Genomic DNA, 52,164 nt, shown 5'->3' with positions numbered 1-52,164 from the left:
CATTTGAGAACTTTTCTTGAGAGATAAGGTTGCGTTGTGAACGCCATGCAGAGTTCCTGCCATCAGGGTTTCTGCAATGACGCGACCTCAAGCGAGTCCATCGTCGGGCATAGCTCTACCGTTCGGCGCGAGCGCCGCGGTCAGATCAGCGATGTCAGAGATGGCGTGTTCGCGAGGTCAGCGCGTACTCGGCGCCCCGTCGCACGCGGGAGGCTGGATGTCCGAGGAATCCAGGACGGCATCGTTGGAAATGGAAATTGATTTCAATACCGCGTTGAGTCCGTAAGACATGGTAGCCTCCCCGTCCTGCCGTGATTGCTCACGGCAAGGTCCTGCGTGTCCTAGTAGACAACTGCGACTGAGGTCGCCGCTGTCCTGCCCGTCTGCACTGTTCGTCCGCTCGGCTTCGCCATCACGCGTGTCGGTGTAGCTTCATGACGTCCCTCGTTTGCGCCTGGCGCGAGCGGGATTGAGAAAAATCCCGCTTGGAGACATTCAGACAAAGAGCTACCGTTCCCACATTGCTGTGGGTGTTGATCCGACAATCGCTTGTTGAAGCGTCGCCTACGTGCACACCGCCGCCGATTTGCACGCTCGCCCCGTTTCTAAAACCGCGCTGGTCTCAAGATCGTGGGCGCCGCGAACGACTTAAGGAATACACCAAGCGGAAAGACTCGCAACGAAATTGATTCACACTTGAGGCGTTAAAAATCTTGACCAGCGTTAACGCCGCGCAAGAGTTGTTCACAGGCTTGAGACCAAGTTTTTGGATTCGTGCACAGATTCGAAAATGCGGGACGTCATGTGACAATGACTCCCCTACCGCCAAAAAATTTTTACAAAAGCGTCACGCACGCACCGCGCGCACGAATTTTCCAAATGCTTGGCGGCGCTATGTCGATAAGTGATTAGCGAGACATCGTTTTTTGAGTCTCGTTTCGCAGGGTAACCCCGGAGCGAAACCTGTTCCGGTGAATCTACGGTGTGCAGAACTTTCGTACGAGAGAATGCAACTTAGCCCCGCCCCGCAGGGGTTTTTCGCAGCGCAGTGAAAGTTTCCGCTGTTGCAAAACACCGACAGGTAAGACTACGGAGCGCGAGCTTGGCGCTCGCGACAAAAGTCTTCCAACGACGGATTGGTCGCCCAACGACCGCAAGCGGGAATTGTGACAGACAACAAAAAGCCCGGCGTGAGCCGGGCTGATTGAAAGCGCGATGTTCGATTGCTTCAGCCGATCGGGTGAGACGATCGGATCGCGGCGGCGAAGTTGCGTCGCGAACTTAGCTGCCGAGATTACTTGGCGAGCTTGGCGATCTGCGCGGTGAGGCGCGAGACTTTGCGGCTGGCGTTGTTCTTGTGAATGATGTTGCGCTGGGCGGCGCGCATCAGCGCGGGCTCGGCGGTGGCCAGCGCCTTGACGGCGGCGGCGCGATCGCCGGTCGCGATGGCTTCCTCGACGTGACGCACGGCACCGCGCATCTGGGTGCGGCGCGACTTGTTGACGGCGGTGCGGCGGGCGATCTTGCGCGTCGCTTTCTTGGCGGAGGTGGTGTTGGCCATGGTCTCAATGTCCTTTGCGGGTACCGGTCGCGTCTTGGTCGGGTAGCGCCGGCAGCTTGACCGCGGAATCGACGCTCGGATTTAGGGTGTTCGGTTGCTGGCCGTTCCCGGAACATGAGCGATAAGCCTTGCGGCCATCTCTGAGGCTCAAAAGAGCCTGCAACTGCTCAAAGAACAGCGGCGGCAGGATTGCGCCCACCGCCAGTTGGCGCCCTTATAGAGGGGGTCTTGGGCACCGTCAACGCTTTAAGGGCTGGAAAAGCAGGCCCGGGAGCGCTCCAAGAGGGGCCGTAACGCCCTGATGAGGTTGAATTTCTGCCGTCTCCCGGCTATTGGCTGACGGCGTTTGTGGGGGTCATCCGATCGGGCGACCATAGAGGGTAGGGCATGATCCGCGGCTTTTTCCGACTGATTGGGCTGTTGCTGCTCGCCGGTGGGTTCTTCTTCATGGTCTATGACGGCGCCCGCTGGGTGGCCGACCAGACCCTGCGCTTCACCCGGTTCGGCCAGTTCTGGAACGACATCAACCAGGCCAGCCAGTCCGCCTTCCGAACCTGGGTCGAGGCCAAGGCACCCTGGCTCTGGACCTCGGTGATCCGCCTGGTGCTGGACCAGCCGGTTTTCGCCGTGCTCGGCCTCCTCGGCATTCTCCTGATGATCCTGTTCCGCCCGCGCAAGCCGCTGATCGGCTATTCCCGGGACTGAACTTCAGTTCCCGTCGCGACTGATCTTCAGTTCGCGCCGGGATTGATTTTCAATTCCCGCCGCGACTGAGCATCGCACCGGGCACGGACGTAACAAGACTGCTGCTGGCTGCGTAAAGACCTATATTCCCACTCGATCGCGAGCACGCCGCCTGAGCACCTGGCTCGGGCGCGCGACAGCTCGTTTTTTCGGAGATCCGATCATGCTGTTCATGCGCAAGACCACCGCACTGCCGAGCGCAGCTGACGCGCTGCCCGGCCGCGCGCAACCGATTCCGACCGCGACCATCCATTTCGTCAACGGCGCGAAGCTCGCGCCGCCTTATCCCGCAGGCCTCGAGCAGGCCGTGTTCGGGCTCGGCTGCTTCTGGGGCGCCGAGCGAAAGTTCTGGGAGCTCGGCGACGGCATCCATGCGACCGCGGTCGGCTATGCCGGCGGTCACACGCCGAACCCGACCTATGAAGAGACCTGTTCGGGACGCACCGGCCACACCGAAGTGGTGCTGGTCGTGTTCGATCCGAAGAAGATGTCTTACGAGAAGCTCCTGAAGACGTTCTGGGAGAACCACAACCCGACGCAGGGCATGCGCCAGGGCAACGATGTCGGCACGCAGTACAGAAGCGCGATCTACACGTATTCCGATGCGCAGAAGAAAGCCGCCGACGCGTCGAAGGCGCTCTATCAGAAGGCACTTGCTGCAAAGGGTCTCGGTGCCATCACCACCGAGATCGCGCCGGCAGGCCCGTTCTATTTCGCCGAGGACTATCATCAGCAATATCTGGCGAAGAACCCCGCCGGCTATTGCGGCCTCGGCGGCACCGGCGTCGCGTGCCCGATCGGTGTGGGCGTGAGCGCGTAGGTGCGGCTTTCTTACCCTCCCCTGGAGGGGGAGGGTCGCTGAGCATGAAGCGGAGCGGAATGCACAGCGGGGTGGGGTGACAGTCTCTCCGCGAAGAACACTGCCCGAGTGGAGAGATCACCCCACCCCGCTCGCGCTGCGCGCGATCGACCCTCCCCCTCCAGGGGAGGGTGCGACCGTCACAACCAACCCCCTCAACCCTTTATTAACCATAACCGGTGCATCACTGGAGCTGTCTCGTTCCGAGGGATGGTCCGGTGCCGGTTGCACGCGCGTTTCGATGGTCGATCTTGGCAGCGTCCGCCGCGCTGACCCTGGGCGGCTGCATGCAAACCGCCGGTCCCGTCGCGATGGTGCAGCCCCGTCCCGATCTCGACGCCATGGCCTATGGCCAGCCCTACAGCGCTCAGCCGGTCGTTGTTGCCAACGACGGCGGCGGCGCCATTGCCGCGCTCAGCAACTCCTTTGCGTCGGGTCCAGGCCCCGTGCCGGTCGCCTATGCCGCGCCGATGGTGGCCGCGCCCGTGCGCTACGACGCCTCCTATCACCTCGATGCCGGCGACAAGCTGCGCGTCGTGGTCTATGGCCAGGAAGGTCTCACCAACAGCTACGCCATCGATGCCGGCGGCTCCATCACCATGCCGCTGATCGGCGCGGTGCCCGCGCGTGGCCGCACCACCGCGGGGCTTGCCGGTGAAATCGCCGCGCGCCTGCGCAACGGCTACATCCGCGAGCCGTCGGTCGCCGTGGAGATCGAGTCCTACCGCCCGTTCTTCATCCTCGGCGAAGTCGCAGCGCCCGGCCAATACCCCTACGTCCCCAACATGACGGTCGAGAGCGCCGTCGCCATCGCCGGCGGTTTCTCGCCGCGCGCCAAGCGCGACGTGGTCACCGTCACGCATACGGAAGGCGGCGGCTCCATGCGCGCCGTCGTGCCGCTCGGCACGCCCGTCAGCCCCGGCGACACCGTGTTCGTCGGCGAGCGCTGGTTCTAGCTCTCTTCCCGTATCGTTCAGCGCCTGAAATCGAGCCGCCCGTTCGGAAAGCATCCGTCGATCCGCGTGGCGTCGACCACGAGCCCGACCCATGGCCGCATGATCGCGGGATTGGTCAGGTTGATGTATTTCCCGATCAGACCATTGCCGCTCTCGCGCACGGCATCGATCAGTCCGTGCCGTCGGCCACCGTCCCAATCGAACCGCAGATAGACCCGTTCGCCTGCGACGCGGACCTCGGCGCGGCCCTGCTTCCACGCCTCCGGCGTATCGCCGGCGATGGTCGGATCGGCGCCGCCGTTCCAGCGGCTCGCCCAGATGCCGTCGAGCGGGTCGGATAAAGCGGGAGCGGACGCCCAATGCGCCGCATTGCCGTCGGCGGCATCGCCGGCCAGCGAGGCTGATATGGCATAGTGCATGACCTCGGCGTCGCCCGGCGCCGGCACATCCATGGTGCCGAACGGGTTACGAATGACGAGGTTGGTGTTGGCCTGCTGCATGACGCTCTCCCGGCGTGAACTGGCTTGATCAGCCAGCTCTATCGCCGCGCGCCGTGATGCAGCCACCCGATTTCCGTTCCGCGTCATTCCGGGGCGCGCGCCTGACGGCGCGTCCCGGAACGACGGCGGAGAGAGCTGCGCGCTATTTCGTCAGATGCTTCGCGAAGAAGTCGAGGCTGCGCGGCCAGGCGATCTCCGAGCTGGCCTTGTCGTAGCTCGGCCGCTCGTCGCAATGGAAACCGTGCTGCGCGCCGGGATAGATGAAGACCTCGACATCAGGCCGCTTCGTCTTGACGGTCTCGACATCGGTCAGCGGAATGCCGGCATCCTTCTCGCCGAAATGCAGCTGCGTCGGTACCTTCGGTTTCTCGTCGGCAAAGCGCACGACGGCGCCGCCATAATAGCCGATCGCGGCCTTCAGGCCGGTGAGCCGCGTCGCCGCGACGAAGGCGATGCTGCCGCCGAGACAGAAACCGATGATGCCGACCGGGCCGACATTCTTTACTGCGTCGATCGCCGCCTGGGTGTCGCGCAGCATCGCGTCCCAGTCGGGATTGGCGACGAATTTGCGCGCCTCCGCGATCTCATCGGGCGTATAGCCGGACTGGAAGCCCGGCGTGGTGCGATCGAAGATCGACGGCGCGATCGCGACATAGCCTTCGCCTGCGAGACGGTCGCAGACCGAACGGATGTGATGATTGACGCCGAAAATCTCCTGGATCACCACCACCGCGCCCTTCGGCGCGCTGACAGGATCAGCGCGATAGGCGCCGAGCTGGAAATTGTCGGAGGCCGTCAGTTTGATGTCTTGTCCCACGCGGGTTGTCCTTCTTGTTTGTCGATCCGAAATTCAGCTTTCTGTTCCTCATCCTGAGGAGCGCTCCAACGGAGCGCGTCTCGAAGGATAGAGGCCGAGATGTGAGAGCCGGGCCTTCATGGTTCGAGACGGCGCTGATGCGCCTCCTCACCATGAGGATAACGAGCTACTCCCACATCCAGTTCTCGCCGTAATCCTCTTTCCATCCGGCCAGCCGTCCATGACGGAATTGCAGGAACAGGCGGTGGCGGTAGGGGATCAATCCGCTGCCGCCGATATCGCGAAGCGCGAGATAGATCTCATTGCCGGGGCGCCCTTTGACGTATTGCAAGGGCTGTCCGAGCACGCGCGCGGTCTGCTCCGCATCCATTCCGAACGCCAAAGGCGTATTGTTCGACAAGGTGTCGACGAAGGGACGGCGCGACGGCACCGTGCCGAACGGCTCGGCCTGCACCGACGCGGCCATCGAGAGAAGCGCTGCGCCTGCCGCCAAGATTGCCCGCTTCATGGTCGTGATCCCCGTATGACCGCTATCCCGGCAAGTTCTTCAGGAAAGGCACCACGGCGTCAACAAAAGCCTTGGGCTGATCGATGTTGACGGCGTGTCCGGCCGCGGGGATCACGACCTTTTGTGCACCCGGGATCTTGGCCGCCATGTAGTCGGACGCCGCCAGGAACGGTGTGTCGTCGGCGCCAACCACGATCAGCGACGGCACGTTTATGTTCGGCAACAATTCCATCACCGCCGCATCGCGCTGGGTCAGCATGCCGCGCGCGGCCAGCGCCAGGCCCTTGGCGTTGCGATGGCTGGCGGTGGCGCGCTCGCGCGTCGCTGATTTCAGCACGTCGAGTCCTTCGCGATCGAGCTTGTCGGCGGTGGCGAGCGCACGCGCATTCCAGGCCTCGCGCGCGTCGTCTTTCTTGAAGCCCGGGCCGGTGTCGATGATCAGCAGCGCGCGTGCGGCTTGCGGGTGGGCGCGGTAGAACGCCAGCGACATGTAGCCGCCGAGCGACAGCCCGCCGATGATGGCGCGCCTGGCGCCGACCGCGTCGAGCATCGCCGCCATGTCGCCGACGGTGAGTGCCTCGCTGTAGGCCGCGGGATCGTCGGGATAATCGGACTGTCCATGGCCGCGCATGTCCCACAGGATCAGCTTGTGGTCCTTCGCGAGCGCATCGATCTGGCCGTGCCACATCGCCGAGGTCGATGAGTAGCCGTGGGTGAGCAGCAGCGGCGGCCCGTCGCCATGCACTTCATAATAGATGCCGACGCCGTCCCGATCGATCCTTGGCATTGCTTCCGACCTCTCTCATTTCTTCTTCTATCGAACCTAGGTAGCGGTGCCCATCCTCCCCTGGAGGGGGAGGATCGGTTCGCATGAAATGCGAACCGAGGTGGGGTGACGGTCTCTCCCCGTAAGCGCTGTCCGTGTGGAGAGATCACCCCACCCCGCTCGCGCTACGCGCGATCGACCCACGAGCGAGCTACGCTCGTCTCGGACCCCTCCAGGGGAGGGTAAGGGTTCGCTCGCGGTCGAACTTTAATGTGCCAAGTTACTTCGAAGAAACTGCCTGAAGGCACTGCTTGTTGCGTTCAGTCGCTAACATCAGCGCTGCTATCGCAACGCACAACAAGCGGATGCCGAGATAGTTTCGATCGATTCCAAATTGCATTTGCCACAACGCAGGAACGCGATCATTCTTGCGCGCAAGGCGGCCGCCGACCCGGTGGGCGTCCGCTACTCAAGTTGCCGCCGTAAGCGGCTTCATTGCACCGGCAGGGGAAGACGCCTATGCCAACGCTCACGATCAACGGGCGGAGTATGTCCGTGGATGCGGCAAACGACACGCCGCTCCTTTGGGCCATCCGCGAACAGTTGCAGATGACCGGCACGAAATTCGGCTGCGGTGCCGGCCTGTGCGGTGCCTGCACCGTGCACGTCAACGGCGAAGCCGTGCGGTCGTGCCAGACCATGGTCGGCGACGTCGCCGGCAAGAAGATCACCACCATCGAAGGCCTTTCCGCCAAGGGTGATCATCCCCTGCAGAAGGCGTGGGTTGCCGAGCAGGTGCCGCAATGCGGCTACTGCCAGTCCGGGCAGATCATGCAGGCGGCTTCGCTGCTGGCGAAGAACGCCAATCCGACCAAGGAAGAGGTCGTGGCTCATATGGACGGCAATCTCTGCCGTTGCATGACCTATTCGCGGATCCAGAAGGCAATCATGCGCGCCGCCACCGAGATGCGCACCGCATCCGCCGCCGGCAACGAGCGGAGGCCCACATGAATCAACACGTGAAGAACGTCACCCCTGAAACGACTGATCTCAGCCGTCGTTCATTCCTGGTCGGCACCGCCGCCACCGGCCTCGTGCTCGGCTATGCCGGCGTGCCCGGCATTGGTGAAGCGCTCGCAGCAGCGCCCGCCAATTTCGAGCCGAGCGTCTGGTACGCGATCTCGCCCGACGGTCTCGTCACCGTGACCTGCGGCAAGGCCGACATGGGACAGCACATCGCCTCCACCATGGCGCAGATCGTCTGCGAGGAGCTGGGCGCGAAGTGGAGCGACATGCGGGTCAACCTCGCCTCCAATGATCCGAAGTTCAATGATCCGGTGCTCGGTGCGCAGATCACCGGCGGCAGCTGGTCGACCATGATGAATTTCGACGCGATGAGCCGGGCGGGTGCGGCCGGACGCATGGCGTTGACCGAAGGTGCTGCCGCGTCGATGGGCGTGCCGGCAGGCGAGCTCACGGTGCGCGATTCCATGATCGTGCATGCGAAGTCGAAGAAGCAGATGTCGTTCGCCGATGTCGTGAAGAGCGGCAAGGCGACCAAAACCTTCACGCCCGATGAGCTCAAGGCGATCAAGCTGAAGACGCCGGATCAATACACCATGATCGGCGTGTCGGTGCCGCAGCTCGACATCCCCTCCAAGACCAACGGCACGGCCAAGTACGGCATCGACGTGATGATTCCGGGTATGGCCTATGGCGCGGTGGTGACGCCGCCGGTGCGCTATGGCGCCACGGTGAAATCGGTCGACGATTCCGCTGCGAAGAAGGTGCCCGGCTTCATCAAGGCCGTCACCCTCGACGACAAGACCCAGACCACGACCGGCTGGGTGGTTGCGGTCGCCAACACCTACGCCAACGCCAAGAAGGCGGCGGCGGCGCTGAAGGTCAGCTATGACGGCGGTCCGAATGCGAAAGCGTCGAGCGAGTCGCTGCTCGAGGAGGCCAAGCGGCTTCAGAAGCTCGATGACTCCGGCCAGTTCTTCGTCAAGGACGGCGATGTCGGAGCAGCCCTCGGCACGGCGGCGAAGGTGCTGGAGGCGGAGTACACCACCAGCATCAACATCCACGCGCCGATGGAGCCGATGAACGCCACCGCGGAGTTCAAGGGCGACATCCTGCACATCTATTCCGGCAACCAGTTCGCGACGCGCTCCGGCGCGATTGCGGCCGGCGCCGCCGGGATCGATCCGAAGTTCGTGGTGATGCACCAGATGTGGCTCGGCGGCGGTTTCGGCCGCAGGCTGGACGCCGACATGATGGTGCCGGCCGTGCAGGCGGCCAAGGCCGTAGGCAAGCCGGTGAAGGTGATCTACACGCGCGAGAATGACATGACGATGGATTTCTCGCGTCCGCTCACCTACCAGAAAGTGAAAGCTGGCGTGGATGGCGACGGCAAGCTCGTCGCGCTCAGCCACGACGTGGTCTCGGCCTGGCCGACCCAGCGTTGGGGCATCCCCGACTTCCTGTCGCCCTCGGTCGACAAGAAGGGCCCGCTCGACGCGTTCACGGTGAACGGCTCGGACTTCTTCTACACCGTGCCGAACCACAATGTGCGCGCGATCAAGAACGAGATGGCGCATAACGCCACCCCGTCAGGCCAGCTCCGCTCGGTGGCGCCGGGTTGGACCTTCTGGGCGGTCGAAAGCATGATCGACGAGATCGCGGCTGCGACCGGCAAGGATCCGGCGCAATTCCGCATCTCGCTGCTCGACGGCGCCGGCAAGAACGACGGCGGCGCGCAGCGGCTGCGCAACACGCTGCTCGCCGCGATGGGCCTCGCCGGCTACGGCACCAAGAAACTCCCGAAGGGAGAAGGCATGGGCGTCGCCTGCGTGTCGTCGCAGGAACGTGCGACCGCAAGCTGGACCGCTTGTGTCGCGCATGTCGCCGTCGCGCCCTCGGGTGAGGTGACCGTGAAGAAGCTCACGGTCGCAACCGATGTCGGCACGCAAGTGCATCCCGACAACATCCGTGCCCAGGTCGAGGGCGCGGCGCTGTGGGGCCTGTCGCTTGCGATGTACGAGAAGGCGACGCTGAAGGACGGTGGCATCGAGCAGACCAATTTCGATGGCTACACGCCCTTGCGCATGAGCCAGATGCCGGAGGTCGCAGTCGCCGTGATCGCCAATGGCGAGAAGGCCACCGGCGTCGGTGAGCCGGCGGTGACGGTGGTCGCGCCCGCCATCGGCAACGCCATCTTCAACGCCTCAGGCGCCCGCGTCCGGGCGCTGCCGATCACGGCGGAAGCCGTGAAGGGGGCGATGAAGGCGTAAGGCTGGCTTCACTGCCGGGAAGAATGATCCGCCGGAGGGCCACCTCCGGCGGATTTTTTGTTGTCAAAAAGCCAGTATTTTCAACGGCCCTTCTACTGTGCATGGGGTTGTTTTCGCGTTCCGGCGGAACTGCGATCCGTAAAATTGCGTGCAATTCCGGCAGGTTCCGTTGAGCACGCCTCTTAAGGGCCGGAGAACCTGATCCGGCTTAGGCTGACGCCAAAGACACTCCCGTGCTTTTGGGGAAGCCATGAACGCGCCAGCCAAATCCGCCGCCAAACGCCGGCTTCTGCTCGCCTCCGACCGGAGCGATGCGAGCACTGAGCTCGCCAGCATCCTGAAGGCGGTCGGCGACGTCTCGACGGTGACGACGCAGGACATCCCCGAGCAGCCGTCGCGCGATCTCTCCGGCCTCGTGGTCGACATCAACCTGCGCTCGCCCGAAAGCGTGCAGCGGGTGCGCAACAAGCTGCGCGCCGAAGGCTATCGTTCGATGCCGCGCTTGTTCGTGCTGGCCGATGCCCTGCACCACGGCACCATGCAGGCCTGGGCGCTGGGCGCCACCGACACCATCTCGCGGCCGCTGCAGGCGGAGGCGATCCTGCAGCGCATCCGCGCCGCGTTCCCCGATACGGCGACCTATGACGCGACCGATCGCGGCAAGACGCTCAACCGCGGCGTCGAGGCGGCGCATGCGGTGCTGAAGAAGATGTTCGAGAAGCTGCCGCTCGGCGTGCCCCTGACGTTCGACGACGTCATCGCCGCCGAGAGCAAGATCCTGAAAGCGATCAAGCACTCGTCGCTGCGCGAATGGCTCACCACCGTCGGCTGCCATCACGTCGGCAGCTACCGCCACTGCCTGTTCGTCACCGGCTTTGCGGTGTCCTTTGCGCAGCATCTCGGCATGCGCGAGGACGACCAGCGCCGGCTGACCCGCGCCGCCTTGCTGCACGATGTCGGCAAGGCCTTCGTTCCCTCCAACCTGCTCGACAAGCCCGGCAAGCTCACTGACGAGGAGATGGCCGAGGTGCGCGAGCATCCGCGCCGCGGCTATGACGCGCTCGCAGCGCAAGGCGGCTTCCCGCCCGAGATGCTCGATGTCGTGCTGCATCACCACGAATTCCTCGATGGCTCCGGTTATCCGAACAATCTGTCGTCGAACCAGATCAGCGACATCGTGCGGCTGACGACCATCGTCGACATCTACGCAGCCCTGGTGGAGAAGCGCGCCTATCGCATGCCCTTCACCCATTCGCGCGCCTTCACGATGATGGAAGGCATGGGCGGCAAGCTCGATCAGCAGCTGCTGCAGGCGTTCCGGCCGGTGGCGCTGGGATCGTTCTGACGCAGCATTCTCCGCCGCCGTAGCAAGGGTGGGAAGGCGCGCCCTTAGCGCGCCGTATGACTCTGCCGGCCTCAATCCTCGTACGACGAAATCTCGATCAGGCTGCCATCCGGATCCCGGCAATAGACCGAGCGCAGCGTGCCGCGGGCGCCCTGCTTGGGGACCGGGCCTTCCTCGATCGCGACGCCATGCGCCTTCAAATGCGCCACGACCTCGTCTGGCGTGGCGGAGGTGAGGAAGCACAGATCCTCGCTGCCGGCGGTCTGGTGGTCGGCGGTGAACCACTCCACCTTGTCGGCGTCGCGCGGCCGGACGTTGATCTTCTGTTGACCAAACTGAAGCGACGTCCGCGGCGCTTTGCCGCCGCCGGGGTCGAACACCTTGACTTCCATGCCGAGGATCTTGCGATACCACTCCGAGGTCACTGCGACGTCGGCGACGTTGATCACGAGGTGATCGAGGGCCTCAACCTTGACCGGCATGCCTTATCCTTTCGTCGCCATGGGGCTTGCGCACTTTCCGCAGCAGGCGGGCTTTGTTACAACGCCGCTGACGCCGCTATCAAGAACAACGCCCTTTTTAAGAACAACACCCCTTTCTAAGAACAACACTTGGGAGAACCCTTGAGATGATCACTCGCCGTAACGCGCTGGGCCTGCTCGCAGCCACGCCTTTTGCAGCCAGCCCGCTGTCGAAAGCTTTCGCCGCCGACTATCCGTCGCGGCCGGTGAAGTTCGTGGTCGGCTATCCGCCGGGCGGCGCCACCGACATCCTGGCGCGCTTGATCGGCCAGCGGCTGTCGGAGCGGCTCGGCCAGCAATTCGTGATCGAGAACAAGCCGGGCGCCGGCAACAATATCGGCACCGAATCCGTCGTGAATGCCGAGCCCGACGGCTACACCGTCCTGCTGGTCAATCCGGCGAACTACATCAACGCCACGCTCTACGCCAATCTCAAGTTCAACTTCGTCCGCGACATCGCGCCGATCGCTGCGTTCCAGCGCGTGCCGAACGTGATGACCGTCAACAAGGACGTGCCGGCCAAGACCGTCGCCGAGTTCATCGAATACGTGAAGGCCAACCCCGGCAAGGTGAACATGGCTTCCTCCGGCAACGGCACCTCGGTGCATCTGTCCGGCGAAATGTTCATGGCGATGACCGGCTGCAAGATGCAGCACGTGCCCTATCGCGGCGCGGCGCCTGCGATCACCGACATGCTCGGCGGCCAGGTGCAGGTGATCTTCGACAACATGCCCTCGATCATCCAGCACATCCGCTCAGGCTCGCTTCGTGCGCTCGGCGTTACCACCGCGCAGCGCTCGCCGCAGCTGCCGGACGTGCCCGCGATCGGCGAGACGGTGAAGGACTACGAGGCGAGCGCGCTGTTCGGCATGGGTGCGCCGAAGAACATGCCCAAGGACATGATCGCCAAGCTCAACAACGAGATCAACACGCTCATGAAGGAGCCCGATATGACCAAGCGCCTGGTCGAGCTCGGCGGCGATCCGCTGGTGCTGACGCCCGAAGCGTTCGGCCAGGAGATCGAGGCCGAGACCGCGAAGTGGAAGAAGGTCGTCGAGTTCGCCGGCCTCAAGGTCGAGTAGCAATCTCGCGCATGATTGGAGATGGAGCCCCGCCGCAAGGCGGGGCTTTTTTCTTGCGTGGTTCCCGCTTGACGGGATGGCGTTCGCGTCTATACTAAACCGTATGGTTAAGTATAAAGACGAGACGCTCGATCGTACCTTTGCGGCATTGTCCGATCCGACACGGCGCGCGCTGCTGGCGCGTCTCGGCGAGAAGGACAGCCTGTCGGTGAGCGAACTGGCCGCGCCGTTCCCGGTCTCGCTGCCGGCGATCATGAAGCATCTCGACGTGCTGACGGATGCGGGCCTGATCGTGCGCGAGAAGACCGGGCGCACCGTTTCCTGCCGGCTTACCGCGCAGCCGATGGAGCAGGCGATGAACTGGCTCAATCGCTACGCGCAATTCTGGTCCGAGAGTTTCGACCGCCTTGCCGCCTTTGTGGAGGACAAACCATGGTCAACGCAGCCGCCAACGCCGCCGAACGCGCAACCGAAGGTCCAAGCCTCACACTCACGCGCCGGCTCCGCGCGCGGCCGGAAAAGGTCTTCGCCGCCTGGACGCAAGCCGCGCAGCTAGTGCAATGGTTCGGGCCGCCGAACATGAAGCCGGCGACGTTGAAGGCCGACCTGGATGTTCGCTCCGGTGGCCGCTACCGCATCTCGTTCACGCGCGAGGACGGCGAGTATTTCGAGGCGGGCGGCCTTTATCGCGAGGTCGTGCCGAACGAGCGGCTGGTCTTCACCTGGGCCTGGCACTCGACGCCGGAACGTGAATCGCTGGTGACGATCACGCTGAAGCCTGACGATGCCGGCACGCTGATGATCTTTCATCACGCCCAGTTCTTCGACGAGACCGCGCGCGACAACCATCAGCGCGGCTGGAACTCATTCTTCGACAAGCTCGACAGCTTCGTCGCCTGATTCCTGTCAGAGGAGGATACCATGCAGCAACATCAGATCGTCTCGCGCGAGCAATGGGTCGCCGCCCGCAAAGCCCATCTGGCGCATGAGAAGGAGCTGAGCCAGGCCCGCGAACGCCTCGCCGAGGAGCGCCGCGCATTGCCCTGGGTGAAGGTCGACAAGAGCTATGTGTTCGACGGGCCGAACGGCAAGGTGACGCTGGGCGATCTCTTCAAGGGCCGCCCGCAGCTCGTGGTCCAGCACGTGATGTTCGCGCCTGACTGGGAGGCGGCCTGCAAGAGCTGCTCGTTCTGGGCCGACGGCTTTGAGCGCATGGTGCCGCATCTGGCGGCGCGCGACACCACCATGGTCGCGATCTCGCTGGCACCCGTCGAGAAGCTCGAGGCGTTCAAGAAGCGCATGGGCTGGAGCTTCGACTGGGTGTCTTCGGGCCGCAACGACTTCAACTATGATTACGAGGTCTCGTTCACGCGCGAGCAGATCGACCAGGGCGTCCCGAAGTACAATTTCGGCACCACACCGTTCTATGGCCCCGAGCTGCCCGGCATCAGCGTGTTCTATCGCAACGAAGCCGGCGACATCTTTCACACCTATTCCTGCTTCGCCCGCGGTCTCGACATGATGAACGCCGCCTATCAATATCTCGACCTCACTCCGCTCGGTCGTCACGAGGGCGGTCTGCCCTATCCGATGGACTGGGTGCGCTTGCGCGACCAGTACGAGCCGCAGGCGAAGGGCGCGTGCTGCCACGAGTGAGGAAAGGCTCAGTTCGAGGCCGGCGGTGACCTCATTTCTTCGCGTCGGCCTCTTCCGTGCCTTTGCAGGAAATCAGCATTGTATAGGCGCGCGCGTTGCCCGCGATCTCGGGGGTCTTCAGTTCTCCCTTCGGTTCGGCCGTCTGATACGGCACCACCGAATTGTCGAGGAAGTCGCGTAGCGCACCGGTCTTGATGGCGAAGTTGATGTTTTCGGGAATGGTGCCGGTTGCCACGGCGACTCGTAATCCATCGAGCTTTCTCGTGACCACGCCGACGACCTGCCCGGTCGTGTCGAACAGCGGGCCGCCGCTATTGCCGGGCTGCACCGGTGCACTGATTTGCAGGAACCGCGTGTCGTTGAGCATGCCGCTGAGCGAGCTCACGATCCCAGTCGTCACGGTGAAGTCCGACGTGAGCAAGCCGTGATAGGGAAAGCCGATCGCGACGACGGAATCGCCGGAGTGGAACGAGCGATCGCGGATCCGGGCGAAGTCCTTGAATGCCACCGTCGATGACGGCTGCAACAAAGCCAGATCGTTGGTCGCATCGCTCGATACCACGCGTAACACCATCGCGGCTTCGCCGGTGAGATTGCCCTTGAGCTCGCTGCAACCATCGATCACGTGGTTGTTGGTGACGATGTGTCCGTTGGCGCTGACCACGAAGCCGGTGCCAAAGCCACTCTTGGCGCCTTTGGCGGGTTTGCCGGCCGGCGGCGAGCCTTGCTTGTCGGCCGTGGCTGCGGGCTTCGCGGCACCCTTGGTGAAATCACCGGCCTTGTCGAGTCCGTCGGCCTTTACTTTGGTCACGCAATTGGCCAACGCCGCGATCAGCGGTCCGGTTGAGGTCAGGTCAAAATTCAGGACGGCGCGGCCGGCCGTTGCGACCATCAGGCTCGCCTTCTGAAACGTGCGCACGACATTGAGCGGCATGATGGCGGTGAGCATGTTGGATTGATACGCCGTAGCGTAAAGCCTGGCCTGCTCCTGCCCGTCAAAGGTCACGTCGATCGCGGCGTTCTCGCCCTTGTTGAAGTGGTAGCCGGGGCTCGCAAAGGCGAGCGACCATGTGCCGGCTGCATTTTGGCTCACGACCAGGATGACACCGCTCGCGTAAGGCGCCGTCGCGGCGCAATGGGAGAAGGCGCCTGTTTCGTCGCTGCTGAAGGCGCCGCCGATCCAGTTGCCGACATTGACGCTTCCGAATGGCCCCTTCGCATCTGCCGATCCAGAAAGGCACATCTGCAACAGAGCAGCGACGGCAAACGACTTCAACCACATGACTTCCCCCCGGAACGCTTTGGCGCCATCTTATCTGCGTGGGCCCACTTCGCGCAACCGACAGTTGTCTGATCGGGCGGCGTCCCTCGCGGACGACTTTCAGGCTTGCCTTTACTTTGTACTGCGGTATACTTTGCATCACAAAGTGATCAAGCGAACTGGGTGGAGCGGGGTTTGGCGTTGCCGATGCGCGATCTCGACAAGGCGCTGGCCGACATCGTGGCGATCCGCAGCCAGATCGCGGCCGGCACGGCGTTCCGCGGCTACGGCCCGGCGACGATGGCCGCGACAGGCGTGGTCGCGCTTGTCACCGCAATCCTGCAATTCTGGCTGCTCGGCGACCCCAACAGCGAGCCGCTCGGCTTCTTTCTCGGCTGGTTCGTTGCGGCCGCGCTGTCCGGCCTGATCATCTGGGTCGAGATGCGGGCGCGCTCGCGCCGCCATCATTCGGGCCTTGCCGACGCCATGATCCACCAGGCGGTCGAGCAGTTCTTGCCCGCGGGCGTCGCCGGAATCCTGCTCGCGGTGGTGATGTGGAAGTTCGCGGCCGAGACGCTGTGGCTCCTGCCGGGGCTGTGGCAGATCCTGGTATCGCTCGGCATATTCGCCTCCGTCCGCTCGCTGCCGCGCAGCGTGGCGTTCGCCGGGGCCTGGTACTTCATCTCGGGTTTTGCCGTGGTGGTGCTGGCGAGCCGGACTCACATGTTGTCGCCGTGGACCATGGGGCTGCCTTTCGTGATCGGCCAGTCGATGATGGCGGCCATTCTGTATGTTGCGTCCGGAGAGAATGATGTCGAAGACTGACAGCGCGCCTTTCTCCTATGAAGGGCTCGACCGTGTGATCCACGAGAAGGCGAGGCTCGGGCTTCTGACCTCGCTGATGGCGCATCCGAAGGGGCTCGCCTTCGCCGATCTCAAGCAGCTCTGCGGCCTCACCGACGGCAATCTCAGCCGACACCTCGCGGTGCTGCAGGAGGCCGGCCTGGTCGAGGTGACCAAAGGCTATGAGGGCAATCGCCCGCACACCACCTGCCGCCTGACCAAGACCGGCCGCCGCCGTTTCCTCGATTATCTCGCCGTGCTCGAGCGTCTCGTGCGCGATGCCGCCAAGGCCGCCGGCCGCGAGGCACCGCCGCTTGGCCGCCTCGGCATTCTCTCGACCTGATCGTCCCCCTTTTTGACCGGAGACTTTGCAATGCAAAGTGACGTCACGTCCCCCAACGACAAGCTTCACGTCGGCATCATCATGGACGGCAACGGACGATGGGCGACGCGGCGCGGCCTGTCGCGCGTGCGCGGCCACGAGGCCGGCGTCGAGACCATCCGCCGCATCGTCGAGGCCGCGCCCAAGCAGGGCATCGGCACGCTGACGCTCTACGCATTCTCGACCGACAATTGGCGCCGGCCGAAGGCCGAGGTCGCAGCCCTGATGACGCTGCTGCGCTTCTACCTCGCCAACGAGGTGCAGAGCCTGGTGAAGAACGGCGTGCGGCTCAACGTGATCGGCCGTCGCGACCGCTTGCCGGACGGCATTGCCACCGCCATCACGCGTGCGGAGGCCGCCACGGCCCACGGCACGACGCTGCATCTGCGCATCGCCGTCGACTATTCCGCACGCGACGCCATTCTCAATGCCGCGGCGAAGGCGGCCGCGCTGACCAGCCTCACCCGCGAGGCCTTCTCGCAACTGGTCACCGGCGAGGCCGGCTTGCGCGACGTCGATCTCATCATCCGCACGTCGGGCGAAAAGCGGCTGTCGGACTTCCTGCTCTGGGAAGGCGCCTATGCCGAGCTGCATTTCACCGAGCGGATGTGGCCGGAATTCGATGCGGCCGATCTTGCCGCCGCACTGGCCTCCTTCCATGGCCGCGAGCGACGCTTCGGCGGTCTCCAGGCGATCATGCCGGAGGAGGTGCCCTCGTTTTCTCGGGCGTGACGCTGCAAAGCGTTTTCGAGCGAAGTGGATACCGGTTCGCGTGAAGAAAACGCGTCAAAAAAGCGGAGCAGAGCAAGAGTCTCCGCAGCAGCCACGTACGATGTCTTCGGGTTCAGTCGGGAGATTGGGCTTCTTCATAGGAGCGGGACGGACGATCACGCCAACCAAAGCGGGAGCGAAAGTCCATGCGTGTTCTTCTCGTCAACGTGCCTCATCCCTCGATCGGAAGCCGTATTCCGGACGATCATCTGCCGCCGCTCGGCCTGCTCGCGATCGGCGGCCCGCTGATCGACGATGGTCACGCCGTACGGCTGATCGATGCCGAGTTCGGCCCGATGCCGGTCGCGGACATCATCAGCGAAGCGAGCCGCTTCGCGCCGGACGCTGTGTTGTTCGGTCATTCCGGCTCGACCTCCGGACATCCCGTGATTACGGAGATCGCGCAGGCGCTGGTGAAAGCCATGCCGGGCGTGCTGATCGTCTATGGCGGCGTCTTCCCGACCTATCACTGGCGCGACATCCTGCGCGACGAGCCCTATGTCAGCGCCATCGTTCGTGGTGAAGGCGAGGAGACTGCGCGGCGCCTGATACGCGCGCTGGAATATGGCCACGATCTCGGCGGCGTTGCCGGCATCGCGTTCCGCGACGTCGCAGGCCCCCGTGCGATGCAGCCTGCGCCGGTCATCGCGGATCTCGATGCCTATCGGATCGGTTGGGAGCTCATCGATCACGCGCGGTACAGCTATTGGGGTGGCCTGCGTGCCGTGGTCGTGCAGTTCTCGCGCGGTTGCCCGCATCTGTGCAATTATTGCGGCCAGCGCGGCTTCTGGACGCGTTGGCGTCATCGGGATCCCGTCCGTTTCGCCAAAGAGCTGGCGCGCCTGCATCGCGAGCACGGTGTGAAGGTCATCAACTTCGCAGACGAAAATCCGACTGTGTCCAAGAAGGCGTGGCGGGCCCTCCTCGAAGCGCTGATCGCCGAGAATGTCGATCTCATCCTGGTGGGCTCGACCCGGGCCGACGACATCGTGCGCGATGCCGACATGCTGCATCTCTACAAGAAGGCAGGTTGGCAGCGCTTCCTGCTCGGACTGGAGAACACCGATGAGAAGACGCTGGAGCTGATCCGCAAGGGGGCAACCACCGCAACCGATCGCGAGGCCATTCGTCTTTTGCGGCAGCACGGCATCTTGTCGATGGCGACCTGGGTGGTCGGGTTCGAGGAAGAAACCGATCGCGATCACTGGCGTGGCTTGAAGCAGCTGCTCGCCTACGATCCCGATCAGGTGCAACTGCTCTATGTCACGCCGCATCGCTGGACGCCATACTTCCGGCTCGCCGCCGACCGCCGCGTGATCCAGCCGGATCGCCGCCGCTGGGACTACAAGCATCAAGTGTTGGCCACGCGCTACATGGCGCCGTGGCGCGTGCTGGTCTGGTTCAAGTTCACCGAGATGGTGCTGCAGTGTCGGCCCAAGGCGATCTGGCGCGTGTTGTTTCAGCGCGACGCGGGCCTGCGGCACGCCATGCGTTGGTACACGCAGATGGGCCGCAGGGTCTGGCCGCACGAGATCCTCGAATTCTTGCGTGCGCGACGGCTGAGATGGGGGCCCACAGTGCGCGAATTCTGGGGCGCTCCGCAGGACGCCGAGGAACAGTCGATGACGGCAGCACGGCCGGAGCGGCGTGTCGGCACGCGCGAAGCGGCATGAGCGCGACCCCTGTGTGATGTCTGGCCGAGGACAACGCGCTGTTCGTTTCTGGCCGCAAGATTGGCAGCTCTGTCCAAGCGGAAAATGCGCGACCTCGGCTAGGTGTGCGGTCCACGCAACCTGCCGAGGGCTTCGCGCATGTCACGATTGTCTCTGGATGCTGTCGTTGACGAGACCGAAACGAATGGTGCAGTCCGGATCAGGGCTGCCGATGCCTCCGACGTGGAGAGCCTCTCGCTCTATTTCACCGGCCTGTCCGCGACGACGCGCAATAAGCGCTTTATGGGCGCGCGGGCGGACCTTGCTGTCATCGCGGCCGAATGCGTCGCCAAGGTCAGCCATCCCGATTACTTCACCTTGCTTGCGGAGCTCAGGCTGGATGCAGGGCAAAGCACGATCATCGGAGAGACCCGATACGCCTATGACGCAGTCGCCCGGCACGGCGATTTCGCCATCTCCGTTGCCGATATCTTTCAGCGTAAGGGCGTCGGCCTGCAGATGATGGCCGCGATGGAGCGACGCGCGAGCGATCTCGGCCACGAGATGATCGCGGCTGAGACCGCACGAGCCAATGCCGAGATGCGCGGCCTTGCGAAGAAGGCGGGGTTTGCCGATACCGGCCTTGGCGACTGGCAGTCGATACACCTCGCAAAGCGGCTGTCGCGCTGACCAGACTTGCCGAAAGCGGCCGTGCGGCCCGCCCAAAAACCGCTGCATCCCGCCGCGGATCGTGCTCTACTGCCTCCCAGGACGGGAGCTTACGGCGATGCGTGCGGTTCTGGACTATTGCACCGGTGGAACTGAGCGTCAGATTGCGGCCGGCACGGATCTGGTGACCGAAGGCGGCGCCTCCGGCCATCTCTATGTGCTGATGAGCGGCAAGCTCGAGGTGCTCAAGGGCGAGATGGTGGTCGCCACCATCGCCGAGCCCGGCGCGGTGCTGGGCGAGATGTCCGTGTTGCTTGGGCTGCCGCACACCGCGACGGTGCGCGCCTGCTCCGACACGGTCGTCTACGAATTCGCCGATGCTGCCTCGCTCCTGAAGCGGGAGCCGGAGGTCGCGCTGCTGATCGCGCGCATGCTGGCGCAGCGGCTCAATGCCGCCAACACCTATCTCGCCGATCTCAAGCGGCAATATGCCGGCCACGGCACGCATCTCGCCATGGTCGGCGAGGTGCTGCAGAGCATGATCAACCTGCCGCCGCTCGAGGTCTCGCCAGGCTCGGATCGGAAATCCGATCCAAGGATGTAAGCCAGTCCGGCGGCTCGGCGATGTCAGACGCCGGCCGCTTCAGCGGCGCCGCAAGATCGATCCACTGTGCTTCGCCTGCCGCCAGCCAGAACGCCTTGTTCTCATCGAGGTCGAGCACGATGTGCGTCGGCGGCCGTCCGGGCTGCAGGCCCGCATTGAATACCCAGGTCGGGCCCAGCCGGTCGAACCACGAGCCGTCCGTGATGAAGGGGGATTGATGCACATGGCCCGAGATCACCATCGACGGCTGATACTGCATGATCCACTGCACCAGCTCGACATCGCCGAAGAACCGCTTGCCGCCCCAGCTGGTCGGTGAATTGGCCGGCGGCGCATGATGCGCCCAGATCCACCGCTGCGGACGCTCGAGCGCGGCATCGCGCAGCTGATCGGCGATGCGCTGCTTGACCAGCGGCCCGTCCCACCACGGGCACACCGTGAACAGCGTGTCGCCGATGCTGAGATTGTCGCCGTCGCAGGCGATGCCGAGCTCCCGCACCTCGGAGATCCAGCGCGAGATCTTCTCGCCCTCCGCATTGCGCTCGTCGAGATCGTGATTGCCGGAGCAGAGAATGACCCTGGTCTGCGCCGCGATCAGCGCGAGGTACTTCTTCACCACCACGATCTGGGCCCGGAAATCCACCATCGATCCGATGTCCAGCGCATCGCCGGCAAAGATCACAAGGTCGAATTGCGGCGCAGCGCTGACCAGCCAGTCGAGCTGCGGCAACGAGTAGTGCAGGTCGGCCACGACCAGGCAGCGCATCGGGAATCCGTCGGAGAGGGTGCGAAAATATCTGGGAATTCCAAAACGTTATAAAGCAAGAAGCGGACCAGCCCGGCCGCACATCAATCGGTCGAGCGAAGCATGCTGTGATGCGCGGGAGCGCGCAAGTGCCGGCAGCGTCGCAGGGCTGGACCGGATGGTCGAATTCTGGTGTCGTGGCGCGCTTTCAACGCGGGTGTCCGCATGACTTCCTTCAAGACCATTCGTGCCCGTGCCGAGAAGCGCAAGGGCAGACCCAAGGCGCTCGACAGGCTGATGCCTGACAAGCCCGACCTCAAGGGTCTGGCAAAACTCGGCGATGATCGCATCCTTGCCGAGATGACGAAGCGCGTGTTTTGCGCGGGCTTTGCCTGGAGCGTGATCGACACGAAGTGGGACGGCTTTGAAGACGCCTTCCTGCACTTCCAGCCGGCCAAGCTCAGCTTCCAGCCCGAAGACTACTGGGAAGCGCTGCTGCGCGATGCGCGGATTGTGCGCAACGGCGCCAAGATCATGTCGGTGCGCGACAATGCCACCTTCGTGCAGGAGATCGCGAAAGAGCACGGCAGCTTCGGCAAGTTCCTGGCGACATGGCCGCCGTCGAACGAGATCGGCCTGCTCGATCTCCTCACCAAGCGCGGCAGCCGGCTCGGCGGCAACACCGGGCAGATGCTGCTGCGCTTCGTCGGTTGGGACGGGTTCGTCACCTCGAAGGACGTCGTCGCCTGCCTGCGCGATGCCGGCCTCGACATCGCCGAAGAGGTCAAGTCGAAGGGCGATCTCGCCAAGGTGCAGGCGCAGTTCAACGCCTGGGCGGAGGAGACGGGTCTACCCTACACCTATCTGTCACGCATCTGCGCGCTCTCGGTCGGCGAGAACCGCAGCGCGCACTAGCGCTCATCGAGGAGATCGTGGACATCGTGTGGCGATCTCGTGCCGTCCGCGCGGCGTCTGCAACACGCGATCACGAAATTCATTTCGCCGGAACATTTGTGCGCAGCACCCGTTCGGGAGATTGAGCCAGGCGAACACAGGCGCAGGGAACACGCACTCCGGCTAAACCCTGGTTCAAGTCATGAAACTCGCATGAAACTCGAATGACAGAACGGAGCAGCTCATGAAGCTCACATCCGAACAGGTGAAGCAGACCGTCAACCAGCTCGGTGCGCAGGTGCTGCCCGACGAACACCCCGCCATGGCCCAGCTCAACAGCATGTTTGGGGAGCACACCTTCTTCGTCGACGAGATGGGACTGAAAGTCCTCGAGCCGACGCCCTCGCTCGGCGCGGATCGCGAGACCGGCGAAGTCGTCAGCCTCGCCGACTGGAGCGATGCTGATCTGACGCGCTTGATGGCGCACGAACCCGAGCCGACCGGCGTGATCGTGGTCTTCGAGCATGTCAGGCACTGAGACCGCGAGGACGAGGGCCGCGTACGGCCCCCGTCCGGATCGCAGTTGGGATCAGGGGCGGTCGAGCGGACGGCGAAGGTCGCCGGGACCGCCGAACAGGCCACGGAAGAAATTGGCAACGCTGCCCCAGAAGCCGCCACCGGCGATCGTCTCGAGCTCCGTCTCCGTCAATTCGCGAGCCATGTTCTGCATGACAGTCTCCTCATTTCAGATCGCGCGGACCATTCCGCGCGATGCCAGGAGAGTGTCGTGGACCGGCCCGCGCCGCCGTGACGCGGGACACAGAAGAGAGCAGCCACCCTTCCAGTCACCCCTTGGGGAAGCCGAAGGGTGACTGGATAGGCGTCTGCTGCGTCGCGGCTATCAGATCCGGTCGTTGAGCAGGACGCCGGACAGCGCGGGGTCGGAGGGGTTGGACGTGCCGTTCGATCCCGTGCCGCTGTAGGTCGAATCCGCAAGCGAGGCCTTCAGCGTCTCCAGGAATTTTTCGAGCACCTCCGTCGTCGAATTGCCGCTGGAGGAGCTGTCCGTGCTGCTGGTCGACGTCGAACTGGTGGTCGAGTCCGTCGTGCTGGACGAGCTCGAATCCGTCAGCGAGCTCTTCAGCGCCTGAACGAATTGCTGCAGCAGGTCGACCACCGAACTGCCGCTGGACGCGCTGTCGGTGCCGCCGACCGGCGGCGGGCCAGGGGGCGGTCCGCCTGCTCCGCCCGGTCCATGCGAGAACGCAGATTTGAAGATGCCTTGCAGTTCGGTGGCCTGCTGGTCGGTGAGCTTGCCGGACGACGCTTCCTGCTGGATCAGATCATCGATCTTCGATTTGATTCCGCCGGGGCCGCTGTCGCTGGATTGATCGCCTGTCTCCGATTGCAGCGAGGAGTCGATATCGCTGAGCGCGGAGGACAGTGCCGACTGATCGGACGCACTGATCGTGCCGGAACTGACTTCCGATTGCAGCTCGTCCTGCAGCCGCTGCAATGGTGACGTGTGCTGGTGGTGATGGGTGGAGAGCGCCGAAATCGAGGTCATGGTTGCTTTCCGTGCTTTTAATGGACTCGGGCCGATATCGCCGAAGTCACATCCAGTCCTGTGTTCACAGTCCTGAGTTCACCTTGGCGGTTGGATTTGCCCGGTCGGGCGGTGGTAGGCACGGGAGCTGGCGCGGAGCCGTTGGAGCCACGATCCGCCGGTTGCTCAATATTGCCGTTGGGCAAATAGAAATATCTGGAAACAAAAATGCGGCAGGCGGCCATTCAGGCCGTAGGTTCGACGGTGATTGACGTATTCAGCCCGTCCGACCTGACGGTGGTCGCCCATACTGCAATCGCGGGCGCCTTGCGAAGCGGTCCGGTCGCCGCTCAACAGCGCCCCAACGGCACGTTACAGTTTTCCGTAGACCCGCCCGGCAACCGCTTTCAGGCGCTCGACCGAGCCGGACTCCGGATGCGGCTTGACCGGCGCGAACAGGACCGAAGCCTGCCTGCCGTTCTTCCAGACAAAGATGTTGACGGCGTTGCCGTTGCCCTTGGTGCACGAATACTCGCCGAACGCTTCACTGCCGAGCTCGGGTATCGCCACGTGTTTGCAGGGACCTGCGCGTTTCATCATGCTGATGACCGTGTCGCGCGAGATCGCAATCACCGCGACGGTCATGGTGTTGGCCTCGCGATCGAACATCATGCAGCTGCCCGCGCCGGTCCGCTGGACCGTCAGCGAGCTCTTGTCGAGAAAGCCGTCGGCATCCGCGGCCGTGAGCCATTCGCAATTGCCGAACCGCTCGCTGGTCTCGCCCGCATTGCCGATGGCAACGCGCGCGGCAGCGGTGATCGGTCCGAGCAGCGTGCTGTCGGCACGCCGGCCGATCGGATAGACGCTGATCTGCAGAATATAGTCGCCGGACAAGGCGACGACCGAGGCCTCCTGGCGCTGCGCGTCGGCAGCGCTGGCTCCGCCCTGGCCTTCGTCACCGATCCCGGACACGGCGTTCAGCGGCATGCGCTCGCCAAGCGTCTTGACGAAGGTCGCGTACAATTCCTTGGCGCGGTCCTTGTCGGGATTGCTGAATACGGTCAGCATCATCGTATCGCCGCGTCCAGCCTGGTAGATGCAGCCGCGGCCGTCCTGATTTGAAATCAGAGACCATTTGAGCGCCGGCATCGCGGCGGCGAGCTTCTGGGCGCTGATGAACGGGCAGGTTTCGGCAGCGCGTGCGGCAGGCACCGGGACGGCTGCGATGGCAAGGAATAGAACGAGGCAGGAGACCAGACGATCGAAAGCACGCATCGGATAGCTGGCCATCGCTAGTGGCGCACCCGACACGATTCGAACGTGTGACCTTTGCCTTCGGAGGGCAACGCTCTATCCAGCTGAGCTACGGGTGCAGCGAGGGATCATGTAGCCGATTGGCGACGGGTGGGCAACCGGTCTCGCCGCGGCAATATCAGCGCTTTAGGCCGATTTGCGCGGGGCCAGGCCAGGAACCGGACCGCTGACCGGTACATTGTCCCAGCCGAGGCCTGCGAATTCGGCCAGGATCCGTTCGGAGCAGACGACACGGTTGCGGCCGAGCCGCTTGGCGGCATACAGCGCCTGGTCGGCCGCACCCAGCAGCCGGTCGGGGGCGCCGTCGGCCTCGCCGGGGATGTGGCTGGCGACACCGACACTGAGGGTGACGTAGTTGCCGGCCCCGTGGGCGCCATGGGCAATCCGCAACGCCATGACGGCGCCGCGGATCTCTTCGGCGATCACGCAGGCATCATCGCAATTCAGGTCGGGCAGGATCAGCGCGAATTCCTCGCCGCCATAGCGGCTGGCGAGGTCGAGCGGGCGCACGGCGTGGCGGCTGACGACGCGCGCGACCTCGCGCAGGCATTCGTCGCCGGACTGATGGCCGTGCTCGTCGTTGAACAGCTTGAAATGATCGACGTCGACGAACAGCAGTGCCAGCGGCTTCTGCGTCCGCTGCGCGCGCGCCCATTCGGTCATCAGCATCTGGTCGAAGGATCGACGGTTCGACAGCCCGGTCAGCCCGTCCTTGGTGGCGAGCTCCTTCAGCGCCATCTCGGCGCGCTTCTGGTCGGTGAGGTCGCGCAGCGTCTCCACCACCGCGATCAGATTGCCGGCCTCGTCATGGATGGGACCTGCGTCGATCGCGAGATAGAGCTGGCTGCCGAGCTTCGGCATCACGCACCAGTTCTCCGCGCTAAAGCCGAGCCCGTTGTGGCCGCGCGCAGCGTACTCCGAATAGAACTCCGGCAATTGTTCGGGCCGGTCCTGCGCAACGAGATCGGCAAGGCAAGGGCGCTTGGTCTCGTAGAAGGCCTGCCAGTGTTTCGTCGTGCCGATCACCTCGGCGGCGGCAACGCCGGTCAGCCGCTCGCAGGCGCGGTTCCAGATCACGACGCGGCGCTTCGGGTCGATCACGAAGGTCGGCACCACCAGATGCTGCATCAGCCGCACCGCGTAGGAATCCGCCACGTCCACGGTCTTGGCAGGAGGCGTGATGAGCTTTGCCATCTCAGGCCACCGCCGCCACAGGCATGGCGTCGCCCGGGCCGAACATCCCGCGCACGTCCGTCGCCGGCTTCGGTTTGCTGAAAAGATAGCCCTGCATCTCCGTGCAGCCGAGCGCGCGCAGCATCTCGCGCTGGGCTTCGGTCTCGACGCCTTCGGCCACCGTCGTCATGTTGCTGGCGGAGGCGATGTTCACCACCGCCTGCACGATCACGGGTGATCCGCCGGAATCGGCGATGTCGGCGACGAAGCAGCGGTCGATCTTGATCTTGTCGAACGGGAAGCGCTTCAGATAGCTCAGCGAGGAGTACCCGGTGCCGAAATCGTCGAGCGCGATACGCACGCCGATCGAGCGAAGCTGGTGCAGGATCGAGAGAGCCGCTTCGTCGTCGCGGATCAGCACGGCCTCGGTGATCTCGAGCTCGAGCCGCCGCGGCTCCAGGCCGGAGGCGGCGAGGGCACCGGCGATCCGCAGCGCCAGCGTGTCGCATTTCAGCTGCACCGGTGAGACGTTGACGGCGACGCGCACATGGGCGGGCCAGGTCGCGGCCTCGTTGCAGGCCGTGCGCAGCACCCAGTCGCCGATCTCGTTGATCAGGCCGGTATCCTCGGCGATCGGAATGAATTCTGCCGGCGAGACCATGCCGCGCTCCGGATGGCGCCAGCGCAGCAGCGCCTCGCAGCCGGAGACTTCGCCCGAGTGCAGATTGACCAGCGGCTGGTAGTGAATCTCGAAGCCGCCGTCGATCAGCGCCTGGCGCAGATCCTGCTCCAGGGTGAGGCGGGCCTTGGCGCTCGCATCCATCGCCGGCACGAAGAAGCGGTAGGTGCGCCGCCCTTCCGCCTTGGCACCGTACATCGCGAGGTCGGCGTTCTTGATCAGCTGGTCGAGATCGGCGCCGTCCTGCGGCGCCATCGCGATGCCGATGCTGGCGTCGGTGGAGAGCTGGTGACCGAGGCAGTGATAGGGGCGGCGGATCGCTTCATGGAGCCGCGTGACGAAGGCGAGCACGTCGGCGGACGATTCGATTCCGGTCTGGATCACGGCAAACTCGTCACCGCCGAGCCGCGCGATCAGATCGCCCGGCTTGAGGCAGGTGCGGATGCGGCCGGCGATCGCCTTCAGCAGCTCGTCGCCGACATGGTGGCCGAGCGAATCGTTGATGCCCTTGAATTCGTCGACGTCGATATAGAGCAGCGCAAACTGCGCGCCGTCCGCGACCTTCCCCAGCTCGCGCTCGATCTGCTCGCGGAACAGCGTGCGGTTCGGCAGGTCGGTCAGCGCATCGTAATGCGCCATATGCGCGATCTTCTCGTCGGCGCGCCGCCGCTCGGTCACGTCATCGACGACATTGATGAGGTAGCGCGGTTCGCCGGACTTGTCGCGGATGCCGATCCGGGTCGAGGTGATGTAGCGCAATCCCATGGTCTGGCTCGGCCAGGCATGCTCGTCCTTGGACAATCCATCGATTGTCTGCAGCGCCTTGCTGTCGTCGTCGGTGACGACCCTGGCGGTGTCGACCGGGTAGATGTCGAAGGGGGTCTTGCCGACGATGGCTTCGCGCGATTGGCCGAATTGCTCTGCGGCGGTGCTGTTGATCAGCAGATATTGCCGTGTCCGGGCGTCCTTCACCGTGATCTGCGACGGGATATGGTCGATGATCTCGCGGAGGAACGTGTAGTTGCGATCGCGCTCCTGCTCCAGATTGAGCCGCTCGGTGATCTCCTCGATCGTGGCGACCCATCCGCCCTGCGCGAGCGGCGTGTTGATGACCTGGAAGGCACGGCCGTTCGGCAATTGATGCAGTTTGGTGGCGACCTGGCCTTCGGCGACGCCTCGCATGACCTCGGCGCAAAACGCTTCGACGTCGCCGCTGAACGCGTTGCGCTCCTTGCGATGGTACATCGCCTCGTGGATGTGACAGCCGGGCTTGATGACGTCGTGGGAGAGGCCGAACATGTCGGCATAGCGGCGATTGCAGGTGACGATGTAACCGTCGGCGTCGTAGAGGATCAGCCCCTGCGACATGTTGTTGAGGGCGGTGTCGAGCCGCAGTCGCTCCGCCTCCAGCCGTTGCTGGGCCTCGCGGTTCTGCCGGTTGATCTGCCGGATGATCATGAACAGGATCAGCGCGATCACGGTCGCCGAGAGCGTTGCGGTGGTGACCATGAAGCCGGTTTGCTGCCGCCAGTCGGCGAGCGCTGCCGACATGGTGTTGGTCGCCACGATGACCAGCGGGAAATGAGTCAGCGGGACGGCTGAACCCAAACGGTCCTCGCCGTCGACCGGGCTCTTGACCCGAAGTGTCTGATGGCCGCCCCTGGCCAGCACCTGTCGCATCAGCGGAGCATTCTTGTAGTTGGTCCCGATCATCTCCTCGACATGCGGGTAGCGTGCCAGCATCGTGCCTTCGCGGTCGAACAGCGTGATGGCGGCGCCGTCGGCCAGAGCGACCGAGGCGAAATAACGCTGATAGCTGTCGGGATCGATCCGCCGCACCATCGCGCCAACGAAAGTGCCGTCCGGCAGGGTCAGCCGCCGCGCCACGATCGTGGTCCATTTGCCGATCAGGTAGCTGCGCACGGATTCCAGCAGCACCGGCTCCGACATGGGATTCGATTTGAAGGTCTGGAAATAGGTTCGCGAGGAGACGTTGATCTTGGGCAGCGGCTGGGCCCGCGACCAGTTGATGATCTCGCCGTCGGCATCGTAGATCGCGATGTCGCCGAGATAGGAGACCGCGCTGATCTTGCCTCGCAGCATCCGGCGGGCTTCGGGCCCCGACATGCGCTCGCGGAACATCTGCGGCGATGTGATGTCCGGCAGGTGCATCTGCCCGATCAGATCGGCGGCGACGACATCGGAATCTTCAAACTGCTGATCGAAGTGCCGTGCGATCAGCTGCACGGTGTTTTCCAGCTCGCGCTCGCGGTTGACGAGCGTCTTCTCGCGAAATTCGCCAACCGCCATCGCGGTCACTGCGAAAATGCCGGCGACCAGCAACGCGCCCGAGAGTGTCAGCCACAGCACGGGGCCGCGCCGCATGGCAGCGTCCCAGCCGCCCTTTGCGGCCAGGAACATTGCAGCTGCCATCTGTCGAAAAACCTGGCGCATCCCACTCCCCTGGAGGAGCAGAAATACTACGGACAGATGGCGCAATGCTTAGGAAAGCCGGTTACCCATGGCTTAAACCGGTTGCGGAATACTACGGATATCCACTCCCGCGGGAACCGTGTCGTGTCACGCCACGGTTGTGCGTCGCCTGCACGACGCGCTGCGCTGCATCGTTAATCGAAGCTTAATGCGAGGCGCCCGCGCTCTTGTCGCCTCCGCAATGGCGCAGCCGCCCAACCACGCCGGTCGGGAAGAAATAGACGCTGGCAATGAAGAGGAGCCCGAGCCAGAGGAGCCAGCGGTCGGGATGGAGCAATCCCGGCAGCAGCGGCAGGCCGGCCTCCGACGCTGCCTTCGAGGCGACGCCCATCAGCGATTGCAGATAGTTCTGGGCGAGGATGAAGATGGTGGCGCCGATGATCGCGCCGTAGATCGTGCCCATGCCGCCGATCACCACCATCAGGAGAATGTCCAGCATGATGGAGAAGCTCAGCGAGGTGTCCGGGCCGGCATAGCGGAGCCATAGCGCGTTCAGGATGCCGGCGCTGGCGGCGACCAGGGCCGCAAGGCAGTTGGCGTAGGTGAGGTGGAAGACGGTGCGGAAGCCGAGCGCCTCGGCGCGAAAACGGTTCTCGCGGATCGCCTGCAGCACGCGGCCGAACGGCGAGTTCACCACGCGCAGCAGCGCTAGGATCATCAGCGCCGAGATGGCGAACACCAGATAGAAGGTGAGGATGCGGCCGTTGATCTCGAAGCCGAACAGGTTTTTGGAGATCAGCACCGTGCCGGGGCGCAATAGCTCGGGCAGCTGGAAGCTGCGCCCGTCCTCGCCGCCGGTGAGCCAGGACAGTTGCGAGGCCAGCACCTGGAAGGCGGAGGCGACGGCGAGCGTGATCATGGCAAAGAAGATCGCGGCGACCCGCAGCGAGAACAGGCCGATGGCCAGCGCCAGCAGCGCGGCGAGCGGCAGGCCGACGACGACGCCGGTGGCGACCGCGGCCCAGTTCGGACCCATGCCATAGAGCGCGATCGCGATGGCGTAACTGCCGATGCCGTAGAACATGGTGTGGGCGAACGACACCGAGCCGGTATAGCCGAGCAGCAGATCGTAGGAGGCGACCAGCGCGGCAAAGACGCAGATCTTGGCGGCGACGTTCAGCGCTTTCGCGCCGGGGAACAGGAACGGCGTTGCCGCCAGCGCCAGGATGATGACGACGAGAACGAGTGTGAGCACGCGGCTCCGCGGCGGATCGCCCGACAGGATCATCATCGGCTGGTCACCGCATAGAGGCCGCGCGGCCGCCACATCAGAATGGCGACCATCAGCAGGATGTTGGAGACGAGAGCGAGTTTCGGCACCAGGAAGCCGCCGTAATTGGCAACCATCGCCACCAGGATCGCGCCGATGAAGCAGCCGCCGATAGAGCCAAGGCCGCCGATGATGACGACGACGAAAATCAGGACGGTGAGCTCGTCGCTCATCGAAGCGTGGACCTGCTCGCGATAGAGCGCCCACATCACGCCGCCGAGGCCGGCGAGCGCCGAGCCCGTCATGAACACGCCGAGGAACAGGCGGCGGATGCGATAGCCGAGCGCTTCGACCATCTCGCGGTTCTCGACGCCGGCGCGGATCAGAAGGCCGAGCTTGGTGCGGTTGAGCACGAGCTGGATCGCGATGAAGACGGCAAGCCCGATCAGCGTCGCGAGCACGCGGTATTTGGCGATCGCGACGTCGCCGAGGATGAAGGAGCCGCGTAGCGAGGTCGGCAGCGGCATCGGGATGATCTGCGGCCCCCACAGCGCATAGAGCGTCTGCTCGGCGACGATCAGGCCGCCCGTCGTCATCAGGATCTGCTTCAGGTGCTGGCCGTACACGGGAAGGATCAGCACGCGCTCGACGACCAGGCCGAGCGCGCCGGAGACCGCCATCGACAGCAGTGCCGCCGGCGCCAGCACCGCGAGGTTCACCCACAGCGAATCCGCCTGCACGGAGGCGGCGAACGGCGCGAACACCAGCGTTGCAATATAGGCGCCGACCGCGATGAAAGCGCCGTGGCCGAAATTCAACACGTCCATCAGGCCGAACACCAGCGTCAACCCCGAGGCCATGATGAAGATCATCATGCCCATGGCGAGACTTGCCGCGGTCAACGTCAGCCAGGTTGAGGGCGAGCCGATCAGCGGAATCACGAGAAGCGCCAGCGCGATCGGCAGCAGGATCGGTGCGATGTCGCGCTTCGGCTTGGGCAGCGGATCGGTGGCGGCGAGGTCAGTCACTGATGTGCCTCCAGGCTCAGGCCGAGCAGCCGCTCTTGCAATGGTACGTCGGAGGCCAAGGCCGCCATCTCGCCGCGGTGGACGATGGTGCCGTTGTCCATCACCAGCACATTGTCGCCGAGCTCGCGGGCGGCAAAGAAATTCTGCTCGACCAGCAGGATCGTCGCGCCCTTGCGCTTGATCTCCTTCAGGCACTCGATCAGCGCCATGACGATGGCGGGCGCCAGCCCCTTGGTCGGCTCGTCGATCAATAGCAGCTTGCGCGGCTCGATGATCGCGCGCGCGATCGACAGCATCTGCTTCTGACCGCCCGAGAGGCTGCCCGCCCGCGACAGCCAGAACCGGCGCAGCGCGGGGAAGAAGCCGAAGATCCATTCCAGCTGCTTGTCGTCCATCGGCGCGTCGCGGGCGGCGAGGACGAGATTCTCCTTCACCGTGAGATCGGCGAACACCGCCATGCTTTCCGGCACATAGCCGACGCCGAGACGCGCAATGTCGGGCGTGGCGCGGCTCTCGATGCGCTCGCCACTGAGGCTGATCTCGCCGGAGGAGGCCTGCCACAGACCCATGATGGTGCGCAGCGTCGTGGTCTTGCCGGCGCCGTTGCGGCCGAGCAGCATCGTGACTTGCCCTTGCGGCACCGTGAGATCGATGCCCTGCAGGATGTGGTAGCGGCCGATATGGGTGTGCACGCCGGAGAGTTTGAGGAGATCGGTCATGCTGCGCCCTCTGACGCTTTCTTGGGTGACACGCCGAGATAGGCTTCCTGCACGATCGGCGAGGCGATCACTTCGGCCGGCGGCCCGTCGGCGACCAGCTGGCCGTTATGCAACACGATGATGCGGTCGGCGAGCGAACGGACCACGTCCATCTTGTGCTCGACGAGCAGGATGATCTTGCTCTTGTCCTGCTTGAGCTGCGCGATCAGGTTCAGCACGACCGGCACCTCGTCGATGCTCATGCCGGCGGTCGGCTTGTCGAACATGAACACTTTCGGCTCGAGCGCGATCATCAGCGCGACCTCGAGCTTGCGCTGGTCGCCATGCGACAGCACCGTCGCGGCGACGCCGCGGCGATTGCCGAGCGCGACCTGGTCGAGAATGGCATCGGCGCGCGCGATCAGGTCGCGGCGGACCATCCAGGGCCGCAGCATGTCGTAATGGGTGCCGGAGGCGGCCTGCACTGCGAGGCGGACGTTCTCTTCGACCGTCAGGTTCGGGAAGAGATTGGTGAGCTGGAACGCGCGCCCGAGACCCGCGCGGGTCCGCAGCGGCGCGGAGTGGCCCGTGATGTCGGTGCCGTCGAACAGGATGTGGCCAGCGGAGGCGCGGAGCTGGCCCGAGATCAGGTTGAAATAGGTGGTCTTGCCGGCGCCGTTCGGCCCGACGATCGCGGTGAGCTCGCCGGGGCGGAACGTGCAGGTGACGTTGTTGACTGCGACATGGCCGCCGAAGCGGATGGTGAGATCGCGGGTCTCGAGGGTCAGCGTCATTCTTGCAAGCCGGGTTGGGTCTCTCGGTTCACCTCTCCCCGGAGGGGAGAGGTCGATTTGCGCAGCAAATCGGGTGAGGGGGCTCAGGTCCCACGAGAGGACGAAACCCCTCACCCGCGCCTTCGGCGCGACCTCTCCCTATGGGAGAGGTGGCAACTCAGCGCTTGTTCTTGACCGGAACGTCCATGTCCTCGATCTTCAGCTCGCGCACCGGCTCGAGCACGGCCCAGGCCACGTTCGGATCGACCTTGACCTTGAAGTGATACATGCTCTGCAGCGCCTGATGGTCTTCTTTCCGGAACACCATCTTGCCCTTCGGCGTGTCGAACTCCAGGCCTTCCATCGCCGTGATCAGCTTCTCGGTATCGGTCGACTTCGCCTTGGTGACGGCGGCGACGACGGACATCGCAGCCGCAAAGCCGCCCGCGGTGAAGAAGTCCGGCGGCGCGTTGAAGCGCTTCTGGTGCTCGGCGACGAGCCAGTCGTTCACCGGGTTCTTCGGGATGTCGTAGTAGTAATAGGTCGCGCCTTCCATGCCCGGCATGCCCTTATAGGCCGCGAGCGCCGGCAGGATGTTGCCGCCGGTCGAGAGCTCGATGCCGTAACGCTTCGGGTCCATGTCCTGAAGCTTGGACGGCGGGTTGCCGGCGCCGGCCCAGATCATCCAGATGATCTTGCGGCCCGGCTTGTCCTTCAGCGCGTCGAACAGGCGTTGTCCGATGGCGGTGAAGTCGGTCGTGTTGGCGGGGGCATATTCCTCGGCCGCGAGTGTCGCGCCGGTCTTGGCCAGCGCATCCCGGAAAGCGGCGACGCCGTCGCGGCCGAAGGCGTTGTCCTGCGCCAGCGTCGCGACGGTGACGCCCTGCTTGCCGATCGCGACCGCGTTGGAGATCGCGTCCTGCGACGAGTTGCGCGCCGTGCGGAAGATGTAGCGATTCCACTTCTCGCCGGTAATCTGGTCCGCGACCGCGGGCTCGACGATCAGAATCTTCTTGTTCTCCTCGGCGACGGGGAGAATGGCGAGCGCCGCCGCCGACGAGGTCGTGCCGATCGCGATGTCGGCCTTGTCGTCCTGATAGGCTTCCGCGAGCGCGGCCTTCGACAGGTCCGGCTTGCCCTGGTCGTCCTTGGTGACGATGACGATCTTGCGACCGTCGAGCATCATGGTGCCTTTGGTGGCGTATTCAAAGCCCATCTGCAGGCCGGTTTCGGTTTGCTTGGCATAGGCTTCCAGCGGACCGGTCTTGCCGTAGATCAGCGCGACCTTGAGGTCATCGGCACGCGCGGAGCTGCTCGCGGCCAAGCCCATGATGGCTGCTGTGAGAATGAGCGATCGACGCACGGTGGGTCCTCCCTGAATGAACTGCCTTGGTCACAGCGATTTGCACACATGTGCAGACATTGCAATTCCACCTTCCGCCGGAGCTTGCATGAGGTGCATGTGACAGTCTGTTGACGTGCGCGTGGTGCAGACGCGGCGCGCGCGAAGTCGCGATGCCGCGTTTTGCATCAGCCCATGCGTTTCCTCTCGCAGGCCCAGAGCAAGCCCCGCGCCAGACGCGGAGCTTTGTGCGCGAGCGGCTGAAAATGCGGCATAAACGCCGGCGAGGCCGCAGGCGAGAGCCGGAGTCGGGATGTCAGGAGTCCGAGACTCCAGACATCTCCCGTCTCGAAACTCAGACGGGCGGCGATCCCGAGGCCAGTCCGAACTTGGCGAGCTTCTTGTAGAATGTCGCGCGCGAGATCCGCAGCATGCGCGCGGCCTCCGTGATCTGCCCGTTGCTGGCGGCGAGCGCGTGTTCGAGCGTCTGCTTCTCGAACTCCGCCTCGGCTTCGGCATAGGGCACGACCGAGCCGGTCATGCGCTGCGCCGGTGCGGGGTGTGCGTCGGCGCTGACCGGCAGGATGTGCGCGAAATCGTCGCCGGTCAGGCGCCCGGAATCGCTCAGGATGAGTGCGCGTTCCAGGATGTTGCGGAGCTCGCGGACGTTGCCCGGCCAGTCGTAGCGCGCGAGCGCCGACAATCCGCTCGGCGTGATCCTCGCATTGACGAAGTCGCCGGAGGCGCCGATGTCCTCGATCAGGCGCGCGCAGATCTCAGGCAGATCGTCGAGGCATTTGCGAAGCGGCGGCAGGTCGATCGAGAGCACGTTGAGGCGGTAATACAGATCGGCGCGGAACGCGCCATCGCTGACGCGCTTGCGTAGATCGACATTGGTCGCGGCAATGACGCGCACATCCACCTTGGTGATCTTGTCCGAGCCGAGCGGCTCGATCTCGCGCTCCTGCAACACGCGCAGCAGCTTCGCCTGCAATTGCAGCGGCATCTCGCCGATCTCGTCGAGGAACAGCGTGCCGCCGTCGGCGATGCGGAATTTGCCCTCGCGCCCCCTGCGATCGGCGCCGGTATAGGCGCCGGGCGCGGTGCCGAAGAACTCGGACTCGATCAAGGTCTCCGGGATCGCCGCGACGTTGACGCTCACGAACGGCTTGTCGGCGCGCGAGGACGCGTTGTGAATGGCCTGCGCCAACAGTTCCTTGCCGGTGCCGGTCTCGCCGGTGAGCAGCACGGTCACGCTTTGCCGTGCCGCGCGTTTTGCGAATTCCTTGGCCTGCGCGATTGCCGGCGTGGTGCCGACGAAATCCGCCAATGTGAAGCGCGCCGCGCGGGCGTTGGACAGTTGACGCCGCGCCAGCCTCAGATCGGCCTCGAGCTGGGTGACGCGCGCGAGCAGCGGCTTCAGGCTTTCGATGTGGTCATAGAGCACGAAGCCGATCGCGCCGATGACATTGCGCTCCTCGTCCTCGATCGGCATGCGCGTCACCACGAGCTGCTCGCCGCCGAGCTCCATGATGTCGAGCAGGATCGGCTCGCCGCTCTCGGCGACGTTCCGCATCAGGCTGTTCGGGATGATCTCCTCGATCGGTCGGCCGATCGCCTCCGCGGTCTGCTTGAGGCCGAGCGAGGCCAAGTACTTCTCATTGACGTAGATGACCCGTCCGCTGCGATCGATCGCGATCGCGCCCTCGCACAGATGCTCCAGCCGCTCGAACAGCGTCACCATCGCCCGCGCGCGGACATAGGCGGGATCGCTGGCGTCGGAGGAGGTAGGTGACATGGCGTGCCTCGGGGAGGTCCGCCTGATTACTACCAAAAGTGCAGCAATTTCAAAGGGGAATCGGTGTGACGGGGTTAACGCTGATGCCACACACAGAGCGCGCTTACCGCCGATACCCGCTTGCCCGCGAATAGCCCTGGCGGTTGTGCTGCATCGGGCGGGCGGAGACGCTGCCGCGGGACTCGCTCGAGGCAGGCGTGGCGAGCTTGAGTTCCTCGAGGAAGATCGGCCGGGCGAAATAATAGCCCTGCGCGTAGCGGATCTTGGTCGCGGCCTGGAGATAGGCGAGTTCCTCGTAGGATTCGAGGCCCTCGGCGATGACGGTCATGCCGAGCGCTTCGCTCAAGGACTCGATCGCGCGCAAAATGCCCTGGCTGCGCGGGCGCTTATGGATGTCGGTGATGAAGGAGCGGTCGATCTTGATCTCGTCGGCGGTGATATCGGCCAGTGCCGACAGCGACGAATAGCCGGTGCCGAAATCGTCGATCGAGATGCCGACGCCGAGCTTGCGGAACATCGGCAGGATTTCGTTCTGGAAATGATTCCCGGCGACGAAGGCCTCTTCGGTCACCTCGATCATGAAGCGCTGGGGAAAGCCGGTATCTTCGAGCGCTTGGGCGAAAGTCCGCATGAACTCGGGATTGCCGGCCTGCTTGGCGGCGACGTTGATGCTGATGGTCGCTTCCGCGCCAAAGGTGTCGTTGATCAGGTCGATCGACTTGACGATCTCGGCCAGCACGAGATGGGTCAATTCGTCGATCAGCCCGAGCTCGCTCGCCAGATTGATGAACGAGCCCGGCGCCTGGATCACGCCCTCGTCGTCGCGCAGGCGCACCAGCGCCTCGATGCCCTTCACGGCTTGCGTGCGGATGTCGACCTTGGACTGGAAAGCGCAGCAGAAGCGCTTTTCGAGAATGGCGAGCCGCAGCGACTGTTCGATCTTCATTCGCGCCAGGGCTTCGCGCTCCATGCCGGCGTCGAAGAACGCGGCCATTCCCTTGCCGTCGTTCTTGATGCGGTACATCGCGATGTCGGCGTTCTGGCGCAGTGTCTCGAAGCTGCGGCCGTGGTCGGGATAGAGGCTGATGCCGACCGAGGTGGAGGCGAAGAGTTCCGAATTGTCGATGAAGAACGGCGCGGTCAGCCGCTCCAGCGTCGATTGCATGAATTCGGCGACTTCCTCCTGGCTCTGGATCGGGGAGAGCAGCAACAGGAATTCATCACCGGAGATGCGCGACAACATGTCGGAATCGCGCAGGTCGCGGCCGAGCCGCTTCGAGAGCTCGACCAGCAGCGCGTCGCCGACGGCGTGGCCGTAATAGTCGTTGATGTGCTTGAAATTGTCGACGTCGAGGAAGGCCAGCGCAAAGCGTTCGCCGCTGCCATTGCGCGCCAGCAGGCCGTTGGCGCGATGCTCGATCACGCGCCGCGAGGGCAGGCCGGTCAGCTCGTCGAAATAGGCCGAGCGAAACAGCTGGTCCTCGAAATTCTTCTGTTCGGTGATGTCGGCGGAGGCCGAGATCAAGAGCTCGCGCCCGGCGAACTGGATCGGTCGATGGGTGGTCAGCAGCACCTGCCGTGCGGCGCCGTCCTGCAGCGCTTCTTCGGAGGTGACCGGCTGTCCGGCCCTCAGCGCGCGCTCGCAGGCCTCGCGGCGCTGTGCGAGATCGGGTGACGGACGGCTCCCGTCCATTCCGAGCTGGGCGGCCGCGACATCGTTAACCAGGAGAAGTTTGCCTTGCGCGTCCTGCACGGTCAGGCCGGCAGGCAGCATTCTAACGATTTCCTTGAGGAATCCGAGTTCGGCTTCACTCGCGCCGTTATATGCATTGTCGTTCATAGAATTCATGAATCTTGTTGTTTCAGCGCGCCTTTGCAATGCACGCGATCATGCGCAGTTCCCTCTTAGGTTTGGTTAAGGGGTCCGCAGAAATACGGGGGTGTTTTGGAAGAAACTTGTGGCGTTGCGAGCTGCGCCGCCGATCGTCATTAACAGAAGGTCAACAGCGCCTGCGAAAGCGCGAGCGAAGAGTGCGGTCTCTTTCGTTTGCGGCGAAGCTAACGGCATCATGTTGATCGATTGAATCGATGTGAGCTCCGGGGTCAGTCCACCTCTCTCCGCTGGGGAGAGGTGATCTCATTCGCTCTTGGGAATGCGACATTGCATCGTGCAATGCAGCCCGGTCTTCAGATACGAGACCTCGGTCTTGCCGTCGAAGGCTGACAGCGCCGACTTCAGCAGCTTGGTGCCGAAACCGGGCTCCGAGATCTTGTCGATGCTCGGTCCTTCGGTTTCGTCCCACGTGATGTTCAGGCGATCGTCGCTGACGGTCCATGACACCTGCAGCAATCCGCGAGGCGAGGAGAACGCGCCGTATTTGCCGGCATTGGTGGCAAGTTCGTGAAACATCAGTGACAGCGTCACCGCGAGTTTCGGCGGCAGGAACAGCCGGTCGCCGTTGAGCGTGAAGCGAACGTGGCCATAAGGGCCGAGCTCGGAGATCAGGAGATCGCGGATGTCGCAGCCGGCCTTATCGATCCGCGAGATCAGGTCGTCGGTCGCGGCCAGCGAGCGCAGCCGCGGATCGATCCGGGCCCAGACCTGCGGCTGGTCATGCAGCACCTGGTGCAGCACGGCGTGCACGGTCGACAGCTTGTTCTTCAGCCGGTGCTGGAGCTCGTCGACCAGGACCTTGCGATAGTCTTCTTCCTCGATCAGGCGCTTGGAGATCCGGCGCTGCTCCGCCAGCATCGTACGATAATGTTCGACGCCCCAGATGGTGAGCGCAGAGACGCCCCAATAAAGTGTCAGCAGGGCGAACCGCGCGCGATCGGCAAAGGCATCGCCGAAATTCACGACGACACCGAGCACGCCGCCGACCAGCGCCGTCACCACGCCGATCCGCAAGCCGCCAAAGGCCGCTGCAAAGAACACGGCGGGGAAATAGGGCGTGAAGAAGACGTCGGGCCGCACATGCGAGAGCCCCCAGCGCGCCACGGTCGCGACCAGTACGCAGGCCACCGCAAACGCAATGCTCAGGCCGAGCGATGGCGGTGCCTCGCCCTTCCAGCCCTTGCGGAATTCGTCGATCAGCTTCCCCATGCGCAGCCCGGTTGCGAAAGACGTCCGAAAATCGACAGACGGGCCATGATGTTACGCATCTCGCATGCGCAAGCAAAGCTTGCCTTGTCGGGAGCCGGCAGGAATAGTGATTGTTGCGGCGCCGATTGTCGTGGAGACGTCATCGATCGGTGCCCGCCATTTGGCTTCAAATCATTCGAAAACAGGGACATTCCATGGGCAGGCTTGACGGCAAGGTTGCGGTGATCACGGGTGCAACGAGCGGGATTGGATTGCGTACCGCGGGAGTCTTCGTTGCCGAAGGTGCCAAAATTGTGATCGCGGGCCGCCGTATACCGGAAGGCGAGGCGCTGGCGAAGCAACTCGGCGCTTCCTGTGTCTTCCGCCAGACGGATGTGACCGTCGAGGCGCAGATGCAGGCGCTGATCGCGCTCGCGGTCGAAAAATTCGGCCGGATCGACTGCCTGTTCAACAATGCCGGCGGCCCGGCGCAGACCGGCGGCATCGAGGGCCTCGAGGTCGAGCGCTTCGACGCGGCGATGGCCACGCTGGTGCGCAGCGTCATGCTCGGCATGAAGCACGCCGCGCCCCACATGAAGAAGCAGGGGTCCGGCAGCATCATCAACAATGGCAGCATCGCCGGCCGTCTCGCCGGCTATTCGTCCTCGCTGGTTTACGGAGCGGCCAAAGCTGCGGTGATTCATCTGACCAAATGCGTCGCGATGGAGCTCGGCGAATCCAACGTGCGCGTCAACTCGATCTCGCCCGGCGCGATCGCGACGGGGATCTTCGGCAAGGCGCTGGGGCTCTCGACCGATGCTGCCGAGCAGACGCCTGCCATGTTGCGCGACGTCTACAAGACCGCGCAGCCGATCCCGCGCGCCGGCCTGCCCGACGACATCGCCCATGCCGCGGTGTTCCTGGCCAGCGACGAATCCAGCTTCGTCAACGGCCATGATCTCGTTGTCGACGGAGCTGTTACCGGCGGCCGCAACTGGACCCAGCAGCAGCAAGGCCTGTCGGCCCTGCGCAAGGCGTTCGACGGGGGCGCGTAGAAGCTACAGCGACGGTGCCGTAGGGTGGGCAAAGGCGCGCTCTTCGCGCGCCGTGCCCACGACTTCCTATCCGCAAGACATCGTGGGCACGGCGCTCCGCGCCTTTGCCCACCCTACGAGTTCTGCGATCGCCGGATACAAGGGTCTCGTGCCCCGGACGCGGCGCAGCGCTTCTTCAGCGGTGCGCTGCAGAGCCTGGGCCCATCTCACCAGGAGTAATGCGCCGCAAGATTCTGGGTCCCGGCTCGCGCTTCGCGCGTCCGGGACACGAGAACTCAAACCGCCCGCATCCTGACCTTCAACCCATCCTTCGGCTTCGGGATCGGCCACATCTGCCAGTCCGGCTTGTAGCCGGGCTCCAGCGACACCTCGATGTTCTGCAGGAAGTGCCGGGCGAAACATTTCGCCTGCATGTAGGCGAAGTGCAGGCCGAGGCACATATGCGCGCCGCCGCCGAACGGCACCCAGGCGAAGCGGTGACGATTGCGCTGGGCTTCCTCGGTGAAGCGCAAGGGATCGAACCGATCCGGCTCCGGCCAGATGTCCTTCATGTGGTGCGTGAAGAGCGGATTGACGCCGACGGCCGTGCCTGCGGGGATCGTATAGCCCTTGAAGGTGACATCGCGCATCGCGCGGCGCGGCATCGAGGGCACCGGCGGCTTGATCCGCAGCGCTTCCTTGAAGGCCATCTCCGTCAGCGGCATCTTTTCGAGATCGTCGAAGCTGCTCGGCGCGCCAGGAGCGAGCCCGAGCGCGAGAACCTCCGCGCGCAGCTTGCTCTGCCAGTCCGGATTGGCGGCGAGCTCGCCGATGAAGGACGTCAGCGATGAGGTCAGCGTGTCGTGCGCCGCCATCATCAGGAAGCTCATGTGGTCGATGATGTCCTGCTCGGAGAGCAGTGCGCCGTCCTCATGGGTGGCGCGGCAGAGATGCGAGAACAGATCATCGCCGCCGTGATTGCCGCGACGCAGCGGGATCTGCTCGCGGAAATAGGCGATGATGCGCTTGCGCCCGTTGACGCCGCGCGCCATCTGGGTGCCGGGCAGGGGGCGGCGGATCGGCGCGACGGCGGCCGCGACCATGTCGACGAAGGCGCGGTTGATCTCGTCGACCTCCGGCCCGATATCGGCGCCGAGAAAGGACGCGGCCGCGAGATCGAGCGTGAGCTGCTTCATCGCCGGATAAAGCTGCATCTCGCCGGGCCTGGCCTTCCATTGCGCGACGCGTGCCGAAATGCCGCGGTCGAGATCGCTGAGATAGGACTTCATCGGCCCCGACTTGAACGCGACCGACAGCGCCTTGCGGTGCAGCCTGTGCTCGTCGAAGTCGAGCAGCATCAATCCGCGCGGAAACAGCAACCCAAGCACGTTGTTCCAGCCGTGGGTCGACGAGAACAGCTTCTGCTGGTCGAACAGCACGAGCTCGTTCGCTTCGGGTCCGAGCAGCACGATGTTGGTTTCGCCGAAAATATGGGTGCGATAGACAAGCCCGTATTTGGCGCCGTTGCGCTCGATATGCCCCTTCGGGTCCGCGAGCACCTGAAACGTCTTGCCGATGATCGGCCAGCCTTCGTCGCCCGGGATATGCGTCAGCTGATTCCGCTTGGGCGCGGTGTAGGCGAGCTCAGGCGAGGCCACATTCTGCATCGACATGACGAATGCTCCGGTTGGCTGACCGACAGGAATCGCGCGACCGCGGCAACAATACGGCCTGCGCCAAGCCGATCATCGGCAGCATAGCACAGGCCGGGATATCCTGCTTGTGAACGTCGTTACATGCGTAGCGCAGGAGCCTAGCGCTTGGCTGCTTCCTTCTGCAAATCCGGGGCGTTGACGGCGGGAATCGCGACCCGGCCTGGACCGGTGACCTTCAACGCCTCGGCCGCTTTCTCATTCTGCATGATCTTGGCCATCACGGCCTGACCGGCGCGCTCGAAAATCGCGCGGTTCTCGATCACGAATTTTTGCGACTTGCGCAGGCCATCGATGTAGCCGTTGATCTCCGGCACGACGTAGCGCGCGACCATGTCCCAGCTTCGGCGCGTCGCTTCCGGATTGGCCCAGTCGTGCACGAAGCCGATGATGGCGCCGACGCCGCCGGACACGTCCATCACGTTCTTGATGGTTTTGACGAGATCGTCAGGCGTGCCAATGGTCGAGGCCGCGCCCTCGACGAAGGCGGTCTTGTCCACGGCCTCGTCGGGCGAGGCGAACGCCTCGAGGCCCGGCCGCTGCAGCGTGCCGACATTATATTCGTTGTGCCAGCGCATCAGCCCGGCGCCGGCCTCCTTGCGCGCCTGCTCGCGGCTCTCGGCGATGTGGAAAGTCAGCAGCACGCGCCAGTCGGCGCGGCTGACCGTGGTGCCGTGCTTCTTGGCGGCATCCTCCGCGAACTGCCATTGCTGCTGCAGCGACATCAGGCCCTGCGTCGTCATCGAGCCCAGCGAGATGATGCCGATGCCGTATTTGCCGGCGAGCGTCATGCCCGAAGGCGAGATCTGCGAGGCCACCACGAACGGCATCTCTTCCTGCAGCGGCAGCAGCTGGAGCGCGGCGTCGTTCATGGTGAACCAGTCGGTCTTGGCGGTGACGCGCTCGCCGTTGAACAGCCTGCGGATCACGGCGATCGCCTCGTCCTGCCGGTCGCGTTGCGTCATCGGATCGATGCCGAGCGTGTGCGCGTCGGAGGCCAGCGCGCCCGGGCCGGAGCCGAAGATGGCGCGGCCGCCGGTCATGTGGTCGAGCTGCACCATGCGCTGGGCGACATTGAACGGATGGTGATAGGGCAGCGACACCACGCCGGTACCGAGCTTGATGCGTTTGGTGCGTTCGCCGGCCGCGGCCAGGAACATCTCGGGCGAGGCGATCATCTCCCAGCCGGAGGAGTGATGCTCGCCGCACCAGAACTCGTCATAGCCGAGGGCGTCCAGCTGCTCGACCAGGTCGAGATCGCGCCGGAACTGGAGCATCGGATGCTCCCCGATCGGGTGATGCGGGGCAAGAAAGGCTCCAAACTTCAGGCGCGCCATGGCGTTCTCTCCGGCTGATATTTTCTGTTTTTAGGTAGACAGAGGCTACGTGCCCGATGCCGCGAACGCAATCGCGCGATGTCCCGCGCAGCGGAATGCAGCTATGTGCTGACGCTGTCTCTTCTCCCTCTCCCCGTTCTTACGGGGAGAGGGTTGGGGTGAGGGGCTTCTCTCCACGCGTGAGATAGTCGTGAGACCTGTACCCCCTCACCCGGAATTCAAACTGCGTTTGAATTCCGACCTCTCCCCGCAAGCGGGGCGAGGTAAGAACTACCGCGTCATCCTGTTCCACGCATCGAGGCCGGCGATCTTGTACGCTTCCGCCAGCGTCGGATAGTTGAACGTGTTCTGGATGAAATAGTCGATCGTGCCTTTGAGGTTCAGCACGGCCTGGCCGATATGGATCAGCTCGGTGGCGCCTTCGCCCAGGATGTGCACGCCGAGCAGGCGGCGGGTCTTGGTCGAGAAGATCATCTTCATCATGCCGCTGTTCAGCCCCATGATGTGGCCGCGCGAGGTCTCGCGGAAGCGCGCGATGCCGACCTCGTAGGGAATGCCGCGCGTGCGCACCTCTTCTTCGGTGAGGCCCGCGGTCGAGATCTCCGGCACGGAATAAATGCCGTAGGGAAAGAATTCCGGCGGCGCCAGCGGCTCCATGCCGAGCGCGTGGCAGGCGGCGACGCGGCCCTGCTCCATCGAGGTGGAGGCGAGGCTCGGAAATCCGATCACGTCGCCGGCCGCGTAGATGTGCGGCACGCTGGTCTGCAGCGTCACGGGATCGACCGAGATGCGGCCGCGATGGTCGACGACGATGCCGGCGGCTTCGAGATTGAGCCGGTCGGTGGCGCCGACGCGGCCGGCCGCGAACAGCAGCATTTCGGTGGTGACGTGTCGCCCGTCGGATAGGTTGGTGACGATGCCTTGCGCCGTCTTCTCGATCGACGTCACCTTGGAGCCCAGCCGCAGCGCGACATTGCGGTCGCGCAGCTCGTGCATGAACTCGTCGATCAATTCCTTGTCGATGAAGTCGAGGAAGGTCGGCCGCGGCTCGATCAGTGTCACGGGCACGTCGAGCGCGCTGAAGATGGTGGCGTATTCGACGCCGATCACGCCGGCACCGATGACGGCGAGGCTGCGCGGCAGCTTCGGCAGTTCGATGATCTCGTCGCTGTCGAGCACGGTCGCGCCGTCGAACGGCACGTAGTCCGGCCGGAACGGGCGGGTGCCGCAGGCGATCAGGATGAAGGCGGCGGATACCACCTTGGTTTCGCCGATCGCGCTCGTGATCTCGACCTCGTGCGGCGAGACCAGGCGCGCCTCGCCATTGGCGGTGCGGACCAGGTTGCGGCTGAACTGATGTTCGAGCACCTCGACCTCGTGGTCGAGGGTCTTTTGCAGCCGCGTCATCAGATCGCTCGCCGCGATGTCCTGCTTCACCCGGTAGGAGCGGCCGTAGAAGCCGCGCTCGCGCCAGCCGGAGAGATTGAGCACGGTCTCGCGCAGCGTCTTGGACGGGATCGTGCCGGTATGGACGGAGACGCCGCCGACCCGCCGGCCCTTCTCCACCACCAGCACGGCCTTGCCGAGCTTGGCGCATTGCACCGCGGCCCGGCGCCCCGACGGGCCCGAGCCGATCACCACCATGTCGTAGTCGTACATCGGACGTGCTTCCAAAGGATCTGCGTTCAAAACCCAGCAAAATCAGCGGGAACCGACATGCAGCAATCGGGCCACAGCGGCAAGTCCTACCTCCGAGGTAATCGCGCCGATGACGCCGATCTGCGAGTCTTGCGCGCAAATAAATCGCGGAAGGCGCGCGCGAAAATGCATCAAACCGTCACAAAGCCCGTCGATTCGACTCGTCGCTGGTGGGTGCTGGCGATCGTCGTCGCCGCGCAGTTCATGTTCGGCGTCGACGCCTTCATCGTGAATGTCGCCATTCCCACCATCGCGGTCGACCTGCACGCGACGCCGGCACAGATCGAGTCCGTTATCGCGATATATCTGATTGCTTATGCGACGCTGGTGGTGACCGGCGGCCGCCTCGGCGACATCCACGGCACCAGGAACGTGTTTCTCGCCGGCGTGCTCGGCTTCACGGCGACCTCGCTGTGGTGCGGGCTGGCGCAATCGGGCGCGGAGCTGATCCTCGCCCGACTGGCGCAAGGCGCGACCGCTGCGCTGATGGTGCCGCAGGTGCTGGCGACGCTGCATCTGCTCTTCACCGACGAATCGCGCAATCGCGCCTTCGGCGTCTACGGCATCGTGCTCGGGCTCGCGGGCGCTGCGGGCTTTCTGCTCGGCGGATTGTTGGTCACGATCGACCTCGCGCACACCGGCTGGCGCGCGGTGTTCTTCGTCAACGTGCCCTGCGGGCTCGTCATCGCTGTCGCGGCATGGCGGATCATGCCGACTGTGCCGCGCCGGGCCGGCACCAGGCTCGACATCAGGGGCAGCCTCGTGCTGTTCGCGGGGCTGTTGTGCCTGATCGGCCCGCTGCTGTTCTGTCACGATCTCGGCTGGGCGCCGTGGCTGTGGGTGGCGATGGCGATCGGCGGGGTGATCCTCGCAGCATTCCCAAGGCTCGAGCACACGGTCGCCCGCGCGGGCGGCATGCCGCTGATCGATCTGACGCTGCTGGCGGATACCGCTTTCCTGCGCGGGCTCGGCGCCGCTTTCTTCTTCTTCGTCGCCAATCTCTCGTTCTATCTGGTGATGACGCTGTTCATGCAGCGCGGCCTGAAGATTGTGCCGCTCGCCGCCGGCCTCGCCTTCGTTCCGCTCGCACTCGCCTTCGTCGTGGCGTCGCGCCACAGCGGCGCGCGCGCGAAGCATCGCGGCACCAAGGTGTTGATCGAGGGCTGCGCGTTGCAGATCGCGGGCCTTGCCGCGCTCGCGCTTCTCGCAGACTTGATCGAGGCGCCACCGCCGCTCGCGTTCGCGCTCGTCATGCTCATCTTCGGCTATGGCCAGGGCCTGGTGATGGCGCCGCTCTCGGGCGCCGTGCTGTCGACCGTCAAACCTGTCGCGGCAGGCTCGGCGTCCGGCATGTACGGCACCATTGCGCAGATCGGAAATGCGGCCGGAGTGGCCGCAATCGGCGCGGTGTTCTTCGCAATCGAATCGTTGCAATCAGCGCGCGCAGGTTTTCTCGCCTCGCTCGCGCTGTTTGCGGCGTTAATCATGATCTGCGCCGCATTCCTGACGTGGATGCGCCGCGCATCTGCACGAAGTTGAGGCACTGCGGTTAATACGTGCGGAAATCTGCGGGTTTTTGCGCGATTCGCGCGGGGCCGAAAGCACACGGTCTTTTCATTTTGCACTGCAGCAACTATCTGGTCTGGGTAAACGTTGAAAGCCGCCCACCAGGAATTTGCCGTGTCGCTAGCCCGTAATGTCGACCTCTTGAGACATCTGCCAAGGATGGATGGTCTGCGCTTGCCCGATTTTGGCGTGAGCACCGACGCGTCCAGCCCGCTGCAGGAAGTCACGGACTTCGGTGACAATCCCGGCGCCTTGCGCATGTTCGCGTTCGTGCCGGCGCAATTGCAGAAGCCGCGCGCGCTCGTCGTCGTGCTGCACGGCTGCGGCCAGACGGCAGCGGCTTACGATCTCGGCGCAGGCTGGTCGACGCTCGCGCGCCACTACGGCTTTGCGCTGGTGATGCCCGAGCAGCAGCGCGTCAACAACGGCAACACCTGCTTCAACTGGTTCAATCCGGAAGACACCGCGCGCGAAAGCGGCGAGGCGCGTTCGATCCGCGAGATGATCGCGCATATGGTCGGGGCGCACCGGATCGATCCCCGGCGCATCTTCATCACCGGTCTCTCCGCCGGCGGCGGCATGGCCTCGGTGATGCTCGCGACCTATCCGGAAGTGTTCGCGGCCGGCGCGATCATCGCGGGCCTTCCTTACGGCATCGCGTCGAATCTGCGCGAAGCGCTGGACGGCATGTTCCATTCCCCAGCGCGGCCCGAGCGCGAGCTCGGCGATTTCGTGCGGCGGGCGTCCCATCATCGCGGGCCCTGGCCGAAGGTGTCGGTGTGGCACGGCAGCGCCGATCGCACCGTCAATCCCGGCAATGCCAACGAGATCGTCAAGCAGTGGCTCGATCTGCACGATCTGCCGATGGCGCCGATGGCCGAGACCAATGTCGACGGCTATCCGCGCCAGGCATGGTGGAACAAGGACGGCGAGACGCTGGTCGAATTCTACGCCATCACCGGGATGGCGCACGGCACGCCGCTGGGCCTTGCCGACAACGATCAGCGCTACGGCGTCGAAGGCGCGTTCCTGATCGAGGCCGGCATTTCCTCGTCCTATCACATCGCAAAGTTCTTCGGTCTCACCGGCTGGGTTCAGGACGCGAAGAAGGCCGACGCCAAGTTGGCGCGTTCGCCCGCGCCACATCTTGCCCGCACCATCCGTGCGAAGGTCGCTGACGAACAGGCCGAGCCGAAGCGCGAGCAATCCCGGGGTTTCGATCTCGGCCAGATCATCACGCGCGCGCTGTCGGCTGCGGGATTGATGAAGTAGGTCAGGCCGTCGCGTCGATCATCTCGATCGGCGTCGCCGTCACCTCGCCGCCGGCCGCCACCTTCCGCGTCATTTCCGCATAGGCCTTGAAGAAGTCGCGCGACTGCAGCGTCTTCTGCGCGGCCTCATCAGTGACGCTGGCGAGATGGAAGTAATGGCCGTCGTCGCGGTTCTTCAGGACGCGGTAGCCGATCCGCCCTTTCAGCTCCGGATCGTTGTCGATCGCCTTGATGAAGCGGCCGATCTCCTGGTGCCAGGCCTCCGTCGTGCCGTTCTTGAATTCGTACTTGATCATGAAGTGCTTCATGTGACGCTCCCTGTTCGCTGTGCACCATCATCTGCGGCTTGTGAGCCATCCTGCAAGTACGGACAAAATTGATAGTATGGACTTTTTCGCCGTTGCTCCTATCCTTCCTGCCGTAGCGTTTTCAAGCGAAGTGGATCCCGGTTCGCGTCAAGAAAACGCGTCAGAACAAAAAGGGGAGGAGACGACATGGCAAAAGCTCCCGTGCGCGCCTGTCCGGTCGCAGCCTTTCAAAAGATGATCAGCGGCAAGTACAAGCTGCGCATCGTCTGGGATCTCAAGGACGGCCCGCGCCGCTATGGCGAGATCCGCAGCGGCTTGCTGCGCGGCACGTCAGGCAGCGCGGAGATCACCCCGCGCGTGCTCAGCCGCGAGCTCAAAGCCCTGACCGCGAGCGGACTGATCGACCGCAAGGATTTTGGCGAGGTGCCGCCGAAGGTCGAGTATCGCCTGACCCGCAAGGGCAAGAGCTTTGTGCCAGTGGTCGCCGCGATCCGCGAGTGGGGCGAGCGCAATCTCGGCGAGACCGCGGCGCTCGCAGACGCCGCGGAATAAAACTCACATCTCGCCGGTGATGAACGGATTGGTCATCCGCTCCTGGCCGATGCTCGAACCGGCGCCGTGGCCGCAGATGAAGCCGACATCGTCGCCGAGCGGCAGCAGCTTCGTCATGATCGAGTTGATCAGCGTGGCGTGACTGCCGCCGGGCAGATCGGTGCGCCCGACCGAGCCCGCGAACAAGACGTCGCCGACATGGGCAAAGCGCAGATCCTTGTTGAAGAACACCACGCTGCCCGGCGAGTGGCCGGGGCAATGCAGGATGTCGAATTTCAACGCGCCGATCGAGACGGTGTCGCCCTCGTCGAGCCAGCGGTCCGGCTCGAAATTGCGCCCGCCCGTCATGCCGAAGCGCGCGCCGCTCTCGACGACGCTGTCGAGCAGGTATTTGTCCGCGACATGCGGACCCTCGATCGGCACCTTCAGCGCATCGCGCAATTCGGCCGCGCCGCCGACATGGTCGATGTGGCCGTGGGTCAGCCAGATCTTCTCGACGGTGACACCGGTCTGCTTGATCGCCTCGAGGATCTTCGGCACGTCGCCGCCGGGGTCGATCACCACGGCCTTCTTGCCGGGCTCGTCCCAGATGATGGTGCAATTCTGCTCGAACGGCGTCACGGGGACGATGATCGCGCCGGCCTTGGCCTGTTGGGTGTCGCTTTGCTCGGTCATGGCGCCACAATGCCGATTTTTGCTGCGCCGCCAAGCAAAATAGTCGTGGTCCGCCGGCGGAACAGCCGCCCCCGCCGTCACACGGCCGTCCCAATTCGGCTGCTGGTTTGAACCGGGACGTTGCTTCCGCGTTCTCTCGCGCGAGGCACAGATTTCCGGGTGGGGTTTCCGAGATGGCTCAGGGCAGCGAGAACTGGTGGCGCGACGGCATCTTCTATCAGATCTATCCGCGCTCCTTTCAGGACAGTGACGGCGACGGCGTTGGCGATCTCGCCGGCATTTTGCGGCGTCTTGCTTACGTGAAATCGCTCGGCGTCGACGCGATCTGGCTGTCGCCGGTCTTCCCGTCGCCGATGGCCGATTTCGGCTATGACATCTCCGACTATACCGGCATCGATCCGCTGTTCGGCACGATGGCCGATTTCGATGCGCTGCTCGCGGCCGCGCATGACCATGGTCTGAAGCTGATCCTCGACCTCGTGCCGAACCACACCTCCGACCAGCATTCATGGTTCATCGAGAGCCGCGCCTCGCGCGATAATCCCAAGCGCGACTGGTACATCTGGCGCGATCCGGCCCCCGATGGCGGCGTCCCGAACAACTGGCTGTCCGAGTTCGGCGGCAGCGCATGGCAGGTCGACGCCGCGACCGGCCAATACTACTACCACGCCTTCCTCGCGCAGCAGCCCGACCTGAACTGGCGCAATCCGGAGGTGCGCGCCGCGATCTACGACGTGATGCGGTTCTGGCTGGAGAAGGGCGTCGACGGCTTTCGCGTCGACGTGATCTGGCACCTGATCAAGGATGCCGAGTTCCGCGACAATCCGCCCAACCCGCATTATGTCGAGGGGCGGCCGCCGAACGAAAGAATCCTCACCCAATATTCCACCGACCAGCCGGAGGTGTTCGATGTCATCGCCGAGATGCGGCGCGTCACCGATGCCTTTGGCGCGCGCGTGCTGATCGGCGAGGTCTATCTGCCGCTGCATCGTCTGATGGCCTATTACGGCAACGATCTCACCGGCGCGCAGATGCCGTTCAATTTCGCGCTGCTCTCGACCTTCTGGAGTGCGCGCTCGATCGAAAAGATCATCGATGACTACGAGAAGGCGCTGCCCAGGGGCGCGTGGCCGAACTGGGTGCTCGGCAATCACGATCGCCCGCGCGTCGCCAGCCGCGTCGGGCCGGAGCAGGCCCGTGTCGCCGCGATGCTGCTGCTGACCTTGCGCGGTACGCCCACGCTCTATTACGGCGACGAGATCGGCATGCATCAGCTCGCGATCGCGCCCGAGGATGTGCAGGACCCGTTCGAGAAAAACGTGCCCGGCATCGGGGTGGGGCGCGACGGCTGCCGCACGCCGATGCAATGGGATTCGTCCGATTTCTCCGGCTTCTCGGAAGCGAGGCCGTGGCTGCCGCTGCCGGAGGATCACATCCACGAAAACGTCGTCAACCTCGAGGCCGACACGCGCTCGATCCTGAGCCTGTACAAGCGCCTGATTGAGTTGCGGAAGAATTCACCCGCGCTGGTCGCCGGCGACTATCATCCGATCGCCGCGCAAGGCGATCTGCTGGTCTATCGCCGCGAGGCCGAGGACAGGACGCTCATCATCGTGCTCAATCTCGGCCCCGAGCCGATCGCGGTCACCACCAGCGCGATCCGTTTCGGCAGCGAGATCCTGCTGTCGACGTTCCTGGATCGCGAGGGCGAGCGGCTGGAGGGCGTGCTGGATTTGCGGGGCAATGAGGGTGTGATCATCGAGCCGCCGGCCTGAACGGAAGGGTAAGGCGTTAGCGTCGTTCTCCAGTGTCGTCCCGGCCTAGTGCGCAATTGCGCACGGGGGGCCGGGACCCATACCGCGTGATCCATCTGTCGCGATTGGTCGGAGTACCGAACGACGAGTCTTCGCCAAATGTCGCCCAGTGGTTATGGGTCCCGGCCTTCGCCGGGACGACGACGGTGTGTGCGGCTAACGTGTGCGCCCCTTCCTCACCGTCGTCGCGTCGACATCGCTCCGCTTCAGCAAATAATCCAGCCCGCCGACGCGGTACCAGCGATAGCCATAGGGCTCCAGCACAATGCGGTGCTGGCCGCGCTTGTCGGCGTGGCTGTGGTCTTCCGCGAGCAGGTTGATCAGGTGCTCGCCGGCATCGCCGGGCAGGCCGGCCGAGAATGCCGTCTCGCGCGGCTTCTCGTCGAGGTTATGCACGAACAGCACCGAATTGCTGCGCCAGTCATAGCGGATGATGAACACGGCCGGATCGCGGGTCGGGATGATCGCAAAGTCGCCCCAGCCGATTTCGGGCACCTCCTTGCGCATGCGGACGATGCGCTCGGTCCAGTTCAGCATCGAATTCGGATCGCGCCGCTGTCTGGCGACGTTGACGTGCTCGTAGCCGTAAGGCCCCGTGTCGATGACGGGATTGGCCGGCTTGCTGTTCTTGG

50 protein-coding genes and 1 tRNA gene (1 of these 51 running past the window's edge) are annotated in these 52,164 nt (G+C 64.2%); 23 read left to right on the top strand and 28 right to left on the bottom strand.

Annotated features, from left to right (window positions below):
• Positions 1 to 1,294: 1,294 nt before the first annotated feature.
• Entirely contained in the window at positions 1,295 to 1,561 is a 267-nt protein-coding gene (gene rpsT / locus QA645_RS43320; protein WP_254135171.1) for a 30S ribosomal protein S20, read from the bottom strand.
• 387 nt (positions 1,562 to 1,948) lie between these two features.
• Between rpsT and QA645_RS43315 the strand changes: the two genes are divergently transcribed.
• The 3 genes from QA645_RS43315 (at position 1,949) to QA645_RS43305 (ending at position 4,120) form a co-directional block, all read left to right on the top strand.
• Positions 1,949 to 2,266, top strand: a complete 318-nt coding sequence (locus tag QA645_RS43315) for a hypothetical protein (protein WP_057754029.1) — start codon at positions 1,949 to 1,951, stop codon at positions 2,264 to 2,266.
• Between the two features lie 202 nt (positions 2,267 to 2,468).
• Positions 2,469 to 3,125 carry a peptide-methionine (S)-S-oxide reductase MsrA gene (gene msrA, locus QA645_RS43310; RefSeq protein ID WP_283047318.1) on the top strand — a complete coding sequence of 219 codons (657 nt, stop codon included), beginning with the start codon at positions 2,469 to 2,471 and terminating at the stop codon, positions 3,123 to 3,125.
• 257 nt (positions 3,126 to 3,382) lie between these two features.
• Positions 3,383 to 4,120 carry a polysaccharide biosynthesis/export family protein gene (locus QA645_RS43305; RefSeq protein ID WP_254135169.1) on the top strand — a complete coding sequence of 246 codons (738 nt, stop codon included), beginning with the start codon at positions 3,383 to 3,385 and terminating at the stop codon, positions 4,118 to 4,120.
• A 17-nt stretch (positions 4,121 to 4,137) separates the two neighbouring features.
• Here QA645_RS43305 and QA645_RS43300 read toward each other — a convergent pair whose 3' ends face one another.
• The 4 genes from QA645_RS43300 to QA645_RS43285 all read right to left on the bottom strand — a co-directional run bounded on the left by QA645_RS43300 (position 4,138) and on the right by QA645_RS43285 (position 6,732).
• Positions 4,138 to 4,620, bottom strand: coding sequence for a hypothetical protein (locus QA645_RS43300; protein WP_283047317.1), 483 nt, complete (start codon positions 4,618 to 4,620; stop codon positions 4,138 to 4,140).
• Positions 4,621 to 4,762: 142 nt separating this feature from the next.
• Positions 4,763 to 5,437, bottom strand: coding sequence for a dienelactone hydrolase family protein (locus QA645_RS43295; RefSeq protein ID WP_254135167.1), 675 nt, complete (start codon positions 5,435 to 5,437; stop codon positions 4,763 to 4,765).
• Positions 5,438 to 5,603: 166 nt separating this feature from the next.
• The gene (locus tag QA645_RS43290) at positions 5,604 to 5,945 is read right to left on the bottom strand and encodes a hypothetical protein (RefSeq protein ID WP_254135166.1); all 342 of its coding nucleotides are present in this window, start codon (positions 5,943 to 5,945) and stop codon (positions 5,604 to 5,606) included.
• A 22-nt stretch (positions 5,946 to 5,967) separates the two neighbouring features.
• Positions 5,968 to 6,732, bottom strand: coding sequence for an alpha/beta fold hydrolase (locus QA645_RS43285; RefSeq protein WP_283047316.1), 765 nt, complete (start codon positions 6,730 to 6,732; stop codon positions 5,968 to 5,970).
• 498 nt (positions 6,733 to 7,230) lie between these two features.
• Here QA645_RS43285 and QA645_RS43280 point away from each other — a divergent pair, with 498 nt between their 5' ends.
• The 3 genes from QA645_RS43280 to QA645_RS43270 all read left to right on the top strand — a co-directional run bounded on the left by QA645_RS43280 (position 7,231) and on the right by QA645_RS43270 (position 11,349).
• Positions 7,231 to 7,722 carry a (2Fe-2S)-binding protein gene (locus tag QA645_RS43280; RefSeq protein ID WP_148777577.1) on the top strand — a complete coding sequence of 164 codons (492 nt, stop codon included), beginning with the start codon at positions 7,231 to 7,233 and terminating at the stop codon, positions 7,720 to 7,722.
• Positions 7,719 to 10,004 carry a molybdopterin cofactor-binding domain-containing protein gene (locus QA645_RS43275; RefSeq protein ID WP_283047314.1) on the top strand — a complete coding sequence of 762 codons (2,286 nt, stop codon included), beginning with the start codon at positions 7,719 to 7,721 and terminating at the stop codon, positions 10,002 to 10,004. The genes QA645_RS43280 and QA645_RS43275 overlap by 4 nt, the downstream gene beginning before the upstream one ends.
• Before the next feature lie 250 nt (positions 10,005 to 10,254).
• Positions 10,255 to 11,349, top strand: coding sequence for an HD domain-containing phosphohydrolase (locus tag QA645_RS43270; RefSeq protein ID WP_254135163.1), 1,095 nt, complete (start codon positions 10,255 to 10,257; stop codon positions 11,347 to 11,349).
• A 71-nt stretch (positions 11,350 to 11,420) separates the two neighbouring features.
• On the opposite strand, the gene QA645_RS43265 is transcribed toward QA645_RS43270, so the two are convergent.
• Entirely contained in the window at positions 11,421 to 11,831 is a 411-nt protein-coding gene (locus tag QA645_RS43265; protein WP_283047312.1) for a VOC family protein, read from the bottom strand.
• A 146-nt stretch (positions 11,832 to 11,977) separates the two neighbouring features.
• On the opposite strand from QA645_RS43265, the gene QA645_RS43260 reads away from it, so the two are divergent.
• The 4 genes from QA645_RS43260 to QA645_RS43245 all read left to right on the top strand — a co-directional run bounded on the left by QA645_RS43260 (position 11,978) and on the right by QA645_RS43245 (position 14,608).
• The gene (locus QA645_RS43260; protein ID WP_283047310.1) at positions 11,978 to 12,952 is read left to right on the top strand and encodes a tripartite tricarboxylate transporter substrate binding protein; all 975 of its coding nucleotides are present in this window, start codon (positions 11,978 to 11,980) and stop codon (positions 12,950 to 12,952) included.
• Between the two features lie 103 nt (positions 12,953 to 13,055).
• Entirely contained in the window at positions 13,056 to 13,508 is a 453-nt protein-coding gene (locus tag QA645_RS43255) for a metalloregulator ArsR/SmtB family transcription factor (RefSeq protein ID WP_254135160.1), read from the top strand.
• On the top strand, positions 13,508 to 13,852 hold the full coding sequence (locus tag QA645_RS43250; RefSeq protein ID WP_254135159.1) for an SRPBCC domain-containing protein: 345 nt from the start codon (positions 13,508 to 13,510) through the stop codon (positions 13,850 to 13,852). Before QA645_RS43255 ends, QA645_RS43250 begins: the two co-directional genes overlap by 1 nt.
• A 21-nt stretch (positions 13,853 to 13,873) precedes the next feature.
• Positions 13,874 to 14,608 (top strand): thioredoxin family protein, encoded by a 735-nt coding sequence (locus QA645_RS43245; protein WP_283047306.1) that lies wholly within the window; start codon positions 13,874 to 13,876, stop codon positions 14,606 to 14,608.
• 31 nt (positions 14,609 to 14,639) lie between these two features.
• On the opposite strand, the gene QA645_RS43240 is transcribed toward QA645_RS43245, so the two are convergent.
• Entirely contained in the window at positions 14,640 to 15,890 is a 1,251-nt protein-coding gene (locus QA645_RS43240; RefSeq protein ID WP_283047305.1) for a trypsin-like peptidase domain-containing protein, read from the bottom strand.
• 186 nt (positions 15,891 to 16,076) lie between these two features.
• Between QA645_RS43240 and QA645_RS43235 the strand changes: the two genes are divergently transcribed.
• From QA645_RS43235 to QA645_RS43210, 6 genes are all read left to right on the top strand, one after another.
• Positions 16,077 to 16,694: a hypothetical protein gene (locus QA645_RS43235; RefSeq protein ID WP_254135156.1), complete on the top strand. Its 618-nt coding sequence runs from the start codon at positions 16,077 to 16,079 to the stop codon at positions 16,692 to 16,694.
• The gene (locus QA645_RS43230; RefSeq protein WP_212424295.1) at positions 16,681 to 17,055 is read left to right on the top strand and encodes a transcriptional regulator; all 375 of its coding nucleotides are present in this window, start codon (positions 16,681 to 16,683) and stop codon (positions 17,053 to 17,055) included. Before QA645_RS43235 ends, QA645_RS43230 begins: the two co-directional genes overlap by 14 nt.
• 30 nt (positions 17,056 to 17,085) lie before the next feature.
• Positions 17,086 to 17,826, top strand: a complete 741-nt coding sequence (locus tag QA645_RS43225) for a di-trans,poly-cis-decaprenylcistransferase (RefSeq protein WP_283047301.1) — start codon at positions 17,086 to 17,088, stop codon at positions 17,824 to 17,826.
• Positions 17,827 to 18,011: 185 nt separating this feature from the next.
• Positions 18,012 to 19,538 carry a magnesium-protoporphyrin IX monomethyl ester anaerobic oxidative cyclase gene (gene bchE / locus QA645_RS43220; protein ID WP_283047299.1) on the top strand — a complete coding sequence of 509 codons (1,527 nt, stop codon included), beginning with the start codon at positions 18,012 to 18,014 and terminating at the stop codon, positions 19,536 to 19,538.
• Between the two features lie 138 nt (positions 19,539 to 19,676).
• Positions 19,677 to 20,207, top strand: a complete 531-nt coding sequence (locus tag QA645_RS43215) for a GNAT family N-acetyltransferase (protein WP_283047297.1) — start codon at positions 19,677 to 19,679, stop codon at positions 20,205 to 20,207.
• A gap of 97 nt (positions 20,208 to 20,304) precedes the next feature.
• The gene (locus QA645_RS43210; RefSeq protein WP_283047295.1) at positions 20,305 to 20,790 is read left to right on the top strand and encodes a cyclic nucleotide-binding domain-containing protein; all 486 of its coding nucleotides are present in this window, start codon (positions 20,305 to 20,307) and stop codon (positions 20,788 to 20,790) included.
• Here QA645_RS43210 and QA645_RS43205 read toward each other — a convergent pair.
• The gene (locus QA645_RS43205) at positions 20,729 to 21,556 is read right to left on the bottom strand and encodes a metallophosphoesterase family protein (protein WP_283047293.1); all 828 of its coding nucleotides are present in this window, start codon (positions 21,554 to 21,556) and stop codon (positions 20,729 to 20,731) included. The genes QA645_RS43210 and QA645_RS43205 overlap by 62 nt on opposite strands.
• 204 nt (positions 21,557 to 21,760) lie before the next feature.
• Between QA645_RS43205 and QA645_RS43200 the strand changes: the two genes are divergently transcribed.
• On the top strand, positions 21,761 to 22,450 hold the full coding sequence (locus QA645_RS43200) for a DNA-3-methyladenine glycosylase I (RefSeq protein WP_283047292.1): 690 nt from the start codon (positions 21,761 to 21,763) through the stop codon (positions 22,448 to 22,450).
• A 223-nt stretch (positions 22,451 to 22,673) separates the two neighbouring features.
• The gene (locus QA645_RS43195; protein WP_254196102.1) at positions 22,674 to 22,967 is read left to right on the top strand and encodes a hypothetical protein; all 294 of its coding nucleotides are present in this window, start codon (positions 22,674 to 22,676) and stop codon (positions 22,965 to 22,967) included.
• 51 nt (positions 22,968 to 23,018) lie between these two features.
• Here QA645_RS43195 and QA645_RS43190 read toward each other — a convergent pair whose 3' ends face one another.
• The 14 genes from QA645_RS43190 to QA645_RS43125 all read right to left on the bottom strand — a co-directional run bounded on the left by QA645_RS43190 (position 23,019) and on the right by QA645_RS43125 (position 39,586).
• Entirely contained in the window at positions 23,019 to 23,159 is a 141-nt protein-coding gene (locus QA645_RS43190; protein ID WP_254135148.1) for a ComC/BlpC family leader-containing pheromone/bacteriocin, read from the bottom strand.
• Between the two features lie 171 nt (positions 23,160 to 23,330).
• On the bottom strand, positions 23,331 to 23,996 hold the full coding sequence (locus QA645_RS43185) for a hypothetical protein (RefSeq protein ID WP_283047289.1): 666 nt from the start codon (positions 23,994 to 23,996) through the stop codon (positions 23,331 to 23,333).
• Positions 23,997 to 24,347: 351 nt separating this feature from the next.
• A complete protein-coding gene (locus QA645_RS43180) occupies positions 24,348 to 25,250 on the bottom strand; it encodes a hypothetical protein (RefSeq protein ID WP_349253199.1) in 903 nt (300 codons plus the stop codon).
• A gap of 21 nt (positions 25,251 to 25,271) precedes the next feature.
• Positions 25,272 to 25,348: transfer RNA gene (locus QA645_RS43175), tRNA-Arg, on the bottom strand.
• Positions 25,349 to 25,415: 67 nt separating this feature from the next.
• The gene (locus tag QA645_RS43170; RefSeq protein WP_283047287.1) at positions 25,416 to 26,483 is read right to left on the bottom strand and encodes a diguanylate cyclase; all 1,068 of its coding nucleotides are present in this window, start codon (positions 26,481 to 26,483) and stop codon (positions 25,416 to 25,418) included.
• Between the two features lies 1 nt (position 26,484).
• Complete coding sequence (locus tag QA645_RS43165; protein WP_283053613.1) at positions 26,485 to 29,595, bottom strand: EAL domain-containing protein; 3,111 nt, start codon at positions 29,593 to 29,595, stop codon at positions 26,485 to 26,487.
• Positions 29,596 to 29,779: 184 nt separating this feature from the next.
• Positions 29,780 to 30,865: a branched-chain amino acid ABC transporter permease gene (locus QA645_RS43160; protein WP_283047286.1), complete on the bottom strand. Its 1,086-nt coding sequence runs from the start codon at positions 30,863 to 30,865 to the stop codon at positions 29,780 to 29,782.
• Entirely contained in the window at positions 30,862 to 31,872 is a 1,011-nt protein-coding gene (locus tag QA645_RS43155; protein ID WP_254196097.1) for a branched-chain amino acid ABC transporter permease, read from the bottom strand. The genes QA645_RS43160 and QA645_RS43155 overlap by 4 nt, the downstream gene beginning before the upstream one ends.
• The gene (locus QA645_RS43150) at positions 31,869 to 32,591 is read right to left on the bottom strand and encodes an ABC transporter ATP-binding protein (protein WP_283047284.1); all 723 of its coding nucleotides are present in this window, start codon (positions 32,589 to 32,591) and stop codon (positions 31,869 to 31,871) included. Before QA645_RS43150 ends, QA645_RS43155 begins: the two co-directional genes overlap by 4 nt.
• Positions 32,588 to 33,364 carry an ABC transporter ATP-binding protein gene (locus QA645_RS43145; protein WP_283047282.1) on the bottom strand — a complete coding sequence of 259 codons (777 nt, stop codon included), beginning with the start codon at positions 33,362 to 33,364 and terminating at the stop codon, positions 32,588 to 32,590. Before QA645_RS43145 ends, QA645_RS43150 begins: the two co-directional genes overlap by 4 nt.
• A 157-nt stretch (positions 33,365 to 33,521) precedes the next feature.
• The gene (locus QA645_RS43140) at positions 33,522 to 34,706 is read right to left on the bottom strand and encodes a substrate-binding domain-containing protein (RefSeq protein WP_283047280.1); all 1,185 of its coding nucleotides are present in this window, start codon (positions 34,704 to 34,706) and stop codon (positions 33,522 to 33,524) included.
• Between the two features lie 334 nt (positions 34,707 to 35,040).
• Entirely contained in the window at positions 35,041 to 36,483 is a 1,443-nt protein-coding gene (locus tag QA645_RS43135) for a sigma 54-interacting transcriptional regulator (RefSeq protein WP_283047278.1), read from the bottom strand.
• Between the two features lie 103 nt (positions 36,484 to 36,586).
• Positions 36,587 to 38,323 carry an EAL domain-containing protein gene (locus QA645_RS43130; RefSeq protein ID WP_283047276.1) on the bottom strand — a complete coding sequence of 579 codons (1,737 nt, stop codon included), beginning with the start codon at positions 38,321 to 38,323 and terminating at the stop codon, positions 36,587 to 36,589.
• 297 nt (positions 38,324 to 38,620) lie between these two features.
• Positions 38,621 to 39,586 carry a sensor histidine kinase gene (locus QA645_RS43125; protein WP_254135136.1) on the bottom strand — a complete coding sequence of 322 codons (966 nt, stop codon included), beginning with the start codon at positions 39,584 to 39,586 and terminating at the stop codon, positions 38,621 to 38,623.
• 194 nt (positions 39,587 to 39,780) lie between these two features.
• On the opposite strand from QA645_RS43125, the gene QA645_RS43120 reads away from it, so the two are divergent.
• Positions 39,781 to 40,620, top strand: a complete 840-nt coding sequence (locus QA645_RS43120) for a glucose 1-dehydrogenase (protein ID WP_283047274.1) — start codon at positions 39,781 to 39,783, stop codon at positions 40,618 to 40,620.
• Positions 40,621 to 40,895: 275 nt separating this feature from the next.
• Here the strand turns inward: QA645_RS43120 and QA645_RS43115 are convergent, their stop codons facing one another.
• The 3 genes from QA645_RS43115 to sthA form a co-directional block, all read right to left on the bottom strand.
• A complete protein-coding gene (locus tag QA645_RS43115; RefSeq protein ID WP_283047273.1) occupies positions 40,896 to 42,272 on the bottom strand; it encodes a cytochrome P450 in 1,377 nt (458 codons plus the stop codon).
• A 140-nt stretch (positions 42,273 to 42,412) separates the two neighbouring features.
• On the bottom strand, positions 42,413 to 43,648 hold the full coding sequence (locus QA645_RS43110; RefSeq protein WP_283047272.1) for an LLM class flavin-dependent oxidoreductase: 1,236 nt from the start codon (positions 43,646 to 43,648) through the stop codon (positions 42,413 to 42,415).
• 270 nt (positions 43,649 to 43,918) lie between these two features.
• Positions 43,919 to 45,307 (bottom strand): Si-specific NAD(P)(+) transhydrogenase, encoded by a 1,389-nt coding sequence (sthA, locus tag QA645_RS43105; protein ID WP_283047270.1) that lies wholly within the window; start codon positions 45,305 to 45,307, stop codon positions 43,919 to 43,921.
• A 165-nt stretch (positions 45,308 to 45,472) separates the two neighbouring features.
• Here sthA and QA645_RS43100 point away from each other — a divergent pair, with 165 nt between their 5' ends.
• The gene (locus QA645_RS43100; RefSeq protein WP_283047268.1) at positions 45,473 to 46,885 is read left to right on the top strand and encodes an MFS transporter; all 1,413 of its coding nucleotides are present in this window, start codon (positions 45,473 to 45,475) and stop codon (positions 46,883 to 46,885) included.
• A 141-nt stretch (positions 46,886 to 47,026) separates the two neighbouring features.
• Positions 47,027 to 48,184, top strand: coding sequence for a PHB depolymerase family esterase (locus QA645_RS43095; RefSeq protein WP_283047267.1), 1,158 nt, complete (start codon positions 47,027 to 47,029; stop codon positions 48,182 to 48,184).
• Position 48,185: 1 nt separating this feature from the next.
• Here QA645_RS43095 and QA645_RS43090 read toward each other — a convergent pair whose 3' ends face one another.
• Entirely contained in the window at positions 48,186 to 48,491 is a 306-nt protein-coding gene (locus tag QA645_RS43090) for a hypothetical protein (RefSeq protein WP_254196086.1), read from the bottom strand.
• Positions 48,492 to 48,677: 186 nt separating this feature from the next.
• Between QA645_RS43090 and QA645_RS43085 the strand changes: the two genes are divergently transcribed.
• Complete coding sequence (locus QA645_RS43085; protein ID WP_283047265.1) at positions 48,678 to 49,043, top strand: helix-turn-helix domain-containing protein; 366 nt, start codon at positions 48,678 to 48,680, stop codon at positions 49,041 to 49,043.
• A 3-nt stretch (positions 49,044 to 49,046) separates the two neighbouring features.
• Here QA645_RS43085 and QA645_RS43080 read toward each other — a convergent pair whose 3' ends face one another.
• Positions 49,047 to 49,718, bottom strand: coding sequence for an MBL fold metallo-hydrolase (locus QA645_RS43080; RefSeq protein WP_283047263.1), 672 nt, complete (start codon positions 49,716 to 49,718; stop codon positions 49,047 to 49,049).
• Positions 49,719 to 49,891: 173 nt separating this feature from the next.
• Between QA645_RS43080 and QA645_RS43075 the strand changes: the two genes are divergently transcribed.
• The gene (locus QA645_RS43075) at positions 49,892 to 51,493 is read left to right on the top strand and encodes an alpha-amylase family glycosyl hydrolase (RefSeq protein WP_283047262.1); all 1,602 of its coding nucleotides are present in this window, start codon (positions 49,892 to 49,894) and stop codon (positions 51,491 to 51,493) included.
• A gap of 195 nt (positions 51,494 to 51,688) precedes the next feature.
• Here the strand turns inward: QA645_RS43075 and QA645_RS43070 are convergent, their stop codons facing one another.
• Positions 51,689 to 52,164, bottom strand: partial view of an alpha-amylase family protein gene (locus QA645_RS43070; RefSeq protein WP_283047260.1) — the end only. 1,222 nt of this gene lie beyond the right edge of the window; only the last 476 of its 1,698 coding nucleotides appear in the window; its start codon lies beyond the right edge, outside the window; it ends in the stop codon at positions 51,689 to 51,691.

Origin of the sequence: Bradyrhizobium sp. CIAT3101 (assembly GCF_029714945.1) — a bacterium.
Classification (GTDB): domain Bacteria; phylum Pseudomonadota; class Alphaproteobacteria; order Rhizobiales; family Xanthobacteraceae; genus Bradyrhizobium.
This window is presented reverse-complemented; position numbering and strand designations above follow the sequence as displayed.

Excerpts from the sequence above, each read along its gene's own strand:
- rpsT (WP_254135171.1), bottom strand. The coding sequence starts at position 1,561 with ATGGCCAACACCACCTCCGCCAAGAAAGCGACGCGCAAGATCGCCCGC.
- QA645_RS43315 (WP_057754029.1), top strand. The coding sequence starts at position 1,949 with ATGATCCGCGGCTTTTTCCGACTGATTGGGCTGTTGCTGCTCGCCGGT.
- msrA (WP_283047318.1), top strand. The coding sequence starts at position 2,469 with ATGCTGTTCATGCGCAAGACCACCGCACTGCCGAGCGCAGCTGACGCG.
- QA645_RS43300 (WP_283047317.1), bottom strand. The coding sequence starts at position 4,620 with ATGCAGCAGGCCAACACCAACCTCGTCATTCGTAACCCGTTCGGCACC.
- QA645_RS43290 (WP_254135166.1), bottom strand. The coding sequence starts at position 5,945 with ATGAAGCGGGCAATCTTGGCGGCAGGCGCAGCGCTTCTCTCGATGGCC.
- QA645_RS43285 (WP_283047316.1), bottom strand. The coding sequence starts at position 6,732 with ATGCCAAGGATCGATCGGGACGGCGTCGGCATCTATTATGAAGTGCAT.
- QA645_RS43280 (WP_148777577.1), top strand. The coding sequence starts at position 7,231 with ATGCCAACGCTCACGATCAACGGGCGGAGTATGTCCGTGGATGCGGCA.
- QA645_RS43275 (WP_283047314.1), top strand. The coding sequence starts at position 7,719 with ATGAATCAACACGTGAAGAACGTCACCCCTGAAACGACTGATCTCAGC.
- QA645_RS43270 (WP_254135163.1), top strand. The coding sequence starts at position 10,255 with ATGAACGCGCCAGCCAAATCCGCCGCCAAACGCCGGCTTCTGCTCGCC.
- QA645_RS43265 (WP_283047312.1), bottom strand. The coding sequence starts at position 11,831 with ATGCCGGTCAAGGTTGAGGCCCTCGATCACCTCGTGATCAACGTCGCC.
- QA645_RS43260 (WP_283047310.1), top strand. The coding sequence starts at position 11,978 with ATGATCACTCGCCGTAACGCGCTGGGCCTGCTCGCAGCCACGCCTTTT.
- QA645_RS43255 (WP_254135160.1), top strand. The coding sequence starts at position 13,056 with ATGGTTAAGTATAAAGACGAGACGCTCGATCGTACCTTTGCGGCATTG.
- QA645_RS43245 (WP_283047306.1), top strand. The coding sequence starts at position 13,874 with ATGCAGCAACATCAGATCGTCTCGCGCGAGCAATGGGTCGCCGCCCGC.
- QA645_RS43240 (WP_283047305.1), bottom strand. The coding sequence starts at position 15,890 with ATGTGGTTGAAGTCGTTTGCCGTCGCTGCTCTGTTGCAGATGTGCCTT.
- QA645_RS43235 (WP_254135156.1), top strand. The coding sequence starts at position 16,077 with ATGCGCGATCTCGACAAGGCGCTGGCCGACATCGTGGCGATCCGCAGC.
- QA645_RS43230 (WP_212424295.1), top strand. The coding sequence starts at position 16,681 with ATGTCGAAGACTGACAGCGCGCCTTTCTCCTATGAAGGGCTCGACCGT.
- QA645_RS43225 (WP_283047301.1), top strand. The coding sequence starts at position 17,086 with ATGCAAAGTGACGTCACGTCCCCCAACGACAAGCTTCACGTCGGCATC.
- bchE (WP_283047299.1), top strand. The coding sequence starts at position 18,012 with ATGCGTGTTCTTCTCGTCAACGTGCCTCATCCCTCGATCGGAAGCCGT.
- QA645_RS43215 (WP_283047297.1), top strand. The coding sequence starts at position 19,677 with ATGTCACGATTGTCTCTGGATGCTGTCGTTGACGAGACCGAAACGAAT.
- QA645_RS43210 (WP_283047295.1), top strand. The coding sequence starts at position 20,305 with ATGCGTGCGGTTCTGGACTATTGCACCGGTGGAACTGAGCGTCAGATT.
- QA645_RS43205 (WP_283047293.1), bottom strand. The coding sequence starts at position 21,556 with ATGCGCTGCCTGGTCGTGGCCGACCTGCACTACTCGTTGCCGCAGCTC.
- QA645_RS43200 (WP_283047292.1), top strand. The coding sequence starts at position 21,761 with ATGACTTCCTTCAAGACCATTCGTGCCCGTGCCGAGAAGCGCAAGGGC.
- QA645_RS43195 (WP_254196102.1), top strand. The coding sequence starts at position 22,674 with ATGAAGCTCACATCCGAACAGGTGAAGCAGACCGTCAACCAGCTCGGT.
- QA645_RS43190 (WP_254135148.1), bottom strand. The coding sequence starts at position 23,159 with ATGCAGAACATGGCTCGCGAATTGACGGAGACGGAGCTCGAGACGATC.
- QA645_RS43185 (WP_283047289.1), bottom strand. The coding sequence starts at position 23,996 with ATGACCTCGATTTCGGCGCTCTCCACCCATCACCACCAGCACACGTCA.
- QA645_RS43180 (WP_349253199.1), bottom strand. The coding sequence starts at position 25,250 with ATGCGTGCTTTCGATCGTCTGGTCTCCTGCCTCGTTCTATTCCTTGCC.
- QA645_RS43170 (WP_283047287.1), bottom strand. The coding sequence starts at position 26,483 with ATGGCAAAGCTCATCACGCCTCCTGCCAAGACCGTGGACGTGGCGGAT.
- QA645_RS43165 (WP_283053613.1), bottom strand. The coding sequence starts at position 29,595 with ATGCGCCAGGTTTTTCGACAGATGGCAGCTGCAATGTTCCTGGCCGCA.
- QA645_RS43160 (WP_283047286.1), bottom strand. The coding sequence starts at position 30,865 with ATGATGATCCTGTCGGGCGATCCGCCGCGGAGCCGCGTGCTCACACTC.
- QA645_RS43150 (WP_283047284.1), bottom strand. The coding sequence starts at position 32,591 with ATGACCGATCTCCTCAAACTCTCCGGCGTGCACACCCATATCGGCCGC.
- QA645_RS43145 (WP_283047282.1), bottom strand. The coding sequence starts at position 33,364 with ATGACGCTGACCCTCGAGACCCGCGATCTCACCATCCGCTTCGGCGGC.
- QA645_RS43135 (WP_283047278.1), bottom strand. The coding sequence starts at position 36,483 with ATGTCACCTACCTCCTCCGACGCCAGCGATCCCGCCTATGTCCGCGCG.
- QA645_RS43130 (WP_283047276.1), bottom strand. The coding sequence starts at position 38,323 with ATGAACGACAATGCATATAACGGCGCGAGTGAAGCCGAACTCGGATTC.
- QA645_RS43125 (WP_254135136.1), bottom strand. The coding sequence starts at position 39,586 with ATGGGGAAGCTGATCGACGAATTCCGCAAGGGCTGGAAGGGCGAGGCA.
- QA645_RS43120 (WP_283047274.1), top strand. The coding sequence starts at position 39,781 with ATGGGCAGGCTTGACGGCAAGGTTGCGGTGATCACGGGTGCAACGAGC.
- QA645_RS43115 (WP_283047273.1), bottom strand. The coding sequence starts at position 42,272 with ATGTCGATGCAGAATGTGGCCTCGCCTGAGCTCGCCTACACCGCGCCC.
- QA645_RS43110 (WP_283047272.1), bottom strand. The coding sequence starts at position 43,648 with ATGGCGCGCCTGAAGTTTGGAGCCTTTCTTGCCCCGCATCACCCGATC.
- sthA (WP_283047270.1), bottom strand. The coding sequence starts at position 45,307 with ATGTACGACTACGACATGGTGGTGATCGGCTCGGGCCCGTCGGGGCGC.
- QA645_RS43100 (WP_283047268.1), top strand. The coding sequence starts at position 45,473 with ATGCATCAAACCGTCACAAAGCCCGTCGATTCGACTCGTCGCTGGTGG.
- QA645_RS43090 (WP_254196086.1), bottom strand. The coding sequence starts at position 48,491 with ATGAAGCACTTCATGATCAAGTACGAATTCAAGAACGGCACGACGGAG.
- QA645_RS43085 (WP_283047265.1), top strand. The coding sequence starts at position 48,678 with ATGGCAAAAGCTCCCGTGCGCGCCTGTCCGGTCGCAGCCTTTCAAAAG.
- QA645_RS43080 (WP_283047263.1), bottom strand. The coding sequence starts at position 49,718 with ATGACCGAGCAAAGCGACACCCAACAGGCCAAGGCCGGCGCGATCATC.
- QA645_RS43075 (WP_283047262.1), top strand. The coding sequence starts at position 49,892 with ATGGCTCAGGGCAGCGAGAACTGGTGGCGCGACGGCATCTTCTATCAG.